Origin of the sequence: Pseudoalteromonas sp. TAB23 (assembly GCF_000498075.1) — a bacterium.
GTDB lineage: Bacteria > Pseudomonadota > Gammaproteobacteria > Enterobacterales > Alteromonadaceae > Pseudoalteromonas > Pseudoalteromonas arctica.
In genome coordinates this window covers 1-57,671 of the sequence record NZ_AUTP01000326.1, presented here as the reverse complement: position 1 = coordinate 57,671, position 57,671 = coordinate 1, and the positions used below count along the sequence as shown (strand labels likewise).

General features: G+C 39.2%; 45 protein-coding genes and 3 pseudogenes. 25 read left to right on the top strand and 23 right to left on the bottom strand.

The genetic code is table 11. The annotated features are described in order from the left end of the window. Positions 1 to 505: 505 nt before the first annotated feature. The 9 genes from rraB to L654_RS0121960 form a co-directional block, all read right to left on the bottom strand. Complete coding sequence (gene rraB / locus L654_RS0122000) at positions 506 to 841, bottom strand: ribonuclease E inhibitor RraB (protein WP_007585369.1); 336 nt, start codon at positions 839 to 841, stop codon at positions 506 to 508. Then, positions 841 to 1,554: a 1-acylglycerol-3-phosphate O-acyltransferase gene (locus tag L654_RS0121995; protein ID WP_024590693.1), complete on the bottom strand. Its 714-nt coding sequence runs from the start codon at positions 1,552 to 1,554 to the stop codon at positions 841 to 843. The genes rraB and L654_RS0121995 overlap by 1 nt, the downstream gene beginning before the upstream one ends. 162 nt (positions 1,555 to 1,716) lie before the next feature. After that, positions 1,717 to 4,011 carry a DNA topoisomerase IV subunit A gene (gene parC, locus L654_RS0121990; RefSeq protein ID WP_010553285.1) on the bottom strand — a complete coding sequence of 765 codons (2,295 nt, stop codon included), beginning with the start codon at positions 4,009 to 4,011 and terminating at the stop codon, positions 1,717 to 1,719. A 10-nt stretch (positions 4,012 to 4,021) separates the two neighbouring features. Further along, positions 4,022 to 5,116, bottom strand: coding sequence for a PQQ-dependent sugar dehydrogenase (locus L654_RS0121985; protein ID WP_024609053.1), 1,095 nt, complete (start codon positions 5,114 to 5,116; stop codon positions 4,022 to 4,024). Between the two features lie 29 nt (positions 5,117 to 5,145). Then, the gene (gene parE / locus L654_RS0121980) at positions 5,146 to 7,035 is read right to left on the bottom strand and encodes a DNA topoisomerase IV subunit B (RefSeq protein WP_010553287.1); all 1,890 of its coding nucleotides are present in this window, start codon (positions 7,033 to 7,035) and stop codon (positions 5,146 to 5,148) included. Between the two features lie 108 nt (positions 7,036 to 7,143). Beyond that, a complete protein-coding gene (locus tag L654_RS0121975; protein WP_007585377.1) occupies positions 7,144 to 7,704 on the bottom strand; it encodes a YqiA/YcfP family alpha/beta fold hydrolase in 561 nt (186 codons plus the stop codon). Then, the gene (locus L654_RS0121970) at positions 7,689 to 8,474 is read right to left on the bottom strand and encodes a metallophosphoesterase (protein ID WP_024590689.1); all 786 of its coding nucleotides are present in this window, start codon (positions 8,472 to 8,474) and stop codon (positions 7,689 to 7,691) included. Before L654_RS0121970 ends, L654_RS0121975 begins: the two co-directional genes overlap by 16 nt. After that, positions 8,461 to 8,919 (bottom strand): DUF1249 domain-containing protein, encoded by a 459-nt coding sequence (locus L654_RS0121965; protein WP_024590688.1) that lies wholly within the window; start codon positions 8,917 to 8,919, stop codon positions 8,461 to 8,463. Before L654_RS0121965 ends, L654_RS0121970 begins: the two co-directional genes overlap by 14 nt. Before the next feature lie 26 nt (positions 8,920 to 8,945). Continuing rightward, positions 8,946 to 9,572 (bottom strand): NUDIX domain-containing protein, encoded by a 627-nt coding sequence (locus L654_RS0121960; protein WP_010553288.1) that lies wholly within the window; start codon positions 9,570 to 9,572, stop codon positions 8,946 to 8,948. Between the two features lie 151 nt (positions 9,573 to 9,723). Between L654_RS0121960 and tolC the strand changes: the two genes are divergently transcribed. The 3 genes and pseudogenes from tolC (at position 9,724) to L654_RS0121945 (ending at position 12,738) form a co-directional block, all read left to right on the top strand. Beyond that, on the top strand, positions 9,724 to 11,079 hold the full coding sequence (tolC, locus tag L654_RS0121955; protein WP_024590686.1) for an outer membrane channel protein TolC: 1,356 nt from the start codon (positions 9,724 to 9,726) through the stop codon (positions 11,077 to 11,079). Between the two features lie 110 nt (positions 11,080 to 11,189). Beyond that, positions 11,190 to 12,124, top strand: a pseudogene (gene lpxL / locus L654_RS01000000126595) (LpxL/LpxP family Kdo(2)-lipid IV(A) lauroyl/palmitoleoyl acyltransferase). A 41-nt stretch (positions 12,125 to 12,165) separates the two neighbouring features. Next, positions 12,166 to 12,738, top strand: coding sequence for a toxin co-regulated pilus biosynthesis Q family protein (locus L654_RS0121945; protein WP_007585389.1), 573 nt, complete (start codon positions 12,166 to 12,168; stop codon positions 12,736 to 12,738). Between the two features lie 92 nt (positions 12,739 to 12,830). Here L654_RS0121945 and glnE read toward each other — a convergent pair whose 3' ends face one another. Next, the gene (gene glnE, locus L654_RS0121940) at positions 12,831 to 15,626 is read right to left on the bottom strand and encodes a bifunctional [glutamate--ammonia ligase]-adenylyl-L-tyrosine phosphorylase/[glutamate--ammonia-ligase] adenylyltransferase (protein WP_024609052.1); all 2,796 of its coding nucleotides are present in this window, start codon (positions 15,624 to 15,626) and stop codon (positions 12,831 to 12,833) included. Positions 15,627 to 15,703: 77 nt separating this feature from the next. Between glnE and L654_RS0121935 the strand changes: the two genes are divergently transcribed. The 6 genes from L654_RS0121935 (at position 15,704) to ruvX (ending at position 20,131) form a co-directional block, all read left to right on the top strand. Beyond that, positions 15,704 to 16,597 (top strand): hypothetical protein, encoded by an 894-nt coding sequence (locus L654_RS0121935; RefSeq protein WP_024609051.1) that lies wholly within the window; start codon positions 15,704 to 15,706, stop codon positions 16,595 to 16,597. 63 nt (positions 16,598 to 16,660) lie between these two features. Next, positions 16,661 to 17,161, top strand: coding sequence for a hypothetical protein (locus L654_RS0121930; RefSeq protein ID WP_007585395.1), 501 nt, complete (start codon positions 16,661 to 16,663; stop codon positions 17,159 to 17,161). Positions 17,162 to 17,230: 69 nt separating this feature from the next. Next, positions 17,231 to 17,965 carry a 16S rRNA (uracil(1498)-N(3))-methyltransferase gene (gene rsmE / locus L654_RS0121925; protein ID WP_024609049.1) on the top strand — a complete coding sequence of 245 codons (735 nt, stop codon included), beginning with the start codon at positions 17,231 to 17,233 and terminating at the stop codon, positions 17,963 to 17,965. Positions 17,966 to 18,019: 54 nt separating this feature from the next. Beyond that, complete coding sequence (gene gshB / locus L654_RS0121920) at positions 18,020 to 18,970, top strand: glutathione synthase (RefSeq protein ID WP_024590680.1); 951 nt, start codon at positions 18,020 to 18,022, stop codon at positions 18,968 to 18,970. A 115-nt stretch (positions 18,971 to 19,085) separates the two neighbouring features. Beyond that, positions 19,086 to 19,643, top strand: a complete 558-nt coding sequence (locus L654_RS0121915; protein ID WP_007585401.1) for a YqgE/AlgH family protein — start codon at positions 19,086 to 19,088, stop codon at positions 19,641 to 19,643. Positions 19,644 to 19,681: 38 nt separating this feature from the next. Next, positions 19,682 to 20,131, top strand: coding sequence for a Holliday junction resolvase RuvX (gene ruvX, locus L654_RS0121910; protein WP_007585404.1), 450 nt, complete (start codon positions 19,682 to 19,684; stop codon positions 20,129 to 20,131). 89 nt (positions 20,132 to 20,220) lie between these two features. On the opposite strand, the gene L654_RS0121905 is transcribed toward ruvX, so the two are convergent. Both L654_RS0121905 and L654_RS0121900 read right to left on the bottom strand, forming a co-directional pair. Continuing rightward, entirely contained in the window at positions 20,221 to 21,357 is a 1,137-nt protein-coding gene (locus L654_RS0121905) for a PilT/PilU family type 4a pilus ATPase (protein ID WP_010553294.1), read from the bottom strand. A 9-nt stretch (positions 21,358 to 21,366) separates the two neighbouring features. Then, entirely contained in the window at positions 21,367 to 22,407 is a 1,041-nt protein-coding gene (locus tag L654_RS0121900; RefSeq protein ID WP_007585408.1) for a type IV pilus twitching motility protein PilT, read from the bottom strand. 2 nt (positions 22,408 to 22,409) lie between these two features. Between L654_RS0121900 and L654_RS0121895 the strand changes: the two genes are divergently transcribed. The 8 genes from L654_RS0121895 to L654_RS0121860 all read left to right on the top strand — a co-directional run bounded on the left by L654_RS0121895 (position 22,410) and on the right by L654_RS0121860 (position 29,426). After that, positions 22,410 to 23,123, top strand: a complete 714-nt coding sequence (locus L654_RS0121895; protein ID WP_007585410.1) for a YggS family pyridoxal phosphate-dependent enzyme — start codon at positions 22,410 to 22,412, stop codon at positions 23,121 to 23,123. A gap of 17 nt (positions 23,124 to 23,140) precedes the next feature. Further along, positions 23,141 to 23,962 (top strand): pyrroline-5-carboxylate reductase, encoded by an 822-nt coding sequence (proC, locus tag L654_RS0121890; RefSeq protein WP_007585412.1) that lies wholly within the window; start codon positions 23,141 to 23,143, stop codon positions 23,960 to 23,962. A gap of 27 nt (positions 23,963 to 23,989) precedes the next feature. After that, positions 23,990 to 24,523 (top strand): YggT family protein, encoded by a 534-nt coding sequence (locus L654_RS0121885; protein WP_007585413.1) that lies wholly within the window; start codon positions 23,990 to 23,992, stop codon positions 24,521 to 24,523. Positions 24,524 to 24,583: 60 nt separating this feature from the next. After that, complete coding sequence (locus L654_RS0121880) at positions 24,584 to 25,027, top strand: DUF4426 domain-containing protein (protein ID WP_024609048.1); 444 nt, start codon at positions 24,584 to 24,586, stop codon at positions 25,025 to 25,027. A 4-nt stretch (positions 25,028 to 25,031) separates the two neighbouring features. Next, the gene (gene rdgB, locus L654_RS0121875; protein ID WP_024609047.1) at positions 25,032 to 25,631 is read left to right on the top strand and encodes an RdgB/HAM1 family non-canonical purine NTP pyrophosphatase; all 600 of its coding nucleotides are present in this window, start codon (positions 25,032 to 25,034) and stop codon (positions 25,629 to 25,631) included. Beyond that, the gene (gene hemW, locus L654_RS0121870; protein ID WP_024590676.1) at positions 25,628 to 26,764 is read left to right on the top strand and encodes a radical SAM family heme chaperone HemW; all 1,137 of its coding nucleotides are present in this window, start codon (positions 25,628 to 25,630) and stop codon (positions 26,762 to 26,764) included. The genes rdgB and hemW overlap by 4 nt, the downstream gene beginning before the upstream one ends. A gap of 68 nt (positions 26,765 to 26,832) precedes the next feature. Further along, a complete protein-coding gene (locus L654_RS0121865; RefSeq protein WP_024590675.1) occupies positions 26,833 to 28,668 on the top strand; it encodes a DUF885 domain-containing protein in 1,836 nt (611 codons plus the stop codon). An 89-nt stretch (positions 28,669 to 28,757) separates the two neighbouring features. Next, positions 28,758 to 29,426: a hypothetical protein gene (locus L654_RS0121860; protein ID WP_024590674.1), complete on the top strand. Its 669-nt coding sequence runs from the start codon at positions 28,758 to 28,760 to the stop codon at positions 29,424 to 29,426. Here L654_RS0121860 and L654_RS0121855 read toward each other — a convergent pair. Continuing rightward, entirely contained in the window at positions 29,409 to 29,852 is a 444-nt protein-coding gene (locus tag L654_RS0121855; RefSeq protein ID WP_007585421.1) for a hypothetical protein, read from the bottom strand. The two genes, L654_RS0121860 and L654_RS0121855, sit on opposite strands and share 18 nt — an antisense overlap. Positions 29,853 to 30,126: 274 nt before the next feature. Continuing rightward, entirely contained in the window at positions 30,127 to 30,843 is a 717-nt protein-coding gene (locus L654_RS0121850) for an SIMPL domain-containing protein (RefSeq protein WP_024590673.1), read from the bottom strand. 114 nt (positions 30,844 to 30,957) lie between these two features. Between L654_RS0121850 and L654_RS0121845 the strand changes: the two genes are divergently transcribed. Together L654_RS0121845 and L654_RS0121840 are read left to right on the top strand one after the other, a co-directional pair. Continuing rightward, complete coding sequence (locus L654_RS0121845) at positions 30,958 to 33,627, top strand: GNAT family N-acetyltransferase (protein WP_007586928.1); 2,670 nt, start codon at positions 30,958 to 30,960, stop codon at positions 33,625 to 33,627. Beyond that, positions 33,627 to 34,580, top strand: coding sequence for an ion transporter (locus L654_RS0121840; RefSeq protein WP_024590672.1), 954 nt, complete (start codon positions 33,627 to 33,629; stop codon positions 34,578 to 34,580). The genes L654_RS0121845 and L654_RS0121840 overlap by 1 nt, the downstream gene beginning before the upstream one ends. A 16-nt stretch (positions 34,581 to 34,596) precedes the next feature. Here L654_RS0121840 and L654_RS0121835 read toward each other — a convergent pair whose 3' ends face one another. From L654_RS0121835 to L654_RS0121825, 3 genes are read right to left on the bottom strand one after another with little or no spacing between them, the layout of a single operon-like run. Then, complete coding sequence (locus L654_RS0121835) at positions 34,597 to 39,099, bottom strand: EAL domain-containing protein (protein ID WP_024609046.1); 4,503 nt, start codon at positions 39,097 to 39,099, stop codon at positions 34,597 to 34,599. Between the two features lie 25 nt (positions 39,100 to 39,124). Beyond that, complete coding sequence (locus L654_RS0121830; RefSeq protein ID WP_024590670.1) at positions 39,125 to 39,526, bottom strand: GNAT family N-acetyltransferase; 402 nt, start codon at positions 39,524 to 39,526, stop codon at positions 39,125 to 39,127. 14 nt (positions 39,527 to 39,540) lie between these two features. Further along, complete coding sequence (locus tag L654_RS0121825) at positions 39,541 to 39,744, bottom strand: DUF3283 family protein (protein ID WP_002962585.1); 204 nt, start codon at positions 39,742 to 39,744, stop codon at positions 39,541 to 39,543. Between the two features lie 118 nt (positions 39,745 to 39,862). On the opposite strand from L654_RS0121825, the gene L654_RS0121820 reads away from it, so the two are divergent. Continuing rightward, a complete protein-coding gene (locus L654_RS0121820; protein WP_024609045.1) occupies positions 39,863 to 40,561 on the top strand; it encodes a transporter substrate-binding domain-containing protein in 699 nt (232 codons plus the stop codon). Here the strand turns inward: L654_RS0121820 and L654_RS1000000127485 are convergent. Together L654_RS1000000127485 and L654_RS0121810 are read right to left on the bottom strand one after the other, a co-directional pair. Beyond that, positions 40,558 to 40,803 (bottom strand): DUF1289 domain-containing protein, encoded by a 246-nt coding sequence (locus L654_RS1000000127485; protein WP_007586940.1) that lies wholly within the window; start codon positions 40,801 to 40,803, stop codon positions 40,558 to 40,560. The two genes, L654_RS0121820 and L654_RS1000000127485, sit on opposite strands and share 4 nt — an antisense overlap. 104 nt (positions 40,804 to 40,907) lie before the next feature. Beyond that, positions 40,908 to 42,041 (bottom strand): 1-acyl-sn-glycerol-3-phosphate acyltransferase, encoded by a 1,134-nt coding sequence (locus L654_RS0121810; RefSeq protein ID WP_024590668.1) that lies wholly within the window; start codon positions 42,039 to 42,041, stop codon positions 40,908 to 40,910. Positions 42,042 to 42,428: 387 nt separating this feature from the next. On the opposite strand from L654_RS0121810, the gene L654_RS0121805 reads away from it, so the two are divergent. Further along, a complete protein-coding gene (locus tag L654_RS0121805) occupies positions 42,429 to 43,373 on the top strand; it encodes a D-2-hydroxyacid dehydrogenase (RefSeq protein WP_024609044.1) in 945 nt (314 codons plus the stop codon). Positions 43,374 to 43,558: 185 nt separating this feature from the next. After that, a complete protein-coding gene (locus L654_RS0121800; RefSeq protein ID WP_024590666.1) occupies positions 43,559 to 43,939 on the top strand; it encodes a DUF3192 domain-containing protein in 381 nt (126 codons plus the stop codon). Between the two features lie 277 nt (positions 43,940 to 44,216). On the opposite strand, the gene L654_RS0121795 is transcribed toward L654_RS0121800, so the two are convergent. The 3 genes and pseudogenes from L654_RS0121795 to L654_RS0121785 form a co-directional block, all read right to left on the bottom strand. Next, positions 44,217 to 45,116: a diguanylate cyclase gene (locus tag L654_RS0121795; RefSeq protein WP_007581985.1), complete on the bottom strand. Its 900-nt coding sequence runs from the start codon at positions 45,114 to 45,116 to the stop codon at positions 44,217 to 44,219. Further along, positions 45,100 to 48,884: pseudogene (locus L654_RS01000000126590) on the bottom strand (ATP-binding protein). Before L654_RS01000000126590 ends, L654_RS0121795 begins: the two are co-directional and overlap by 17 nt. A gap of 51 nt (positions 48,885 to 48,935) precedes the next feature. Next, on the bottom strand, positions 48,936 to 50,333 hold the full coding sequence (locus L654_RS0121785) for a PhoH family protein (RefSeq protein ID WP_024609043.1): 1,398 nt from the start codon (positions 50,331 to 50,333) through the stop codon (positions 48,936 to 48,938). A gap of 305 nt (positions 50,334 to 50,638) precedes the next feature. Here L654_RS0121785 and rapA point away from each other — a divergent pair, with 305 nt between their 5' ends. Further along, on the top strand, positions 50,639 to 53,533 hold the full coding sequence (gene rapA, locus L654_RS0121780) for an RNA polymerase-associated protein RapA (protein WP_024609042.1): 2,895 nt from the start codon (positions 50,639 to 50,641) through the stop codon (positions 53,531 to 53,533). Positions 53,534 to 53,868: 335 nt separating this feature from the next. Then, entirely contained in the window at positions 53,869 to 54,642 is a 774-nt protein-coding gene (locus L654_RS0121775; RefSeq protein ID WP_007581974.1) for a YggN family protein, read from the top strand. A 110-nt stretch (positions 54,643 to 54,752) separates the two neighbouring features. Here the strand turns inward: L654_RS0121775 and L654_RS0121770 are convergent, their stop codons facing one another. Beyond that, entirely contained in the window at positions 54,753 to 57,182 is a 2,430-nt protein-coding gene (locus tag L654_RS0121770; protein WP_024609041.1) for a zinc-dependent metalloprotease, read from the bottom strand. 154 nt (positions 57,183 to 57,336) lie between these two features. On the opposite strand from L654_RS0121770, the pseudogene L654_RS0121765 reads away from it, so the two are divergent. Beyond that, positions 57,337 to 57,671: pseudogene (locus tag L654_RS0121765) on the top strand (fructose-bisphosphatase class I); the annotation flags it as partial.

Here is a 57,671-nt window from a genome sequence, read left to right as displayed (position 1 = left end):
TTAATGCTTTATGAATAAACCGAATTAAATTTTGATTAAATTGTAACTGAGAAAAACTGGTCATACCAATAAGGCACTAACACAGCTTGATTTGAAAATAGATTTAGTACGAATAATTAATTAAATGGAGCTTTAATCAACACATTTACTAGCATATTAAAGCCCTAAATATTTAGATTTATTAGTCTCTAGCTAGTCCATGTTGACCTTTGGTGGTTGAATTTGTAGCAGTATATTTATTTAATACCAATTCGTTTAATTAAGTGATCTATTTTAAGGCTGGAAAAACGTGTTGATAGCTAGGTAAAAAAATCGCTATTTAGTTGTTCTAAATGAGAATTTTTTAACGCAGGTAGCGACACGTTTAGCCCCGTAAAATGATTAAGTATTATTACGGATTGGTATAACCTCGAAAATAAACATGCCCTAGTTATAGGCATAAAAAAGCGAGTGCTTCTACAGCACTCGCTTTTAAACTAGTTAATCTAAACACTCGTTAATTACATTACTCTTGAAAGTAAGTACCCCAACCATCGTACTCAACTTCGCACTCAACGGCTAGTTGCGCTAGCTTATCAACGTCTTCCATAATAACGTCTACGTCTAGCTCAGCTTCAACTACAATGTCAAAGCTCCAAATTTTGTTACCGTCTTCAAGCTCAAGCTCTGCTGGTTCTTCAACATCGTAACCCAATTTAAAAGCAGCAAGTGCAGCTTGCTCTAACTTAGGAAAGTCTTCACACACAAAGTGGTGCTCTACTTCATAAAGTATTTCAGGGTCTGACCCATCTTCAAGTAGTGAACTTACGATGTCTTCACTTATTTCACGCCAGTTTTCCATTATTTTTCTCTCACTTGAGCATCTAATTCAGTTATTTTAGCAGCCATAATGCTATGCACGCTTTTAGCATGCTCACGCGCGCTAATTTCTTTATCAAGCGGTATAGGCGCTAACATTTCGATGTGAATTGTACCATTATCCCAACGATTTAGCTTAATGGTTTTATGTGTTGTATTCATACATACCGGAATTATGGGTACATCTGCGCTCATTGCGGTGTGAAATGCACCGGTTTTGAATGGTAGCAACCCTCTTCCGTAGCTTCGTGTACCTTCTGGAAACATCCATACAGATAAGCCATTATTTTTAATTTTTTCGGCTGCTTTTGAGATAGTTCCTGCCGCTTTGGAGCGATTCGATCTGTCTATTAATATATTACCCGACAACCAATAAAGCTGACCGAAAAATGGGATCCACTTTAAGCTCTTTTTACCCAAACTTACGCAGTTTTTTGGCACCATTGCTGGCACTGTAAATAAGTCGTAGCTATTTTGATGATTAGCAACATAAACTGCAGGACCTGGATCAACGGCATCTTTATGACGTGTTAAAACTAGCTTAACGCCAACCATTTTAGCCATTGAGCCAAACCAACCCGCTATAATATGTACATTATTAGGGTGAAATGGTCTTACAATCGAAAGTAATAAACCAAAAATACAACTGAATAATATAAACAGCAGCATAATAAAAACGCGTATAACAGCTAGCAAATGGGCTTCTCCAAAAATGAATTATAATTATTATAGCGTTATTTTGTGACACAAACGAGTCAATAGCGCACAAGTGTACGCTGAAATATTTAAGCTCTTTATTTTAAAACAAAAACGGCCTGCAAATGCAGACCGTTTTTATTTATACAAAAAAGTAATTGGCTACTCTTCGCTAATAACGTCTATTGGTTCATCATCTTGAGGGGTTAGCTCAACAACGGCTTCGTCAACACGCTGTAAGCCACGCGGTAGTTTATTACCCCTACGTCCTCGCTCACCATGATAATGCTCTAAATCACTTGGTTTAAGTGTTAGTTTACGCTTACCAGCATGAAGCGTAACACTGCTTCCTAGTGGTACAACAGCAAGCACTTTTACAAACTCTTCACGGGCTTGTACTTTAGCACCCGGTATAGAAATGATTTTATTACCTTTACCCTTACCTAATTTTGGTAAGTCTCGCAGCGGGAATAAAAGCATTCGACCTTCGTTAGAAATAGCCATACAGTAATCGCTAGCAACATCGTTCACTCTAATAGGAGAAAGTAATATTCCACCTTTAGGGACACTTACGAGCGCTTTACCGTTTTTATTTTTACTAACTAAGTCTTTAAAGTCGGTAATAAAGCCGTAACCTGCATCTGACGCCATAAGCAATACTTGCTCGTCTTCACTCATTACCACGTGCTCAAAATTAGCGCCTGGTGTTAAGTTAAAACGACCTGTCATTGGCTCCCCTTGGCTACGCGCCGAAGGTAGACTGTGCGCATCAGTTGCAAACGCCCGCCCTGCTGAATCTAAAAATACCGCAGGTTGATTACTCTTACCACGAGCAGAGGCTCTAAAGCCGTCACCTGAGCGATAATTTAAGCCTTGTACATCTAAGTCATGACCTTTACCAACGCGTGCCCAGCCTTTGTCTGATAGCACAACAGTAACTGACTCTGACGGAATTAAATCTTTTTCGTTAAGTGCTTTCGCTTCTGAGCGCTCAATCACTGGTGAGCGACGATCGTCACCGTACATTTCAGCGGCTTCTTGAATTTCTTTTTTAAGCAGTGTCGACATACGACGTTCCGAGCCCAAAATTTGCGCTAATTTATCACGCTCTTTAGCCAGTTCGTCTTGCTCACCACGAATTTTAAACTCTTCAAGTTTTGCTAAATGACGAAGTTTTAATTCTAGAATTGCTTCTGCCTGCGTATCAGTTAAATCAAAGCGCTCCATTAATACAGGCTTTGGTTTATCTTCGCTGCGAATTATCTCAATCACTTCATCAATATTTAAAAAGGCGGCTAATAAACCCTCTAAAATATGTAGACGCGCTAATACTTTATCTAAACGATACTGCAAACGACGACGCACTGTTTCGCGTCTAAATATTAGCCACTCACTTAAAATACAGCGTAAATCTTTAACTTGCGGGCGGCCATCGAGGCCTAGCATGTTTAAGTTTACGCGGTAATTTTTTTCAAGATCGGTGGTTGCAAATAAATGCGCCATTAATGGCTCAGCTTTAATGCGGTTTGAGCGCGGAATAATTACAATGCGCGTTGGATTTTCGTGATCTGACTCGTCACGTAAATCGGCAATCATTGGTAATTTTTTAGCGTTCATTTGCGCTGCAATTTGCTCAAGTACTTTACCACCAGAACATTGATGCGGCAGCGCTGTAATAACAATATCACCATGCTCTTCGGTATAAACCGCACGCATTTTGATAGACCCACGACCGGTTTTATATATTTTGTGAATATCGGCTTTTGGGGTAATTATTTCAGCATCTGTTGGGTAATCTGGTGCATGTACAAGCTCAAGTAATTCTTCAAGCTCTGTTTTTGGTTTATCAAGTAATAAACAACATGCACTAGCCACTTCACGTACGTTATGTGGCGGAATATCGGTTGCCATACCTACGGCAATACCCGTTATACCGTTTAGTAAAATATGCGGTAAACGAGAAGGCAGTACAACAGGTTCGTCCATCGTGCCATCAAAGTTTGGTGTCCAATCTACGGTGCCTTGGCCAAGCTCTTTTAATAGTACTTCTGAAAACTTAGATAAACGCGCTTCGGTATAACGCATTGCTGCAAACGATTTAGGGTCATCTGCCGCGCCCCAGTTTCCTTGTCCATCCACCAAAGGGTAGCGGTAAGAAAACGGCTGCGCCATTAACACCATCGCTTCGTAACATGCACTGTCGCCGTGTGGATGGTACTTACCAAGCACGTCACCCACTGTACGGGCTGATTTTTTGTACTTAGCGTTAGCCGACAAACCCAGTTCGCTCATCGCATAAATAATACGACGCTGTACTGGCTTTAAACCATCACCTACATGCGGTAAGGCGCGGTCCATGATCACGTACATGGAATAATTTAAATAGGCGTCTTCGGTAAAACGCCCCATTGTTTGTTGCTCAATTCCTTGCATTAGCAAGGTATCTGTATCACTCATTAAAGCTTACCTAGTTTTTCTTATAGCTTACACGGTAGATTACATTGGCGTAATCATCGCTTACTAACAGACTGCCGTCACCTAATTCTGCAAATGCAACAGGGCGTCCAAATGTTGTTTCGTCTTTCATAAAGCCAGTAATAAATGGCGTATATTTAGTTACGCGACCTACTTCAATTGTTGCTAGCCCTACTTTATAACCTGACTTTTTAGAACGGTTCCATGAGCCATGTTCAGCAACAAATAATTGTTGCTTATAGCTTGCTGGAAATTGCTTACCGTTATAAAAATGAATGCCCAGTGGCGCTACATGCGCTGGAAGTGCAAGAGCTGGCGACGTGTAATCGGCAATATTTTTACCTTCCCCAAACTCAGGGTCAATAATTGCGCCGGCATGAACATACGGAAAACCAAAATGCTCACCTTCTTGCGTTGCACGGTTTAACTCATCAGGCGGAATATCATCGCCCATCATGTCGCGACCGTTATCACTAAACCATAAAGCTTGAGTAGCTGGATGAAAATCAAAACCGACGGTGTTTCTAACGCCCTTGGCTATTGTTTTTATTTGTTTTGTTTCTACATTAAGCGCAAAAATACGACCAAAACGTTCATCTTCAGCACAAATATTACACGGTACACCCACCGGAATGATTAGCTCGCCCGTTGGTGCAAAACGTAAAAATTTCCAACCATGATGACGCTCGCTCGGTAATGCGTTATAAACCACATCAAATTTTGGATCTTTTAATTGGGTATCAATATTTTTAAAGCGAATAATACGATGTACTTCGCCTACGTATAAATCGCCATTTTTAATTGCTATGCCAGAGGGCATGTTTAGGCCTTTAGCCACAACAATTTTTTTATCTGCTACGCCATCGCTATTATGATCAATAAGCGCATATACGTTGCCCGCTTTACGAGAGCCAACATACACAATACCTTTTTTGGAAACAGCTATTTGACGTGCATTTTCTACATCATTTGCAAATAAGCTTATTTCAAATCCCGGTGCTACGGTGAGCTTATCGAGTATATTTTTCGCCATTACAGGGGCGGTAGTCAGCCCAAGTAACAGCAAACTTCCTAGTAGTTTTTTCATTCGCCTCTCCTAGTGTTAAGCACAGGTAATTAAACGAGTGCCTTGTTACCATGATCTTCTAACCATTGACGACGATCAGGCGATCGTTTTTTAGCAAGCAGCATATCCATCATTTCCATGGTTTCTACTTCTTCATCAAGCGTAAGCTGCACTAAACGTCGTGTATTTGGATCCATCGTGGTTTCACGCAGTTGTAACGGGTTCATTTCACCCAGACCTTTGAATCGTTGTACGTTTACTTTTCCGCGTTTTTTCTCGGCTTCTATGCGCGCCAAAATAGCGGTTTTTTCTTGCTCATCAAGTGCGTAATAAACTTCTTTACCAATATCGATTCTAAATAATGGCGGCATTGCTACATACACATGCCCTGTTTTTACTAACTCTGGGAAATGGCGAACAAACAGTGCACATAATAGTGTTGCGATGTGTAGTCCATCCGAGTCAGCATCGGCCAATATACAAATTTTATTGTAGCGTAATGCCGACATATCGGTTGATTCTGGATCAATACCCAGCGCCACTGAAATATCGTGTACTTCTTGTGATGCTAGTATTTGGCCTGACTCAACTTCCCAGGTATTCAAAATTTTACCACGTAGCGGCATGATAGCCTGAAATTCACGGTCTCTTGCTTGTTTAGCAGAGCCACCAGCAGAGTCACCTTCCACTAAAAACAATTCGGTACGGTCGTTATCGGCCGCGCTACAATCGGTAAGTTTACCCGGTAAGGCAGGACCTGCAGTAACACGTTTACGCACTACTTTTTTAGCTGCACGCAAGCGAGTTTGTGCATTTGAAATACATAACTCAGCTAATAACTCTGCGGTATCTGTATGTTCATTTAACCATAAACTAAACGAGTCTTTTACAACCCCCGATACAAACGCAGAACACGAGCGTGATGATAGTTTTTCTTTTGTTTGACCGGCAAATTGAGGGTCTTGCATTTTGACCGACAACACGTAACTACAACGATCCCAAATGTCATCAGGAGTTAATTTTACACCACGAGGGAGTAAGTTTCTAAACTCACAAAATTCACGCATTGCTTCAAGCAAGCCTTGGCGTAAACCATTTACATGCGTACCACCTTGCGCGGTAGGAATAAGGTTTACGTAACTTTCAGCTATTGATTCACCACCTTCTGGTAGCCATACAACAGCCCAATCAGCGCCTTCAATTGAACTTTTAAATTCGCCAACAAATGGGTCTTGCGGTAATGTTTCAAAACCTTTAATTGCTTCAACTAAATAGTCTTTTAAGCCTGTTTCGTAAAACCATTCTTGGGTTTCTTTTGTTTGCTTATTAACAAACTTAATACGAAGTCCGGGGCATAAAACGGCTTTGGCTTTTAATAAATGATTAAGCTTGGTAATTGAGTAATTTGGTGAATCAAAGTAGCTAACATCAGCCCAAAAACGAACCGTAGTGCCGGTGTTACGTTTACCCACTGTACCAATTACATTTAAGTCTTCTACTTTATCGCCGCTTTCAAATGCCATTCTAAATTGTTGAGCGTCGCGTCTTACTGTTACTTCTACACGCGTAGATAACGCATTTACTACCGAAATACCTACACCGTGTAAACCACCCGAAAATTGATAGTTTTTATTAGAAAACTTACCACCGGCGTGTAATTTAGTGAAGATCAATTCAACCCCAGGGATACCTTCTTCTGGGTGAATATCAATAGGCATACCACGCCCGTCATCACTTACTTCAAGCGAATTGTCTTCGTGGAGTATTACGTCGATACGAGTAGCATGACCAGCCATAGCTTCATCGACACTGTTATCGATAACCTCTTGGCCTAAATGATTGGGACGTGTTGTATCTGTGTACATCCCTGGGCGTCGTTTTACCGGATCTAATCCATTAAGTACTTCAATGGCTTCGGCGTTATAATTTTGATCACTCATAGTTTTTGTCTTTATATCCGCTAAGGCTCTAATACGTTTTACTAGTTTTATTGTTATATGCGCTAAAGCGTTAATATAGTAACTAACCTCAGTTCAGGCTAACTAGTTTTACGTGATTTTAAGAAAATCTACAATACTTGCAAAGGTGCGTTCAAATTCAACGTAGCTATGATCGCCACCAAATTCTATCAATTGCTTGCATTGCGAATAATATTTTACTGCGTGTTGAAAGTTCAACACTTCATCGCCTGTTTGCTGTAATAAGTACAGTAACTCAGGGTATGCTAATTTATCTACAGCGAGTAATTTAAGTGCCTCAATATGGCTGTTATTTAAATCGTAATGATAATCTTGATACGGATTATAATTAGGTCCAAGTAACGACTGTAATAAATTATAGGGTGCGACCGCGGGATTAATAACCACTGCAGGAATTTGATAACGCTGCGATAAATACGTGGCAAAAAAACCACCTAACGAGCTACCTAATAAAACGGTATTTGGCGTTAGTAATTGTTCAAGCTCAATTATAGCTTGTAGGGGCTCGTGGTTTAAGTTCGGTACACAATAATCAACGTCATAGTTTGCCATAAGCTCACCAAAGCGCACAGCTTTATATGATTTTTGTGAACTATTAAAGCCATGAATATAAATTACGCGTTTAGCCATACTACTTCCGTTTTTACTTCTACTTTATCTTTTTTACTCTTTATATTTAGCGTTCTGTAAGCTGGTCCCGCATTTTTTTGCTCCCACTGTGAAGTGTGCTTTACAAACTGTATTGAGCTGGCCGGGGTCGCATATATGGGCAGCCCTCTAAAACTTTGTTCGTAATCATTGTGCACATGCCCATGAAAAAGCGCAGATACATTATTACTATTAACTAAGATATTTAAAAGCTGTGGGCCATTTTCTAATAAGTGTTTATCAAGGTAGCCGTTTATTGGCAGCGGATTATGATGACAAAATATAACTTTACTATTATTCGAGTTGACTAAAGCGTCCGTTACTTCATCTAAATGCGTGCCAGTAACCCATCCTGCGGGCGTGGGCCCTTTAGAATTAATAAGAAGTAGCTCAATCCCATTAGCAATAATATGTTTAGCCGAATTTATTTGCCCACCACTTATGCGATTAAGCATTGCTAGTTCATCATGATTACCTGGCACCCAAAATACAGGGCAAGTAATGTCACTGGCATTTATAAGTTCACTAAATAATAAGTACGATTCAAAACTATGATCTTGTGTTAAATCGCCACCAAAAATAATGCAGTCTATTGATTGCTTAGCTATGTGTGCCAAGGCTTGTTCAAAATGATCTGCGGTATTTACAGTAAAGTACTCACCGCTTTTGTCTGCAAATAAATGGCTGTCAGTAATATGAGCAATTTTTAAAGATGATTTATCAAATGTATATGTATCATCAAACCAAGCCATTATTTACATCCCAATTTAACGTCGCTTGTCCGTGCTCTACACAGGCCACTAACCAATCGTATAAAAAAGCATTCAGTTGATACTTTTCATCTTTTTGATGCATTTTAGGGTTAGGGTATCCATAAGATGGTTTTATGCGTTGATGGTAATCGTGATGAACAATTTCAGCCACTTTGGCATCGTGATACATGCGTACCGTTAAATACAGTGGCGTAATCCCTTTAACCATTCCTGTTAGCTGCTTAATTGAAATATCCATGGTGTATTTTGCGCTGCCATCAATTTTTGTAGCAAACTCACTGTTGCCAAATTTAACTTCACGAATGCTTCCTATATTGCGCTCGCTCGGTAACAACTTTAATAGTCGCACATAGTTATGCTCACAAAGTGTTAAATACTTTGGGAGGCTCTGAATATATCGCTTTGTTGCTAATTGTGCTGTCAAAGTACCACCATAATATTAGTAAGAGTTTATGCCCATTTGCTTGCCATTTTTTCACGATTAAGCGCAAGCCACTGCATACAAATAACCGTTGCCGCATTATCCATTTCACCGTTATTGAGGCGCATTAGCGCATCATCAACTGATAGAATGTGAGTTTTTATATCTTCCCCTTCAGTTTCAAGACCATATACACCTGATTTCACTTGGCTTAAGTCAGTACGCGCTAAATACAAATGCAAGCGCTCAGTTGTACCACCAGGGCTTGATAGGTATGAAAGCATAAATTCAAGTTCAGTTAATTCAAGCCCAGCTTCTTCATACGCTTCTTTTTTTACAACTGATTCGTAATCCGTACTGCCGTCTGTCATTCCGGCTATACACTCTAGCAGCCAAGGCGAATGCTTGCTTTTAATAGCGCCAATACGTATTTGCTCAATTAAAAGAACAGTATCTGATATTGGATCGTAAGGGAGTACTGCAATTGCATCGCCACGTTCTAATATTTCTCGACTAATTACTTTAGATTTTCCACCCGCAAAAAGAGCATGTTCAAACTGGTATAAATCAACCTGAAAAAAACCTTTATAAAGGTTTTTTATTGGCTTTAAATTCACATCTTTATGTGTAAATTGAACGAGCTTTTTATCAACCACGTACATACCTCCTACTTATCTAAAGCTTTAAAATGCGTTAATATATTCTGTTACACTTGAACATACTGTTTTACTAATTATTTTTTTTGTTATGCAGTAAAACAGGTTAACATGCTTTTAGTACAAAAATTGTCTAAGGACCGAACCCCACATGAAAAAGAACATTCTTGCGGCGCTAGTTAGTTTATCATGCGCATTAGGTGCAACAGCAGTGAAAGCTGAAGATTTACTACAAGTTTTTGAAATAGCGACAGCTAACGATCCTACTGTTTTAAAAGCAAAAGCCCAAGCCGATGCGCAGTCTTACCAAAGCGATTTGGCGATGAGTGCACTATTACCTCAAATTGGTTTAACTATGGGTTATACAAAAAGCGATGCAACGTCGTACCAAAGCGTTGGCGACTTATCTAACCAAGTAAAAGTTGAAAGTGATACAGACCAATTCTCTCGCGGTGTAAGCTTAAGCCAAACATTATTTGATTTAGGTGCCTGGAATACGTTAGATATTGCCGACAAGCAAGCGCTTCAAGCAAGCGGCCTATACGATGCAGCTAAACAAAACTTAATTGTACGCGTTGCTGAAGGTTATTTTAACGTATTAAGTGCAAGCGATAACCTTGAATTTGTTGAAGCTGAAAAACGTGCAATTGAACGTCAACTTGAGCAAACAAAACAACGTTATGCGGTAGGCTTAACAGCAATTACTGACGTACATGAAGCGCAAGCTCAGTTTGATAACTCTGTAGCTCAAGAAATTATTGCAGGTAATGCTGTAGAAACAGCACGTGAGCAACTTCGTGAGATTACAGGTAAATATCACGAAAAATTAGACTTTTTAAATACAGATACTTTCTCAACAACTAAACCAACTAAGCGCTCAAGCGACTTTGTTAAAGTAGCTGAAGATAAAAATATAAACCTACAAGTGTCTAAAGTAACGGTTGATATTGCAAAAGATCAAATTGAATTAGCAAAAGCGGGTCATTATCCAAAGCTAACCCTAAGTGCTAGTTATGGCGATTCTCTTACAGACAATCAAATAAATGGCGCTAACTTTGATGATCAGCCACGCTCAGACTCAAGCTCTGTAGGGCTTAACTTTAGCGTACCTTTATATTCAGGTGGTGCAACAGTTGCTGCAACAAATCAGGCCCGTGCGTTTTACGTAGGTGCGAGCCAAGACTATGAAACAAATTACCGCGCAGTAACTCGCACAGTGATTACATCTTATAACCAAGTTGTATCAGACATTGCTACTTACAAAGCGCTAGAGCAAGCCGTTGTTTCAGCTCAAAGTGCCCTTAAAGCAACTGAAGCTGGTTTTGAAGTAGGTACTCGTACCATTGTTGACGTACTAGTAAGTACGCAAAATTTGTACGATGCAAAGCGTAACCTTGCTGATGTACGTTACCGTTATGTGTTATCTACCCTTCGCCTAAAACAAGCTGCGGGTACATTAACAAGTGCAGATTTAGTTGCTATAAACCAAGGTTTAAAAGCCGCTTAATTTTCATTACTCGTGCAGTATGAACACATTGGAAGCCAGCTAAATGCTGGCTTTTTGTATTTTACAGCGCTTAGCGTTAAACTATCGTTTTTATTCTCAGAGATATTTTTGTGGTCACCTCATCTCCTTTTAAAGCATCTTTTTTGGGCCCTCGATACTGGTTAACGTGGATTGGCGTTCTATTTTTATATTTAATTTCTTGGTTACCGCAAAAACTACAATTAGCAATGGGTAAACAGCTTGGTCGCTTAGTTCATAAATTTATGAAGCGCCGTCGCCATATTGCAGAAGTAAATATTAAGCTGTGTTTTCCTGATATGAGCGCAGCAGATCAAAAAGACCTTGTGCTCAAAAATATGGAAAACACCGGCATTGCAATGGTTGAGACTGGCATGGCCTGGTGGTGGCCACAGTGGCGAGCACAAAAAGCATTAGGGTCTTTTAAAGGGCTTGAGCACTTTGAACGCGTACAAGCGTCTGGTAAAGGTGTTTTATTGCTTGTACCTCATATTCTGCATCTTGAAATGGCTANNNTAGCCGTATTATGGGCTTAGAGTGTCAGGGTGTTGGCTTTTATCGCCCTCATAACAACCCACTAATGGAATACTTTACGACTAATGGGCGCCTTCGCTCTAACGAATATTTAATCGGTCGAAAAGATGTAAAAGGTTTACTAAAAGCATTAAAAAATAAAAAGGTATGTTATTACTTACCCGATCAAGATTACGGTCGTAACCGCTGTGAATTTGTCCCATTTTACGCAGTACCTGACGCTGCAACTACAACGGGTACTCTTATGTTTGCAGGCAGTAAAAACTGCGAAACAATGAGTTTAATAACTCGCCGTGATGAAAATGGTAAATATCACTTAGAAATACTGCCAGAGCTTGAAAACTTCCCCAGTGGGGATAATAAGGCTGATGTAACACGTGTAAATCAACGCATGGAACAATCTGTTAATGCCGCACCCGAACAATATATGTGGCTACACCGTCGTTTTAAAACTCGACCTGATAAAAATACCCCTTCTTTTTATAAAAAGTAATGGTATAACAATAATAGGAACAAATAAGGTGGGTAATAATCATGTGGTTTTGGATTAGGCATTTATCATTTGCAGCTGTACTAATAGCACTCGCCGTATACTTTTTGTTGAGTGATGGTTCTTTATTTGATATTAAAAAATCTAAAAATGCAGCTGCCGAAGGATTATCACGTTTTTACTCCTCTATTCGTAACCAAGTAAAAAGTAATAAAGAACGAGATCAATTTGTTTTAAAACTTAAAACACCAGAACAGACCTTAGATAGAGTATTAGCGGAACGTGCGCGAACAGTAGATCCAATGCCCACAAATTGGACTGGAGAAGTTGAGCCTAGGCGCTTTGAAAATGGCACAACACTTAAAGACGTACTCTATCAATATGCTAAAAATGAAGGTATTGAGCTTTATTGGTATTTAAGTAAAGACTACGTAGTTAAAGATCATTTTAGAGTAGACAGCAACTTTACTTCAGCACTTTATCAAATTGGTCGTGCTATAAATGACGACTTTGAGCATGAGGTTTACACTTACTTTTGCCACAAACAAAGAGCAGCGGTTATTACAGAGTTACCATCAGAATTTGTGCGAACAAACTGTTTAAAGCTAAAGGTTTAAGGGTTTACACGTACAAAAAACCCAAGCAAGCGCTTGGGTTTTACAATTCAATTCAATTCAATTCAATTCAATTCAATTCAATTCAATTCAATTCAATTCAATTCAAAAATACTATTCCAAATATTCGTTACGTTAGTAATATCTTGTAAAAAAGCTTCTCGCGAGATCAATTTGCCTTTTTGATCCAAGCTCAACACGTGATAACACGAGCGATAATCAATATACGCTTTGATCAACTGCTGTTTTTGCTCTTTAGTAATACAGCCTATATTTGCTGCATCCGTTAATATTCTTACGTTATCTGAATAAACGGTAAGCTGCTCAAATTCATTAGCGTGTTTAAGTACTAAATATTGCGTAATAAACTCAATATCAGCCATACCACCAACATCTTGTTTTAAGTCAAATTGCTCAGTATTTCCCTTCGCTAGATGGTCGCGCATTTTTTCGCGCATTTTTATTACATCGGCTTTTAACACGGTGTCATCGCGCTGTTGGCAAAGTATATTTTTACGAATTTGTGAAAAACGCTCTATAAGATCGTCTTGGCCCAAAATTAACCGAGCCCGCACAAGTGCTTGATGTTCCCACGTCCATGCTTGAGTTTGCTGATAGTGATTAAAACTCTCTAGATTGATAGCAAGTAAACCTGATGCACCTTCAGGGCGTAATCGCGTATCAAGCTCATACAAAATACCCGATGCAGTACGAGTATTAAATAAATGCATTAAGCGCTGAGCGAGTTTTAAATAAAACTGGCGAGAATCTATCGGTTTTTCACCATTGGTTTGGCTTGAGCCATCATGATTATGTACAAACACCAAATCTAAATCTGAGTCGTACCCTACTTCTAAGCCGCCTGTTTTACCATATGCAATAACAGCAAAACCTTTGTTTTCATCATCAGTGCCAGGGGGCATACCAAAACGCTTAACGGTGTTATGCCATGCAATATTAACAGCTTGATCAACAATCGCTTCGGCCAGTACGGTTAAGTGATCGCTTACTTTCATTACATCAAGAACACCGGTTGCATCAGCAGCAGCAATTCGTAATTGATGCGTTTGCTTAAATTGCCTAAGCGACTCCATTTGCAGTTCTAAATCGTCATGCTCTATTCGCAAAAAATACTGTCTTATTTCATCTTTATAAGCGGTTAATGGTGTCGGTTTATAAAGAACAGCCGGATCTATTAGCTCATCCAGCAATATAGGGTAGCGAGAAATATGCTCGCCTATCCATTTGCTATGACAACACAGTAAAACAAGTTGCTTTAATGCACCTTGGTTTTCGTACAGCAATTCTAAATAAGCAGTACGTGAAATTATCTTATTAAAAATTTGGCAAACCATTGTAAAAGCAGCTGCGCTGGCATTGAAGTCATTTAACTGACTCAATAAAACAGGCATTAATTTATCAAGGGTTTCACGCCCTCGGTTACCTATGTTTACCTTAGACAGTCTTAATTTAAAATCGCTAAGGGGTGTTTGCCATTCATCTCTAGCCTCTTTTAAAAAGCTCACATCACCATGATCCCAAGCACTAATAAATGCGCCTTCACAGGTATCTAGTGGCGCGGTTTCTTCACCAATAACGAGAGCAAACTCACCGTTAACTTGCTTCATTACCTTTTCAATAGTGCTTAAAGTGGCAAAAAAATCAGCTTGTTCTAATAATAAATTTAAGCGCTGCTGATTCAATTCATCATCGGGGAGTGTTTGCGTTTGCTGATCGTCAAATATTTGTAAGTACTGCTCAACTTTTCGCAAATAAAGGTAATTGCGTTTAAGCTCGCTTGCTTCTTGCTCATCTATAACTTGGATGAGGGACAACTCATTTAATGCTTTAAGTAATGATTGAGTTTGTAGGTTAGCCTCTCGCCCACCTCGTACCATTTGCAGGGCTTGCACTATAAATTCAACTTCACGAATGCCACCAGCACCTAGTTTTATATTATTAGTTAAGCGTTTACGGCGAACCTCTTGTGCAATCATTAACTTCATTTTACGCAAAGATTCAATTACCGAAAAATCAATATACCGGCGATAAACAAACGGCTTTAAAAGCTTAATAAATTCATCCCAATATTTATTAGGTGTGCCAATTAGGCGCCCTTTTAACATTGCGTAGCGTTCCCAGTCGCGACCTTGTTCTTGGTAGTAATCTTCAATGGCATTAAAGCTCATAACCAAAGGGCCACTTTCGCCAAACGGGCGTAGGCGCATATCAACCCTAAATACCTGCCCGTCACCGGTGGCTTGGTTAAGTGATGCAATGAGCTTTTGTGCAACTTTGGTATAAAATACTTGGGCCTCAAGGCTTCTGCGGCCACCTTGGGTTTTTGTACTGCGCGGATATGCAAAAATGAGATCAATATCAGAGGAGTAATTTAGCTCTTGTCCGCCGAGCTTCCCCATCCCTAAAACCATTAATGGCATTGCTTGGTTTTGCTCATCAAGCGGCTCACCATTTACTTTTGCCACCTGTGCATGCGCCCATTGGTTAGCGCTATTTATTAGCATGTCAGCCAATTGGCTTATGTAATTAATACTATCGGCAATGGGGTTATTACAGCATAAATCTAAAAAGGCGACTTTAAGCCAGTACTTTTCACGATATTGGCGAAGTACTTTATGGCACTGCACTTCATCAATGTCAGCTAAGTTGAGGTTTTTAAAAGGAGAATCTATTACTCTATTTTGTATTTCGTCTTTGCATAATAGCCAAGTATTTAAATCAGGTTGTGATTCTAAACTGCGCCAAGCAAAGTCGCTTAATGCTAATAACCTTACAACTTCACTTTGTTTACTTTGCTGCGGGTATAACTGTTCAAAGCGCATCAAGCCAAGTTTTTGTAATTGAATAGGAAGTTGCTTTAAGTTACTCATCAATCCTCTCTTTTATATCATTAATAACCGTACTAGAATGATTAAAACCTAGAAAGGTTAACTTAATTAGGATCACCATGTCATATTTGTCTTTATCTAACACTAGTTTTATTGCGATTGCCATTAGTTTTGCGGTTATTTGCATAACTATTTTTTGTTTACGAGTTGTCACTCAAATTAAAGCAAAACAAGCACTTAAAGATGAGCTAGCACAACACGACAACTTTGCCATGGGTATTAGTTTTGCATCTGAAATATCAGTTGTTATAGCCACTATGGCTTTCTTATTTGACGAAATAAGCATAAGTACCGCACAGTCAAACCCGTTAAAAGTGTTAATTATTATTATTCTTTTATTCACTTTTATAAAAGTGGGTCATTTAATTCACAGAAAATGGATACTCCACAGGTTTAACGAAGAAGCTGCCATACTAAAACAAAATGTATGTGCTGCATTGGTAGATTCAGGAATGTTAATCGCTAACTGTATTATTGCACTTGGCTTATACACGTGGACGCACACTCAAGGGTTTAGCAACTTACTTATTGCTTGTGTTAGCTTTTTTGCACTGCAAGGAATGTTCGCATTGGATAGTAAAATACGAGAACACCGTTTTGCAAAAGCAAATCAAGGAGCTTCGCTACAAAGTAACTTTAACCTAGAGAATACGTCTATTGGTATAAGGTATGCTGGCAAATCAATAGGTTTATCATTGGCTGTGTATGCTGGTTTATCTAGCGCAGCATTTCAAAACGGTAAAATGGTAGAAAACATATTTACACTCGTTATGCATTGCGGTGTAATGTGGATATTACTCTACAGCTTAACGTATGTGATAAAAATTATCTCTTTACCAAATATTGATACGGCTCTTGAAATAGACCATCAAGATAATATTGGGGTAGCGTGTATAGAGTTTGCTGTTTTTTGTGCTATAGGCTATTTACTTATTAGCATGTTTTCTCTTTAGACCTTTTTACTAAAAATACAGCCATTAAAAGTCTGCATTTAAGTAATAATGGTAATTACTTAAATGCAACAAGGTCCTAGCTCTATGCCACTTGAAATAACGAACTACTTGTTAATTGACATAGACAACGAATTTAGCCGCGCATTTGCTGAGTATTACGTAAATAATAATGGCAAAACAAAAGCGAGTACGCTTATTGCTGCAGGCAGCAATACCCGCCAGTTAGTAAAAATGATGTTTGACGAACTAATTAAAGACTATAGTTATTGCGACCTTGAAAACGAAATAAGCGTTTCTGAATTAATTAACTATCTAAAAGAGCATCACGATTTACACGGAGTCCTTTTTAATAGCACCGATTACTTACTCGCAAGCGATAAACAACGCTTTATTTATAACTCGTTACATGAAGAGCGCTTTTTAATAAGCTTTGATGATACAGGCTATACACTAAGCCTAGTTACTGACGAGACGTTAACGGAACCTTCGCAAAATCACCACGATATAGCGCACACACCACAAGATTTAATAGACCTTGCAGAGCAACTTAATAAAAATAAATAATTGCGCACAGCTCCCAGCTTACTTACCATAGCAGTATATATTTTTACGCTAAGTAATAAGTGACGCCCTATGCGAGTTCCTCATATTTATCAAACATCGAGTATTGCCCTAAACACCCCTGTAACTTTAGATGACGATGCTGCAGGGCATATTGGCAGAGTGCTGCGCATGAAAGTAGGCGAGCATGTATCTATTTTTAATGGCGAAGGCGGCGAATACCTTAGTGAAATAATTGAAGTAACAAAAAAAACAGTCGTCGTAATGCCATTAGAGCTTAATCCTCATGATGTAGAATCCCCGCTTAAAATTCATTTAGGCCAGTGTGTATCCCGTGGTGATAAAATGGATTTTACAATTCAAAAGTCAGTTGAACTGGGCATTACCGAAATCACCCCTATTTTTAGTCAGCGCTGTGGCGTGAAACTAATGGGCGATCGTCTTGAGAAAAAACACCAACAATGGCAAAAAATTGCAATAGCAGCGGCAGAGCAATCTGGGCGTAATTTTGTGCCAATTATTCATCCCCCTGTAGATTTAAAACAATGGCTTGCACAACAAACCAATGCAATTAAGCTCACTCTTCACCCTCGTGCTGAGCACAGCATTAAAACCATTACGGTACCTAAAGATGGCGTACGCTTTTTAGTCGGCCCAGAAGGCGGCTTTACCGACGATGAAATGACACTAACTAAACAACTAGAATTTGTAGATATTCGCTTAGGCCCGCGCGTTTTACGAACGGAAACAGCCGCTTTAACGGTCTTAAGTGCATTACAACTTCAATTTGGCGATTTAGCTAATTGAAATAACTAAAAGCACCCTCATATAAACAGTAACATTTATAGTAAGGCACAGCGCATGGCAATTAAGTTAGGTATTATTTCAGATCCTATTAGTGGATTTAACATCAAAAAAGACACCGGTTTTGCAATGATGATGCAAGCGCAAGAACGCGGCTACGAAATTTATTATATGGAGATGGATGATTTATCTCTTCGTAAAGGTAAGTCGTACGCTACAGCGTCTAAAGCGCAAGTGTTTAATAATGCAGAAAAATGGTACGAGCTTGAAGAAAAAGCCACTATAGCCCTTGCCGACCTTGATGTTATTTTAATGCGAAAAGATCCTCCTTTTGATACCGAATACATTTACGCGACGTATATTTTAGAGCGTGCAGAACAAGAAGGTACGTTAATAATTAACAAGCCACAAAGCCTTCGCGATGCTAACGAAAAGCTATTTACAGCATGGTTTAGCGAACATACGCCAGACACACTTGTTACACGTAGCCAAAAACAAATTCGTGAGTTTTTAGCCGAGCATAAAGACATTATTTTAAAACCCCTTGATGGCATGGGTGGCGCATCTATTTTCCGCCTTAGAGAAGACGATGCCAACATTGGTGTAATTTGTGAAACGCTAACCGAGCACGGCAGCCGCTTTGCTATGGTGCAAAATTACATCCCAGAGATCAAACAAGGCGACAAGCGCGTATTGGTTATTGATGGTGAGGTTATTCCGTATTGTTTAGCGCGAATTCCACAAAATGGTGAAACACGCGGTAATTTAGCTGTTGGCGGTCGAGGCGAAGCCCGTCCACTTAGCGAGTCAGATTTAAAAATAGCGCAAGCGGTTGCACCAACGCTTAAAGAAAAAGGCTTAATATTTGTAGGTTTAGATATTATTGGCGATAAATTAACTGAAATTAACGTAACTGCACCAACGTGCGTGCGCGAAATTGAAGCTGCTTATGATATTTCTATCACGGGTATTTTATTTGATGCTATTGAGCGTAAATTAGGTAAGTAATTACCACAATAAAAAGCCCATTAGTTTAAGCCTTTCATGCAATTAATGGGCTTTTTATGTCTATTTAAATAACTATGCCATACTCAAAGTTCATTAACTAAAAAGGGTGAAATCTATGCAGTCATTAGAAAATCATTTTTTAATCGCGATGCCGTCGATGCAAGACCCTTTTTTTAAACGTGCTGTTACCTATATTTGTGAGCACAATGAAGATGGGGCTATGGGCTTGGTAATAAACCAACCTATTGATGTTACCGTTGGCGAACTTTTAGATAAAATAGAAATTGATAACGACAAAACGCAAAACGCAGCAAAAGTAAGTGTGTTTGCAGGCGGACCCGTTAAAACTGACCGTGGTTTTGTTTTGCACTCTCCCCAATCAGGTTATTCAGCAAGCCAAAAACTCAGTAGCGATATTATGATCACTACCTCAAAAGACGTTTTAGCAAGCTTAACTACCGCACAAGCACCTGAACAATTTATTATTACATTGGGTTATTCAGGATGGGAGCAAGGACAACTCGAACAAGAGTTACTTGATAACAGTTGGTTGATCATAGAAGCCGATCCGAAGATCATTTTTGACACCCCCGTTGAAAAACGATGGGAAAAAGCAGTTTCAATGTTGGGCTTTGATATTAGCCAACTCAGCCCTGAAGCTGGTCACGCATAATAGTAATTTAACCCTTAGCAAACTTAAACAAGATACACATGACAAAAAAATCGCTTAAGCCGCAAGGCGAACGCACTGTAATGGGCTTTGACTTTGGCACCAAAAGTATTGGTATTGCTATTGGGCAAGAGCTAACAGGCAGCGCGTCTAGCCTTAAGGCTGTAAAAGCACAAGATGGCATTCCTAACTGGGACCATATTGCTGTACAAGTAACCGAATGGCAGCCTGACTTAATGGTTGTTGGCTTACCACTAAATATGGATGGAACGTCACAAGAGGTTACCTTTAAAGCAAAAAAGTTTGCCAACAGATTACATAATCATTATGGCATTCCTGTGCAAACACAAGACGAGCGTTTAACGACTGCAGATGCTAAAGCGCGACTTTTTGAAAGTGGTGGCTATAAAAACTTAGGCAAAGGTAACGTAGATAATATGTCTGCGGTTATTATTTTAGAAAGTTTTTTTGAGTCTAATTACGGTGAATAAACAGGCTATATAAATAACCTGTTATATAAATAAAAAGCGCCAATTGGCGCTTTTTTTATATTAAGTATTTATATTTATTACTTTTTAAATTATTGATCGCTATTTTTATCGTCAAGGCCATCAATAGTAACGCCTTGTAAAAAGCCCGCACCTTGCTGCTCGTTATTGCGCAGTTTAATCATTAAACGTAAATCATTTGGCGAATCAGCATGATGCAGTGCATCAGCGTAATTAATTCGCTGCTGTCTATACAGCTCAAATAATGCTTGGTCAAAGGTTTGCATGCCCATTTCTTTCGATTTAGCCATTGCCTCTTTAATACCACCAATATCACCGTTTTTAATCAGTTCAGCAACCATTGGTGAGTTAAGCAATATTTCAATAGCTGCAACACGGCTTTCACCATCAGCAGTCGGTACTAATTGCTGGGCCACAATTGCACGTAAGTTAAGTGCTAAATCGTACTTAAGCTTATCGTGTTTTTCTTTTGGAACTAAATGCATAATACGGTCAATCGCTTGGTTAGCATTATTAGCATGCAGTGTTGCAACACATAAATGACCTGTTTCGGCAAAGCTTAGTGCGTATTCCATAGTTTCTTGAGAGCGAATTTCACCAATCAAAATTACATCGGGAGCTTGGCGTAATGAGCTTTTAAGTGCTGACTCAAAGCTTTCGGTATCAAGCCCTACTTCGCGTTGAGTAATAATACTTTTGCGATGCTCATGAACAAATTCAATCGGATCTTCAATAGTCAGTATATGACCACGTTGATGTCGGTTACGGTAACCAATAAGTGCGGCTAGCGAGGTTGATTTACCCGTGCCAGTACCACCGACGAACAAAACAAGGCCACGCTTAGACATAATTACATCGGTAAGAATAGAAGGAAGGCCTAGCTCACTCACATCAGGTATTTGCGTAACAATACGGCGAATAACCATACCTGCTTTATCGCGTTGCCAAAAAGCAGAAATACGAAAACGCCCTTCGTCGGTGGCAATCGCAAAGTTACATTCTTTCGTTGTATGAAACTCTGCTTTTTGCTTTTCGCTCATTGCAGATTCTACTAACTCAAGCGATTGCTCATCAGTAAGCCTATCGTCACTTAGGGCTGTTAGCTCACCGTTTATTTTTGCGCTTACAGGTAGCTGACTCGATACAAATAAGTCAGAACCTTTTTTCTCAATCATGATGAGTAAAAAGTCGTTTAAAGATAAAGCCATAATAGTTTCTTACCCACCAAATTGTGTTTTGTCTTGTGCTTTTTCTTTCGCTGCCGCATTTGTAACAATGCCGTGATTAACTAAATTAGTTAAACATTGATCCATTGTTTGCATGCCCACAGACGCACCGGTTTGAATAGACGAGTACATTTGTGCAATTTTATCTTCACGAATTAAGTTACGAATAGCAGGTACTGCAATCATAATTTCGTGTGCTGCAACTCGCCCGCCACCAATCTTTTTAAGCAGTGTTTGCGAGATAACAGCACGCAAAGATTCAGATAACATTGAACGTACCATTGATTTTTCTTCACCTGGGAATACATCGATAATACGGTCAATTGTTTTTGGTGCAGATGTTGTATGCAACGTGCCAAACACTAAGTGACCCGTTTCAGCAGCGGTCATTGCAAGACGAATTGTTTCTAAATCACGTAACTCACCGACCAATATTACATCTGGATCTTCACGCAATGCACTACGTAGCGCGTTTGAAAAGCTATGAGTATCGCGATGTACCTCACGTTGATTAATAAGGCTTAATTTATTATCGTGAACAAACTCGATTGGATCTTCTATTGTTAGAATATGGTGATGTTTATTTTGATTTATATAATCGACCATAGCGGCAAGTGTTGTTGATTTACCAGAGCCCGTTGGGCCTGTCACTAACACGAGTCCACGAGGGGTATCGGAGATTGTTTTAAAAATATCTGGCGCACCTAAATCATCAAGCGTTAACACTTCACTTGGTATGGTACGAAATACCGCAGCAGGCCCGCGATTAGAGTTAAACGCATTCACACGAAAACGTGCTAAATTAGGCACTTCAAACGAAAAATCCACTTCGAGATTTTGTTCATAGTCCTTGCGTTGATTATCGTTCATAATATCGTAAACCAGACTGTTTACGTCTTTGTCTGCAAGGGCTGGTATATTAATGCGGCGAACATCACCGTCTACGCGTATCATAGGTGAAACACCCGACGATAAATGTAAATCGGATGCTTTGTGTTGCACACTAAACGCTAATAATTCGGTAATATCCATTTATGACTCCACAACTAACTGATAAATATATGGTTACAATAGCAGAACGACTCACATCCGCCTACGCTAGAATTGCAGACGCGGCAAAAATTGCACAACGAAACACTAACGAAGTCACTCTACTGGCAGTGTCTAAAACTAAACCAAGCGAAGATGTTATTGCAGCTTATGAGCATGGTCAGCGCGAATTTGGTGAATCTTATGTTCAAGAGGCTATAGATAAAATAGCTCAACTACAGTCATATAGCGACATCATTTGGCATTTCATTGGCCCGATTCAATCTAATAAAAGTGCTTTAGTGGCTGCCAACTTTGATTGGGTGCAAAGTGTTGATCGCATAAAAATAGCGAAACGATTAGATTCCCAGCGCCCAGACGATAAACAGCCTCTTAATATACTTATTCAAGTAAATATAAGTAATGAAGAAGCGAAGTCGGGTTGCCACCGCGATGAAATAGATGAACTTGCCGATTTTATTAACCAATGTGAGCACTTAACACTTCGAGGTTTAATGGCGATTCCCGCTAAAAGCAACGATCTGGATACGCAAATTCAATCTTTTGAGCAATTACAAACTTGCTTTGATAAACTAAAGACCCAATATCCTCAAGTAGATACTTTGTCGATGGGTATGAGTAACGATGTTGAAGCTGCCATTAGTGCAGGCTCAACCATGGTAAGGATCGGCACAGACATTTTTGGAACACGAACTTAAAAGGTGATAACAGATTTATGTCAGATAAAAAAATCGCATTTATAGGCACAGGTAATATGAGCTACGCCATTATTGGTGGCATGGTAAAAAACGGTTTTAACGCAAGTAACATTATTGCGACTAACCGCAACCAAGAAAAGCTTGAAAAGGTAGCCTTTGATTTCAAGGTGCAAACCACCAGTGACAATAACGAAGCCCTGCGCGATGCTGATGTAATTGTTTTGTCTGTTAAACCACAAATGATGGGCGATTTATGTAAATCGTTTCAAGAGTCGGGCGTAGATTTTAGCGATAAACTGTTTATTTCTGTTGCTGCTGGCTTAACTGTAAAACGTTTACGTGAAATGCTAGGTCAAGACGTTAAAATGGTACGCTGTATGCCAAATACACCGTCTTTATTAGGCCGTGGTGTATCAGGTTTATATGGCGCGGGCGAAACACAAAGCGAACACGAGTTTGTACAACAAGTTTTTGAATGCACTGGCATTGTTGTATGGGTCGAAAAAGAATCACAAATTAACGATATTATTGCTGTGACCGGCTCATCACCAGCTTACTTTTTCTTATTTATGGAAGCCATAGAAGAAAAAGCTAAAGCGCTGGGCTTTAATGATGAAGACGCTCGTCGTTTAGTACAGCAAACAGCCCTTGGCGCCGCAGAAATGGCACTTAGCCAGCCTGATATTACTATTTCGCAACTACGTTCAAACGTAACATCTAAAGGCGGTACTACTCACGCAGCTGTTGAGCACTTAAAAGATGAAGGCTTAACTAAAACCGTTGGCGATGCAATGGATGCGTGTATTGCGCGTGCAGAGCAAATGGAAAAAGAACTTTAAAACCACTTTTTTATTGAAGGTTACACTATGAATGCCATGCAATTTTTAATCAGTACCCTGTTTGATTTGTTTTTAATGGTGGTATTACTGCGCTTTTGGCTGCAGTGGGCAAAAGCCGACTTTTATAATCCAATGAGCCAGTTTGTGGTTAAAGCCACTTCGTTTGCGGTAAAACCACTGCGTAAAATCATTCCGGGGTTTGGCGGACTTGATTTAGCATCTCTGTTGCTGGCATTTATAGTGGCTGTAGCCAAAATTAGTACTTTAATGCTTGTTATATATAATGCGTGGGCAATACAGCCTGTAATTATACAAGCACTTATAACGGTACTAAAAGAAGGCCTTAACTTAGTTTTTTGGGTACTTATTATTCGCGCTATTTTAAGTTGGGTTAGCCAAGGTTATAACCCTATAGAAGCGGTTTTCCATCAGCTTACTGAACCAATGCTAAAACCAATTCGTAAAATATTGCCATCAATGGGTGGCTTAGATTTATCAGTTTTAGTGCTTATTATTGGTATTCAGTTTTTGCAAATGCTGCTTATGGATTTTTTAGTCTAATATGGATTTTTTAATTAGAGGCCCAAAGGCCTCTTTTTTATATGTTTTGAGGAATACATAATGAACCGTTTAATTAAGTTTTGTTTTATTGCTTGTTTAGCATTTGCATTTAACGCGCAAAGCGAAGAAATGCAAGGCGCACAATATAAAGAGCTTGGCCCTTGGCAAGTGCATTACATCGCCTTTCCTTCTACTTTTATTCAGCCAAAAATAGCAAAAGCGTATGGCCTTGAGCGAAGCGGATATAAAGGCATTGTGAATATTTCTATACTAAAAAATGATGCCGAAAACACAGCCCAGACGGCAAAGCTTACAGGCACAGCTAAAAACCTACTTGGCAACAAACAAACGCTTACTTTTAAAGAAGTAAAAGAAGGTGATTCAATTTATTACCTTGCCCAAGTTGATTACACCAACGAAGAGATTTTACGCTTTGAGATTGAAATACAACAAAGTAATCAATTTCAAAAATTACAGTTTCAGCAAAAATTTTACGTAGATTAATAACATGACCAAAACTTTAGTACTTGCTACAGGTAACCCTGGCAAAGTAAATGAGCTAGCTAACATGCTAAGCCCTCTGAATATTAATGTAGTTCCACAGAGCGATTTTAACGTAGATGAAGTTGCCGAAACCGGCACTACCTTTGTTGAAAATGCCATCATTAAAGCGCGTCATGCCGCTAAAATTACTGGCATGCCTGCTATTGCCGATGACTCAGGTTTAGAAGTTGATGGCCTAAATGGAGCCCCTGGTGTTTACTCAGCCCGTTTTGCAGGCCCAGGTGCCAGCGATCAAGATAACATTGATAAGTTACTCGTAGACTTGGGTAATAACCCTATCCGTAGTGCACGTTTTTGGTGTGTACTGGTATTAATGCGCCACGCAGATGACCCTACCCCCCTTATTTGCAGTGCAAGCTGGGAAGGCGAAATTACGCTCACTCAAAATGGCAACGGTGGATTTGGTTATGACCCTGTATTTTTTGTAGCAGAGAAAAATTGTACCAGTGCTGAGCTTACAAAAGAGCAAAAAAATGCAGTGAGTCATCGCGGCCAAGCACTACAAAAACTATTGCTAGAGCTACAGCAAAAAGGCGGCCTGTGAACCTTCCACCACTGAGCTTATATGTGCACGTACCTTGGTGCGTGCAAAAATGCCCGTACTGCGATTTTAATAGCCACGGACAAAAAGGTGAAATACCTGAAGCTGAATATGTTCAGCATTTAATTGATGACTTAAAAGCTGATTTGCACTTAGTGCAAGGGCGTAAAATTCACAGCATTTTTATTGGCGGCGGCACTCCGAGTCTATTAACTGGTGCAGCTTATACCCGTTTATTAAATGAAGTCGACAACCTAATTGGTCTTGAAGAACACTGCGAAATTACCCTTGAAGCCAACCCAGGTACAGTAGAAACAGGTCGTTTTAAAGATTACGTAAAAGCAGGCATTAACCGTATTTCTATTGGCGTGCAAAGCATGCAAAACGACAAGTTAAAAGCACTTGGTCGGATTCATGGCAGCGACGAGGCTAACTATGCCGCGCAACAAGCTAAAGAAGCCGGTTTAAATAGCTTTAACCTTGATTTAATGCATGGCTTACCTGGGCAAACACTTGATGATGCACTGAGTGATTTAAAACAAATAATAGCGCTCGATCCACCGCATATATCTTGGTATCAACTAACTATTGAACCCAATACTCAGTTTGCTTCAAAACCACCTACCTTGCCACAAGACGAAACACTGTGGGACATTCAAGAGCAAGGGGTCGAGTTACTAGCTCAAGCAGGTTACATACAATACGAAATATCGGGCTATGCAAAACCAGGCTATCAGTGCCAACATAACTTGAATTATTGGCGTTTTGGCGATTATCTCGGTATTGGCTGCGGCGCGCATGGTAAGGTTACTGATGCAAATACAGGGCTTATTACGCGTACTGAAAAGGTTAAACACCCACGCGGCTATATGGATTTAATTAAACCGTATATGTATAAAAGCTGGCATGTAGAGCAAGACGATTTAGCGTTTGAATTTTTTATGAATCGCTTTCGCCTTGTTGAGCCTTGCCCAATTAATGATTTTAATAAACTTACAACACTGCCACTGCAAAGTCAGCAAAGTGCATTAAACCAAGCAATTAATAAAGGTTTATTGACTCAAACAGACAGCCATTGGCAGGTAAGCTTAAAAGGTCATCGCTTTTTAAATGACCTGCTAGAATTATTTGTGTAGCCCCCAGCGCTACACAAAAAATAAATATAAAATACCCTAATGGGTTTCTAACAACAAAAGGGAAAACAATGCGTAAACTTACTTTTATTGCGGCCGCAGTAAGCGTTGCACTACTTGCTGGTTGCCAGCAAACAACACAACAAGCGACTTCAGCTCCTATTGCACAAGCAGTTCAGTCACAACAAAGTGAAATAGACAAAGCCAATGCATTTTTTGAAGATACATTTAACCGCGACGTAATGAGCAGTCCTGTATATCAAACATACATGGGTATTAAGCAAGATTACGATAAGTGGGATGATGGCAGCGAAGAAAGACAGCTTAAAGATTTAGCGCAAACGAAAGCTGACCTAGTTGCACTAAAAGCAATCAGCCGTGATTTATTAGATGATGCAACAAAAGTTAGCTACGACTTAAAAAAACAAGATCTTGAAAGCTCAATTGCTGACTTTAAATGGCGCTACCATAATTACCCTGTGAACCAAATGTTTGGTACGCATTCTATGATCCCTGCATTTTTAATTAATCAGCACTCAATTAGTAATGTAAAAGAAGCTAAAGACTACATTTCTCGTTTAAATGGTGTAACTGGTGTTATTGATCAGCTTATCGTTGATTTAACTGTACGTGCAGAAAAAGGCATCATAGCCCCTAAGTTTGTATTCCCGCATGTTATTGATTCAAGCAAAAACATTATTCACGGTGCACCGTTTGAAAAAGGCGATGATTCTACATTGCTTGCTGACTTTAAACGTAAAGTAACAGCGCTTGAAATTAGCCAAGACGAAAAAGACTCGTTAATCAGCGATGCATCAGATGCATTAAAATCGGCTGTTAAACCATCTTACTCTAAGTTAATTAATTACCTTGCACAGCTTGAAAAACGCGCAGATGATCGCGATGGCGCATGGAAATTACCTGATGGCGAAGCGTTTTATAACAACGCACTTAAGCGCACAACTACAACAGATTTAACGGCTAAAGAAATTCATGCAATTGGTCTATCTGAAGTGACACGTATTCATGATGAAATGCGTGAAATTAAAGACAAAGTTGGCTTTAAAGGCGACTTAAAAGCGTTTATGCAGTTTATGAAAACTGACAAGCAATTTTACTACCCTAATGATGCACAAGGTAAACAACGCTACCTTGATGAAGCCACTGGGCTTATTGATACAATGAAAACGCGTTTAGATGAGCTATTCATTGTTAAACCAAAAGCTGATTTAAAAGTAAAAGCGGTTGAAGCATTCCGTGAAAAAGCGGCAGGTAAAGCATTTTACCAACAGCCAGCTCCAGATGGGTCACGCCCAGGTGTTTACTACGCTAACCTTTACGATATGGAAGCAATGCCAACGTATCAAATGGAAGCACTGGCTTACCACGAAGGTATTCCGGGACACCACATGCAAATAGCTATTTCGCAAGAGCTAGAAGGTATTCCTAAATTCCGTAAGTTTGGTGGCTACACAGCGTATATTGAAGGCTGGGGTTTATACTCAGAGTTCATTCCTAAAGAAATGGGCATGTACTCAGACCCTTACTCTGATTTTGGTCGCCTTTCAATGGAATTATGGCGCGCATGTCGCTTAGTTGTTGATACAGGTATTCACGCAATGAAGTGGACTCGCCAAGAAGGTATTGATTACTACGTAAATAACACCCCTAATGCTACATCTGACGGTGTTAAAATGGTTGAGCGTCACATTGTAATGCCTTCACAAGCAACCGCTTATAAAGTGGGTATGCTTAAGATTTTAGAACTTCGTGAAGACGCTAAAAAGCAACTGGGTGATAAATTTGATATTCGCCAGTTCCACGACGTAGTGCTTAAAAATGGTCCTGTACCACTTAATGTACTAGAAAACTTTGTTAATGAATGGGTAGCAAGCAAAAAGGCTTAAAACCAATTTAAACAATTGCTTTAAATATGAAAGGTCGCATTTGCGGCCTTTTTTGTTTTATAGTAGCAAAAAAGATTTTGGAAATAATAATGGATTTAAGCATACAACTACTTAATGCGCGTATTTCAAAGCAGCAGTTAAATGAACTCGATAACGACTTTAGACAGTTAAGCCCTGCTCAGCAAACTTTGCAGCTTAACCATTTATATGACAGCGCCCAACGGTTGAGTGTTAAGTATGACTTTATGCAAAACATAGCAATCCGTATATTAAGTACTAATACAGCACCTTCTCTATTTATTAACCAACTCACTAATATTGACGCATTGAGCTTTTTCACCCCAGCGCTGAGAGTAAATAAAGGCTTTTTAGTACAAGATACTCAAGGAAATAACGTACTGCACAATGTGTTTAAGCATGCCGATGCTACAAAGCTACCATTTAACTATGTACGCTCTTTAATGTTGTTTGAATCAAATGATGACTTAGTTAAAGCACTCGCGCAGCCCAACTCTCACGGATTAACACCAGTTGCCTGCTACATTGCCTATGCAAATAAACCGAGCACACCGGTAAAGCATGAATTTTCAGCTTTGTTAGCATTAATGGAAATAGAGCAAAAACAAAACCCTAACGCAAAACAGCAGCTTGCCAACGTACTAAAAGGGCAAAAAGTTAACGAGACCACAATTTTACTGAGCGCCGCTTACTTGCAACGCTCAACGGCGCAAGTTGCTCACTTAATCAAGGCGCTTTAATTCACTCACAACTTCTGTACGCACACTGTCTATGGCATGTGTAATAGATTGCGCAGCACTTTGCTGATCAACCATATTTGGCCAATTTGTTTGCCAGACCTTTTGTAAGTCTTTTGTTTTTAAATGTACTTTATCAACGGCTAAGTAGCTTAAGTCATGAATTAAGTTAACTTTAACCCAGCCTTTTCTAGGGCTGCCATCTATTTTGTTATTATCGTAATGTGCGGCAAATACAATAAGCTCAAGCTCGGCTAGTTCTTGTAAAATTTGAAAGCTAGCAATGCGTGTATTGTTGTTCTCTTCACTTGCCTCCATTCGCCATGCATTATAACTAAAGCCTATAAACGCAAACACTACGCTCGCTATAGCAGTAAAAAAATACGAACGGGGCGCCAGTACAAACTGACCATATTTAGACTCTGACATATTATTTCCTAGGGCCTGTTTATCTTTCGAGGTTAAATTTGCAGCAGTATGTTTGGTATTTAGGCAAGGCAGAGCCTATGCAGTGTGGTTATTCCCCATAAATAGGCGATAACGTGGAATAAATGCCAAACATACGCTGCCCGAAGGGTTCTGCCTAGGGGCAATTTACTCTTTGTTGCTCGGTTTTTACTTAGCCCGCTAGGTTACAAACCTCACGCCGCGATTAAATCGCCCCTAGATTGAACAAATTTTAATCCTGAAAGGTCAACAGGCCCTAGTCATTTAAATAATATTCAACACTGGTTACCACTCTTATATTTTTTATTTGCGGTGTGTTTGAATCTCGATTACTGATACTAAATTGCCCTTGGCGAGCTGTTTTTATTTTGCCTAATTTTGAATTAGAGTCTTTAGCAAATTTATTAGCGACTTCACGCGCTTTTTCAGTTGCTTCTTGCACCATCGCAGGTTTTACATCATTGAGGCCAGTAAAAATATATTCAACTTTTGTTTCGTAGCTGTCCTGCACTATTGCGATATCTTGTTTAGCAAGTTGGCTCACTTTGCTCAGCGCGTTTTGCACTTTATCTGGCGCATCAGAATAAACAATAATATTTGAGCGCACTATGTATCTAAATTGCTGATTTTCATTACTGTATTCACGTGCTTGCTTATCAATAACTGACTGGCTGCCTATTGTTATTTCATCGTCGTCAAAACCATGCAGTTTTAAAAAAGCAGTTACAGCATCATTTTTTTTCTCAACTCGGCTGACTAATTTTTCAAGATTATTGTCGGCATCACTAAATTGCAGAGGCCAAATTACCGTATCGGCTATAACTTCTCGCTCGGCCAATCCCTTAACCTGCACAGTACGTTCCATCTCTTTTACACTGAGAGCTGTGCTCTTTAAAATAAACCCTAAGCTAATTAAGCCTATACTTAAACAAATAGCCGCTATAACAATGTAAAAACCGGGGGTTTTATTCACAATAATCTCCTTGATTGATATCAATAATAAGCATCTAGACGCTCGAAATAACACAGTAAACAGGGTACATTGAGACTATAAATAACGCAAAATTTAATCAGCCTAGGAAAAACCATGAGCCTTAAGCGCATTACCCAGTTTTTTAACCCAAGCTCAGTGGCCGTTATTGGTGCCTCTAATATATCAACTCGTGCTGGTTTTGTGGTTATGCGCAACTTACTTCAAGGCGGTTTTAAAGGGCCGATAATGCCCGTTACTCCAAGCCATAGCGCAGTACATGGCGTACTTGCTTACCCCTCTATTGCTGACTTACCAAAAGTACCCGACCTTGCTGTTATTTGTACTAACAAAAATACCTTAATTGATATTATTGAGCAGCTTGGAGAGCTTGGCTGTAAAACGGCTATTGTTATTGCAGATGGGCTTTCTGGAGAGCAAAAAAGCGCACTTAAAGCATGCGCTCAAGCCAAACAGGTTACTTTGCTTGGACCCAATTGTTTGGGCTTGCTGATCCCTCATATTGGTTTAAATGCGAGCTTTTCACATACCGTGGCGAGCCCAGGTAAAATTGCATTTGTATCGCAATCAGCAGCTGTATGCTCAACCATTTTAGATTGGGCTAAAAACAAAGAAATTGGCTTTTCATATTTTGTATCGGTAGGTGATTGCCTTGATATAAACTTTAATGAACTACTCGACTTTTTAGGTCGTGATGCTAAAACCAAAGCTATTTTACTCTACATTGATAACATTGAAGATATTCGTGGCTTTATATCAGCAGCAAGAGCCGCGGCCTTTAGTAAACCTGTAATTGCAATTAAAACAGGTAAAACAAGTGCAGGCGCACTTGCAGCCGAAATTCACACCGGTGGAAAGCAAAGCTCTGATGCTGTTTACGATGCGTTATTTCAACGAGCGGGTATGCTGCGCGTAAATGATTTACGAGAGCTATTTGCAGCGACACAAACACTCGCCATGCATCCAAAATTATTAAAAGTAGAGCAACTGACAATTTTAACTAATGGTGGCGGCCCGGGTGTTATGGCCGTTGATGAGCTAATTCAAAGCTCCGGTAAATTAGCAGAACTAAGCATTGAAACCCGAAATGCGCTAAATAAAGTTATTCCGCAATCAGAAACCACCTCAAACCCTGTGGATATTTTTGGCGACTCAGCACCTGCGCGTTATAAGCAAGCATTAGAAATTTTACTGCACGCAAAAGAAGTTAAAAACTTACTGATTATCCATACTCCCTCAGCGCTTGCGCCCAGCGAAGACTACGCCAACATTATTGTAGAAACCTTACAAACATTACCCAAAATGGCACGCCCTTACGTTATAACTAATTTTATGGGTGAAGACGCATCTTACGCCGCCAGAAAAGTGTGCTCAAACAACGCAATACCAACTTATAGAACACCAGAGGGTGCTGTTGGCGCGTTTATGCACTTGGTAACGTATCGCCGTAACCAAAAGCATTTAACGCAAACACCTGAGTCGAATACTGATGACGCAAAAATAAATAAAGTAGCAGCTAAAGCGCTTATTAATGAGTTTTTAGATGACGGACAAAGCTACTTACCTACCCATCAGGCAAGCCAAGTATTAAATCACTATGGTATTACATGCATTCAAACTGAGGTGGCTTACACCCCAACAGAAGCCAGAGAGCAAGCCATAGAACTTGGTTTTCCGGTCGCGTTAAAACTTATTAGCCCAAGTATTGCTTCAAAGTCTGAAGTAGGTGGTGTGGTGCTTAACTTAAACGACGCCAACGAGGTTGAACAAACCGCTTTTGCAATGCTTATCCGTATTAAAAACACTTATCCGGATGCTGTTATTGAAGGGTTTTCATTACAAAAAATGGCGCCGCGAGCAGGCGCAAATGAGCTGCGAATTGCGATTAAAACCGAGCCTAATTTTGGTCCTGTTATATTATTAGGTGAAGCAGGAACCGGCCTTGAATATGCGCAAGCCGCCGTTGCTCTGCCTCCACTAAATATGAACTTAGCAAAGTATTTAATTGCGGCAGCGCACGATAAAGGCGTACTAAAGGAGCGCATATTACCCGAAAAAGTTGATAAGTATCGTTTGTGTGCACTGCTAACGCGTATTTCTCAGTTAGTTATTGATCAACCTGACATAAGCTCAATGGAACTTAATCCTATTCTTGCCAGTAATGGACAGTTTTTAGTGCTCGATGCCACCATGACACTTAGCCGCTATCAAACTCAGAGCAATCGTAAGCGCTTATCTATTCGTCCCTACCCTATTGAACTTGTTGAAGTGGTAACACTTAAAAACAACACCCAGGCTACGCTCAGGCCAATAAAGCCAGAAGATGAACAAGCTCATAAAGCATTTGACGAGTCACTTAATAAAGAAGACAGATATAAACGCTTTTTTGGCGAACTACCACAATTTAACCACGATCAACTCGCTAAAATGACGCAAATTGATTACGACCGTGAAATGGCGTTTATTGTTTGCCAGCGCTTTGAAGGTAAAACACGTACATTAGGTGTATCTCGCGTCATTATGGACCCCGATAACCTGCATGCTGAGTTTGCCATTGTAGTACGCTCAGATTGCCAAGGCTTAGGGCTTGGTCGCATACTAATGAGTGCTGCAATTAACCACTGTAAACGCCAAGGTGTTGAGTCGATTGAAGGCATAACTTTACCAGAGAATACGGGGATGATTGAGCTTGCCCGTAAGTTAGGCTTTAAAATTAGTCGCGACTTTGAAGAAGGCAGTATTAATATGGTACTTAAACTTAAATAATGAATGAACCACACACTTTAAGACAAAAAATGGCTTGCCTGTTTGAAGGCACAGGCCAGTACCATCGAGCAGGACATATTCTTGATATTGCACTCATTAGCTTAATAATGATTAACGTTGTAGCCATTGTTATTGAATCAATTCCAAGTGTGGCAGAGCAGTATTACAACGAATTCTTAGTTTTAGAAATTGTCTCGGTCGCTATTTTTGCTATTGAGTACTTAGCCAGACTTTGGGCTTGCGTAGATAAAACACAATATGCAGCAATGGAAGGGTCTCATACCAAACGTCGGCTTAGCTATTTTTTCTCCCCTTTGGCAATTGTTGATTTAATTGCGATTTTACCAAGCTTAATGATGTTTTTATTTCCTCTCGATTTACGTTTTTTACGCGTGCTCCGACTATTAAGGGTATTTAAACTCACTCGCTACTCACGCGCCATGCAGCTACTTTTAAAAGCCTTTAACGATGAAGGTAGTTCATTAATGGCTGCTTTTTTTATTATGGCCGTCGTGCTTATTTTAGCTTCATGCGGAATTTACTTAATTGAGCACGACATACAACCCGATAAATTTGGCTCTATTCCTGCGGCTATGTGGTGGGCAATGGCAACATTAACAACCGTTGGTTATGGCGATGTAGTACCTATAACGCCATTGGGTAAGTTTTTCGGCGGTGTTATAACACTACTGAGCATGGGAATGGTTGCGATACCTACCGGTTTACTGGCGTCTAGTTTTTCAGAACAAATACGTAAACGCCGCCAATTTTTTGAAGATGCCGTACATGAACAAATTCAAGATGGCACTCTTAATGATACTCAACAAGAACACCTAGAAGAACTACGCTATAAATTAGGCTTGAGTAAACTAGAAGCTAATAAGGCCATTAAAACGCAGTTGAATGAGCATAATAGCCATTTGTTTTGCAGGCACTGCGGTAAAAGGCCTTAAATAAGTACTGCTATTATTAATTAAATATGTCACTCCAATTGCGATTAATAAGCGGGAGTACTTCGGTATTAGGTACCGGTTTACTAAATAAGTACCCTTGGAAATGCATGCATCCTCGCGCCTTTAAAAAGGCGAGTTGGTGCGAGCTTTCTACGCCTTCAGCTACACATTCTTTACCTAAACTATCAGCAAGCGCGAGTATTGATTGAATAATAGCTTCATCGTCAGAATCTATGCCTATGTCTTGTACAAAGCTTCTATCTATTTTTAATACATCAATAGGAAAACGCTTTAAATAAGTAAGCGATGCGTAACCCGTACCAAAATCATCCATATACAATCTACAGCCCAACTTTTTAAGTTGTTCCATGCTGTGTAGCGCTTCTTTTGAATCACGCATTAATATTGATTCGGTTATTTCAAAAACAATTGCCTCAGACGACACTCCTGAATTACTTAACGCTTTTTTAATTTCAGGAACAAGGTCTTTAAACTCAAAATCAAGAGCCGATAAATTAATAGATAAATACAGGCTAGGTGAGGCTTTTCGCCACTCTTTTAGCTCTAATAAAGCGCGCGCAAAAGTCTGCAGCATAATTTTTGTAATTAGGCCTATACCTTCTGCTGCCACCGAAAACTCTTGAGTTTGCACAAGCTTATTTTCAGGCCAACGCAGCAGTACTTCAAAGCCTTCTGTTTTTTGACTTTCAGCGTTAATAATAGGCTGGTAGTAATTACAAAATTCTTCTTCTTGATACGCTTTAGTTAGCTGAGACTCAAGATGCAGCGCTCTTTGAACATGCTGATTCATCTCTTGCTTATAAAACTGATAACGCCCCTCTAAAGAGTCTTTTGCATGATATAACGCTATGCTCGCAGCTTTTAAAAGCGCAGAGCCTTGCTGTGCATCATCTGGTGATGTAGACACACCAATACTTAAATTAACGTTTACAACTTGGCCATTAATCGTAATATTTTGATTCACACAATCCATCAACTTAGTGCATATAATGAGTACTTGTTCGATTTGCTGAATATCTTCCACCAGTACTACAAATTCATCGCCACCAAATCGAGCAACACTATCCGATGGACGCAAGGAGCATTTTAAACGCTCAGCAACCTCTTTAATTAGCTCATCAGCAACTGCATGCCCCAAAGAGTCATTAAAGTATTTAAAACGCTTAATATTTATATGTAATAAAGCAACTTTACATTCGTGCAATTTTGCTTGCTCAAGGGCGTGTTCAACGCGGTCATTAAATAATGTACGATTTGGCAACCCTGTTAAGGCATCGTAGTTGGCCAATAAGTGCAGCTCATTTTCGGCTGATTTTTGTGCATTTATATCGGTTAAAATAATGACATAGCTATTAAGGCGCTGTTCGTTATCGGCCACTGCACTTATTTTCACAAGTACATGGCGTGGCTCACCACTTGCTAAAACTACACTGTCTTCACACGAAAAGTGCTCTCCAATGGATAGCTTTTGCATTATGCGTAAATAATCAAAACGATTGCTGCGCGATATACCTAAATTTAATGCTCGACTAGATAACGACTCAGCAGAGAAATTAAAGGCGGTTTGCAGTGATTTATTAGAAGCCCGAATATTTAAATTTTTATCGAGGATAAACACCCAATCACGTGTTTGCTCAAATGCTGCCGTAAATAGTAAAGCGTGTTCTTCAAACACCATCTCACGGGTCATATTTGTGTAGGTACCCGCTACTTTTTGTGGCGTTTTATCATCCCACTCAACGACTTTTCCAAAATCCTTATACCAGCGCCAATAGCCTTTTGCATGGCGCAGGCGGTAGGTGCAATTAAAGTAACCTTTATCGGTAGATAAAAACTCAAGCCACTCTAAGCGAAATAGCTGTTTGTCTTGCGGATGAATTTTAGATAAATATTCATCAAGGCTCACGGTTTCATTTTCGTAACCTAACTCACTCGCTAAGCGAGGTTGGTAAATACTTGGATTGCTTGATTCCCAATCCCAAACACCCGATTCGCTGCCTTCAAGCGCTAGCTTTAAACGCGCTTCGCTTTCTTTACTTTCTTTATTTGCTGCCAATAAAATACGCTGAATTTTATTACGGCGCATAACCCACATAGCAACAAAGCCAATAAACAGCATGCCATAAAGCACCATAAAATAAGGTGCACGCCAAAGTGGATACTTTACTTTTATTTTTAAAATAGCAGGCGAGGTATATTCGCCAGTCAGGGGGTCTTTAGCCCAAACTTTTAATTGATAATTACCTGGATTCAATTTTGGAAACAATACACGGTTGTTATTTCGGGTATAACTTTTTTGTCCGTTATCGAGTTGATACTCATAAATGATGCGTTCTTGATTACTAAATGCCATGGCCGAAAATGCAACTTCAAGCCCTATATCATCATGGTTTAACACAACCTCGTTGAGCGGTTGTTTTAAATCAAGCGATAAATCTCGTGACATTAAATCAACTCGCGTAATATTTACGTGATCAATAAGCGACTGATAGTTTTGGTTTTCCATTGGATGAAAATAAGTAAAACCTTTTAAGCTACCATACGCAATATGGCCATCTTTAAGCTGTGCCATGGCGTTGCTATTGAACTCAGCAGAGAGTAGCCCTTCTGATGTAGAAAATTGCTGAAAATGAAGTGTTTCTGGGTTTAATCGCCAAATGCCTTTATGGCTACTCATCCAGATCATGCCATCATCATCTAGCACCATATCGTATAGCAGGGTGCCTAATTTATTCCTCTCTAAATCGATTGTATGGACTAATTGATAAGTAGATGCGTCAAGGCCTATTAAGCCGAAATTAGAAAGTGATATCCACAATATATTGTTGTTATCAATTAAGTAAGAAAGCACACTAATGGCTACGTTTTCATGCTGTTTTGGCACTTTATAAATCATTTTAAGTGCTAAATCACTTGGGTTTACTTGGTATAAAATACCGGCATTAAAAAATAATGGTGAATCTGGTTTATTGCTCAGCGCAGGTAAAAAGCCATGGGCTAAAAAGGGTTCAAATTGATCAAACTGACCACCCAAACGCGTTATTACTTGAGAATCTATATTGTATATAAATACCCCATGATCTGAGTGCACAAAGTATAGATCGCCATTTGGCATTAATGTAACGCCATGTACCCTACCGGTAATTAACTCCTGATTAGCAGGGTTATGTACTTTAGGTTCGCTAACTTGATGCGTTACAGGGTCAAAAATAAACAAACCACGATTTGTATAAAGCCATAAATTATTTTTATAAGGCGTTATTTCATATACGGTAAACTCAGTGGTGAGTAAGTCGACTTTGTAATCTTTTAAATAAGCTTTACCAATATTTGTTTTTAAATCAACCTCGGTAATACCGTTATGCGTTGCAAGCCAAAGCTTGTCTTTATATTCGGTAATCCCCCAGATAGAGTGATGCGATAAACCATCCCCCCCGAGCAAAGTGCCATCGACATTATTAAAATGATAGCTGTCATGAGATAAATAAAACGCACCATCAGTCTTAGTCGCAACCCATGTACCACCCGATTTATCTTTAGCCATATCAATAATACTGGTATCGGCAAGTGTGTACTTACTTTGGGCTATTCGAGTATTTTTAATCATCTCCCCGGTGTTTAAATCAAATTTAAACAAGCCTTTATCGGTAGCTAAATCTATTTTTCCGTGTTCGTTTACTATGCTCCAAACATTTAGGTCACTTAGTAATACCTTACTTTCAAAAGGTAAATCGGGGCGTTCAAACATTTTTGATAAGTTACTAATATCAACTTCGTATAAACCTTGGACCGCCCCTACTAACAACTGTTTATTTTCACCTAATGCGAACGACTTAACATTATTTTGGTAAATATGCTCAGCTTCACCTTTTAAGTGCTGTAGGGGCCTAACTTGCTCTGTTGCAATATCAAATACATATGCGCCATGGCTTGTACCTATAAATATATAACCATTGTAGGCAAAGAGCTTTCTCACAAGGGTGTTTTTATATTTAGCCGGAAGCTCAAAAATAGTTGTGATTTTTCCGGTTGCTATATCAAGCTTTGCAAAGTCGCGGCCTCGGCCAATCCAAAGTGTTTTTTTATCAACGGCCACCATACTAAAAACAGACTGATTGATAATTTCTTCTTCACTGGTAGGTTTTTCTAGAAATTGCTGATATGAATCTGTTACGGGGTCGTATCTAAATAGGCCTGCAAGTAAAGAGGCTATCCAAATGTGCCCTTGAGGGTCTTGGTAAATACGATCAATGATCGCTTCTTCTAATTCACCATTAGGGCCGTTTATTGGAATAACTTGATAGCCATCATAACGATTAAGCCCAGCCTCAGTAGAAAGCCAAAGGTAACCATTAGTGTCGATAAGCATTGTATTAACGTAGCTTTGCGATAAGCCTTCGCTTGGAGATAAACGTTTTACTTGTGCGCTTACTTGGCAACTTAGGATAGTTATTAAAACTACAAAGCAACTAATGATCCCATTAACGCATTTACTCATGCTTATTCCATATTATTATTTATTATTATGGGTACTCTAGAGCGACTATATTTCGATGTTTGTAAGTATCAAAAAGTACTTGTAAAGCAAGAGTATATGTTAACACCTGGTTAAAACCAATAGCACAATATAAATCAACTACGTTTTTATATGCGAAGGTATTAATCATCTTATCTTGCGACTTTAAGAGTGTTGATAATAGCTGTTTAGCAACACCTTTACCGCGATGTTCCAGCACAACAAACATGGTAGATAAAAATAAGAACTCTGTTTTATCTTGCAGCCTACATGCTGCAACTATTTCATTATTATAGTAAGTAACCCATACCTTATCTTGTTTATTAGCCCGCCCTCTTACATTATGTTTTTTATAAAATTTATTAACGAGTGGAACTTTTAGCCCATCCAGCAACTTAACTATATACATTTTTATATCAACACTTAGCTAAGCATTAGCGCTAAATATTGCTCAAACTTTTGCTTCAAAACCATTTGTTCAGCCATTGGACGGCTATGGATTGTATTATAAACTTGCTCTCTCGTTTTTTTATTTCGCTTAATTTGATACGCCCAAAAAGACGCTTCATAATCTAACTGAATTTGGTATTTTTCTTCACGTGGCAATAGGCATAAATTAAAACTCACAATACTTCCTCATCCGCTTTTAAAATTATTTGATTAACCCCGAAACTGGGCAAGAGGTAATCTCCTTGTTATTATACGCGTCTTATTTTATTTATTTCTGTAGTAATTGGAACTGATAATGAATAGACATTTTAGTATCTTGTTATTATTGGTAAATTTATTTTTTAGTGCCTCTTGTTTTAGTCATCAATACAACCTCACTTTTAATCGTCCGCAAAGTACACCACAAGCTGATTATGCCTTAGAGTTATTAAAGTTAGCATACGCAGATATCGGTTTTAAAATACATATAATCGATTTTAGCCACCAAAATGCTTTGCTAGCTGCAAATAATGGCGTACTTGATGGGCAGTTAGGAAGAGATGCAAGCGTTGAAGAAAATTACGAAAACTTAATTAGGGTCGATTATGAGCTCTTTAAGTTTGACTTAGTATTATATAAAAACTGTTTACCTAGCAGTTTAGAACAGCTCGATAGCGTCGCAATTGTTGATGGCTACCCTGTCCAAGAGCATTATTTAGCAAGCACACAGTTTGCAGGGAATATTATTAAAGTTAAAAGCATGAATACCCAACTTAATTTGCTTGCTCAGAAAAAAGTACAGGGAGCTTTAATGATTAATTTTATAATGCAAAACAATGAGCTACCTTCACCTCAAGGTTGCTTTGTAAAAGAAGTGCTGAATACTTATCCGCTTTATCATTATTTAAATAAGCGTAATGTAAACTTGGTAGAAAAGCTTAAAATGTCATTAATTAACTTAACTAACAATGGCACTGTGTACGCACTAAGAGCCAAGTATGGATTAAGCTTTTAAAAGTCGAACCCTTGCTGCTGCGCCTGTGTGCTTGGCACTGCATTTTGCTGCTTTTTTTGAAGATAACGTTTGTAGCGCTGCTGGCACAAACTAAGCACCTTCTTTTTTTGGTCGTTAGTTAAGGTATTCCACGAAAAGCGTTCATCCCGACTACGATAACACCCTTTGCAATACCCTCTGTTATTAACTAAGCAAATACTCTTGCAAGGACTTGGAATATCAAATATTTCAATTTGTTGCATGCATAAGTACCGCCAGTTGAAGAGGAGGTATTAGTATAGCGTTATTTTTGAGCAAAAAAAAAGCAGCAATTTAATTGCTGCTTAGTTTCATTGAGCTGTGAGTATTAATGTTCACAGCTATTAGTATTTATCTCTGTTTTACGGTGAAATGGCTTAGCGTACATAGCTAGCACTAATGGTTTTAACTCTTCAGGTACACAGGCTAAACGTTGTTCAAATGTTGCTGTATCAGGAGAGTCTATTACCGCATCTTTACAACCACCAGCGATGTAATTGCCTGGGTGTAAATAAAACGAATCAACAATTTGCCTATCAATTGTTTTAGCAAGCTCTTCAGCACTATCACATTTAGATTCAATTGGTTGCCCAAATGCTAAATGCACGTGCCCTTTAGCAGTACTAAAGCCTTCAACAATGCTCGCAATATCTTCACCAGCCGATTTAACGTACTCACCATGATGTTGCTTGTGGTAAAGCTCTTTGGCTTTAGCAATTGCACACGGCTCATATTGATAAGAAATAGAAACAGGCACTATTTTTAACTCTTTAATATAATCGCCAAACTCTTTCTTTTGTTTACGCCCATTTAATTGCAGCATTTTTAAAAGCGCAGGATCAGTTTGATCAAAACCGTCTTTTGCACGCCCTTCTTTTTGCGCAATCCAAATAGAATTTCCACCGACCACAGAATCGTAAATGTATGACGATAATTGAGTCAGTGCTTTTAACATCTCTTTTGGTGCTTTAGCAGAGCGCTTAACTATAAAGCTTTTATTTAGACGCATAAGCTCAGTAATGTAAGGTATTTGCAATAAATTATCGCCAATAGCAATACGCACTGTTTTCATTTTATGTTGGTATAAACCCCAGTTAACTAATGCAGGATCAAGCACTATGTCTCTATGGTTTGAAATAAATAAATAGGCCTGGTTAGCATCTAACTGTTCTAACCCAGAAAAGGTAACTTTTGATGTGGTGCGTTTCACTAGTTTATCTAAGTATTGTGCCACTTCATTTTGCACATCTTCAACGGTGCTTACTTTGCCCCATTTTTTGCGTAACTGACTTCTTACCATTGGACGCGCAATAAAAGGCACTGCCGATAAAAAGCGCGGTAAATTATACTTTGCTATTACATCAATAAACGCATCATCGTTAATTAAACGTGTAAGCGACGCCGCAACTTCGTCGTCGTTGTATGGGCGTATATCTGCGTATTTATCTTCTAATTCACTCATTACTACATCTACAATGTTAAAAAACGGTACGCCAAAGCGCACCGTTTATGTCTATATCCGATTATAACTCAGCCAATCTAAAATGCGAAATAACCAAAAAAACGATTTTTATTTTTAGCAACTTGCTTTAAAGCCGAGTTTAATTACCTTCTATGACCATGAGCTTGCTTAAAAGTGCAAAAATCTGATCAATCTAGCAAAATACCATGTTCTCAATCTGCTAGTGGGCAGACCACTAATACAAAGCCCTCTAATCATTTGGTAGTAATACCATTAACAAAGCCTTTCTTTCATAGTACCTTAAGCTCGTATTTTAGATTTTTGATGGATCGTAGGCATCTTTTTACGATTTTAACTCTTTCAGATCCACTTATTTTAGGGCTCATAATGAACATTACTATTCTTGATAACGCAACGTTAGCTAAAACGTCTCTTACTGGTATTGAACAACTTGGTAAATTAACGACTTATGAACTTACTAGCCCAGAGCAAGTTATTGAACATTGCCAAGGTGCTGATGTATTAATCACTAATAAAGCAGTTTTAAATCGCGACACGATTAGCAAACTTACACAGCTTAAATTAATTTGTGTAAGTGCAACTGGTACTAATAATGTTGATCTAGAAGCCGCTAAAGAATTTGGTATTGCCGTAACTAATGTAGCTGGCTATTCAACACCTTCTGTTGTTCAACATACGTTTTCTTTAATTACTAACTTACTGGGTAACACACACCGCTATCAGGCGGATTGCCAGCAAGGCGCGTGGCAAAAAAGTGAAATGTTTTGCATACTCGATTACAGCTTTAACGACTTACAAGGTAAAACATTTGCCATTATAGGCGGTGGTACGCTAGGTAAAGGCGTTGCTAAAGTGGCTGAGGTATTTGGCGCAAATGTTATTGTTGCAGAGCGCAAAGGTGTTAAATGTCGCGACGGTCGTACGCCTTTTGAAGACGTCATTAAAACAGCCGATATAATCAGCGTACACTGTCCGCTAACAGATGAAACACGTGATTTAATTGCACTTAATGAGCTTAAAATGATGAAGCCAAGCGCTATAATTATTAATACAGCACGTGGTGGAATTATTAACGAATCCGACTTAGCTACAGCGCTTGAGCAAAACCTAATTGCTGGAGCCGGTGTTGATGTACTAACTAAAGAACCAGCTGAGCTTTCAAACCCACTTGCTAATTACAAAGGTAATAACCTTTTACTTACTCCACATATAGCATGGGCAAGCACCGAATCTATTGTGCGTTTAATTAATGAAGTAAGTTTAAATATTGCTGCATTTAATAAAGGCGAATCACGCAACCGCTTGGTGTAGTGATTTTATTGTAGTAATCAAATAAGCTAAAAAATGGCTGTTTTTACTAATACGTTTAATATTTTATTAGATAAAAACAGCTTAACTCACTTAACAAACTGATTAATAACAACTTATAAATATGGTCTACTCTTTGCTTTAATACAGCTAATAACCAATTAAAAATCTTATTAAGGTAAATAAAAATGAAAAAATCACTTTTAGCAGCCGCTTTAATCGCTCCATTTTTAACAGGCTGTGTTATTGCCGTATCAGATGGTGAAGCTGAGACTCATTGGGCTGGTAAGAATTCATCTAGCTGGCAAGCACAACATAAAAATAATCGTGAAGCTATATCAGAGCTAAAAATGGATAGCAGTTATCAATCTGTTTTAACGCAATTAAAAACGCCTAACTTCACAGAGCTATTAAAAAAAGATGACGATGTATACCAAGTACTTTTTTATGTAACTCATAGCAAGCATTCAGATTCTAAAACAACGAAAGATGAATGTACGCCACTTGTATTTAAAAATGATAAGTTAGTGGGCATTGGTGAAACCGCTTTAGGTATGATCACGCAGTAACCTATAATACCAATCCGCAATAATACTTAATCATTTTGCGGGGCTAAACGTGTCGCTACCTGTGTTAAAAAACTCTCATTTACGACTGCATGGATGCAGAAGGTAGAGCAATGCAGGAGCAATTGCCGAGAACAACTAAATAGCGAATTTTTTGCCTAGCTATCAACACGTTTTTCCATTCTCAAAATAGATCACTTAATTAAGCGAATTGGTATAAAAAGTGTTTAATACGAAAAATGCCAATATATGAATATTGGCGTTTTTGTATATTAAGTTTTTAGAGTGCAACTATTCTATCTCGCCCTGCATCTTTAGCGGCATATAGGCCTAAATCGGCCTCTTCTAATAACGCTTGCTCAGCATACACTTTTCCACTTTGAGTAGTGGCAATACCTATACTAATAGTGATGTGGTCTGCATTTAATGAGCCTTTATGTTCTATATTCAAAGCATTTACAGCATTGCGTAATTTGTTAGCAAACTCCATAGCCTCATGCCTATTCATTCCAGGTAATACAGCTGCAAATTCTTCACCACCATAACGAGCTATAAAGTCACTACCACGTTCACATTGAGCTGCGAGTGCTTGTGCAACATCCTTTAAACATTCATCGCCAGCACGATGTCCGTAGCAATCGTTGTAACGCTTAAAGTGGTCTATATCCATAAGTAACACCGATAGCGGGGTTCCACTGCGTTTACTTCGGCGCCATTCACGAGCTAAGTTTTCGTCTAAGTAGCGTCTATTTGGGATTTCAGTTAAGCCGTCGATTGAGGCTAACATTTCTAGCAGATCATTTTTTTGCTTTATAAGTAATTGGTTACGTACTCTAACGCGCACAATAGAAGGGCTAAATGGCTTAGTGATATAATCCATAGCACCGAGTTCTAGGCCCTTAGCTTCGTCGTCATGGCTACGATTAGCTGATATAAATATAACGGGGATCGATTGAGTTATCGGATTTTCTTTAAGTTGCACAAGCACTTCATAGCCGTCAATTCCTGGCATAATCACATCAAGGATAATTAAATCAACTTGCGCAGTTTTTACAAAGGTCAGTGCTTTTTCACCACTTTCAACTAAGAATACGTCGTGTTCTACTTTAAGTGTTTTTTCAAGTACTAATCTGTTGATTGGATCATCATCTACAATAAGTACTTTAGCTCTTTTCGACATCCCTAGCCCCTACCCCTTTTATAAAAACAATTACCTGTTCTAACTGCATAATAAGCTCTTTCAGTGTTATTTCAACAGGCTTGTTAGTTGTTTTAAGTGTTCTTTCACACAATAAAGCGCAGTGAGACAATCGTCTAAAACCTAAATTACCTGCTACACCTTTTATACTATGCACTAAGCGTACCAAATCATCCTTATTGGTTGTTTCTTCTATTTGCAATAGCTGGGTTTCGCATAAATTAGCAAATTTATCAATCATTGTATTGAGGAGCTTTTCATCCATACTAAACTGCGTTAATGCGAATGATTTTTCAAAAAAGCTTGGTTTAACTAAGTTTAAATCGGCAATTGCATCAATAAGTACCTTAGCAACAACAGGTTTAGTTAAGTGCTTATTCATACCACACTTTAAAGAACGTTCAATATCAGCGGGTTCACAATGAGCCGTTAAAGCAAAAATAGGCAGTTGCTTTGCGTCAAACTGTTGACGAATTAAAGCCGTAGCTTGGCAGCCATCTATTTGCGGCATTTGTACATCCATTAATATTAAGTCAGGCTTTAAAACTTGCAATAATTCCATGCCGATAGATGCGCTTAAAGCGGTAACAACACTTACGTTTGCTTGGCGTAATACACTGCTAATTATTTCTAAATTAAGTTGATTATCATCAATGGCTAATACAAGTAGACCCGATATATCAACTTTAGTTTCAGCAATATTATATATTACGGCATTGGTACTAGCTTTAGGCTGTTGCTGAGAGTTCAAGCTAAATAGCCTTTGTCCCAATGCCGATGCTTTAACGTGATGCGCAGCTAAATGCTCACTTGTTGGTAAATTAAGTGTGTGCTGATGATTAATAATAATTACCGATGTTTCTTTAGCTGATAACGAATCATTAATTGCTTCAACATTTAAAAGTGCAGGTAAATCGGCCGCATCGATTATTATTTGCTGAGTATTGGAGAGCTTAATTGGGTATTTGAGTACTTCATCTAAATTAATATTAGCAAGCTCTGTATAAGCATTTGTTACTTGCTTAAGCTCTTTGCTTTGATCCGATAAAATAGCCAATGTATTAGTCGGTAACATCGTATTTTTAGTGGTATCAACCAAAAAGCTAACGCTGAAGTAAAACTCACAGCCATGGCCTTTTTTACTCTTTAAAGCAATCTCCCCTCCCATTAATGACACCGCATGTTTAACAATCGCTAAACCTAACCCAACACCATGATGTATACGTGTTGAAGACTCATCACCTTGCGTAAAGGCGTCAAATAAACGCCTCTGATCGGCTTCATCTATACCCATCCCCGTATCAATTACTTTAAAGCAAATATGCTGTTGCTCTAGGCTATCACTTTCAATAAGTTCCATTTTTAAAGTGATAGAACCTGTTTTTGTAAACTTAACAGCATTTGTTAATAAATTACCTAATATTTGCTGTAAGCGAATGCTGTCGCATATCAAATCAGGCGCTATTAACGGGTCAATATCAATAACAAATTCAATACCTTTTCCTTCGCACAATGGAGCCGTTAAACTTTCGCAGATATCCACNGTTTTAAATCGGTTTGCGAACTTTCTATGCGTGCAAAATCAAGCATTCTATTGAGCATTAGCAACAAGCTTTGTGCTGCATGCTTAGCTTGATCCGTTTGTTGTAATTGCTTTTGCGTTAATCCTTGCTCAATAAGCATATCAAGCAGCCCTAAAACAGCATTAAGAGGAGTGCGTATTTCATGGCTTAAATTGGCTATAAAGCGACTTTTAGCAAGGGTTGCTCGTTCGGCATCTAGTTTTGATTTAGTTAATGCGCTCACATCCTGAATGTGAATAACATAATAAGCTGGGTCGCGGTTTTCATCCCATACAAGCGATACACTAAGTTGTAACCAACTTGTTAAGCGCCCTTGAGCAAGCGTTAAGTGGTATACGCGTTTTTTGTCATCTAGCAATTGCGCTAAAGTGCTTTTTATTTGCTGCCATTGAGTATCGTCAAACAATGCTTTTAACTGCTCACCAACCAGTACTGGCTGTTCAGAAAACTGCTTTCTTGCTGCTTTATTTACTTGTAATATTGTGTGCTCAAGCGAGAGTAGAACCACGCAGTTAGCCGCAAATTCAATCGCACTTCTAAATTTAGATTCTGATGCTTTTAAGGCCAATAATGCTTGTTGCTGTTCGGTAATATCGCGACCAATGCCCATAGTCCCTAATAGATGTTGGTGCTCGTTATAAAAAGGCGCAATAGTAAGTTGATACGTTTTTTTATCGGTTTCTATTCGTTGTTCAACACTGTTTCTATTTTGTAATACTTGTTTTTCAAGCGCATTTATTTGTTGATCGTTATCACCTAAATCATCTACATATTTACCGACTAATGTAGTTTGATCTTTACCGATGTACGCCTCAAATGCTTTATTGCATCCTAAGAATGATCCATCAATATTTTTAAAATAAATAAGATCTGGCACACTGTTTAGCATAGTGTTGAGCAAAGCCAAGTGGCGCTCTTTTGCTTCGTAACTGCGGCTTAGCTTTTCTGATTGCAACTGAACTTGGTCGTCCAGAGCTTTATTTGCACTTTGTAATGAATCAACTAACTGTTTGTTTTTAGTAAATACCCGCTTCACTTTAGAAAACCAAGGTTGCCAGCTTAGCGGTACTTTATAATCGAGCTGCACTTTTTGCTGTGTACCGTTACTCTCTAGGTACGACATTAAGTGAGTCATTGGTTTTACAAAAATGCGCTGACTTAACCAAAAAAACACGCCAAACATAATACTTAAAAATAGCGTTAAAAATGCAAACTCTAATAGTATTTCATACTTAATTGGGCTTATTAGTTGGGGTTTGTGCTCGTAAAATGCTGCGTGAATAGGTAACTCATCCATAGGCTGCATAAAGTAATTACTATCACTAGTTAATACTGTTTTTTTACTGTGGTGCTGGGCCAAATCAGGCCAATAATTTTTTAATGCTGTTGCTTGCTCTATTAACTGTTTAGAGCTGGCGATAACTTGATGTGATTGGTTCATAAAAACGTATTCACCACTGTTCGGTGAAACCTTTTTTAACCACCCAGAAATTGCCTGAACATCATAAATCAAAATAATGTAATCGGCTGAGCCAGTGCTTCGTTGTCGGCCAATAGCAAAATACGACTTATCATTCACTTTAACAATAGGACTTGAAGTAAGTTTGTTTGGTGAAAATTTTGGCTTGAATTTTCCATTTAGAATTTCAGTAAGCATTAAACTTTGGCTTTTGTTGCGCCTGCTTACATAAGCAAAACCATTATTATCAACATATGCTACACCCGATAACGACTGCATTAATGCAAGCGTTGTATTAAACGAAGGCCCTAATGCAATCGCCTGTTGCCACTGTACTAATGCCTTAGCAGATAACACAAACTCCCCCTTACCTACAATTTCAGTGCCTTGCTCACTAAAGTGACGGTAATAGTAACCATCATATTGATTTATGCCCTCGAGTAAGCTTTGGTTTATTTTTGGATAGGTCGTTTGTTCGTATAAGCTAAACATTGTGGTAAGTAGGTTACTCACCGACTCCATCCCATGAGTAACCTGTGCTGAAACATTCGTAAAATCGGCTTCGCGTTTTTCAACCGCCCGCTCAAGCTTTATATTATATAAGTGCAAGCACAGTAAAAAAGCGACAATCAATGGCACTAAAAGCGCAATAAATAATGAACGATAATAATGCTTCAGAGGTAAAAAATTCAATGTACTGCCTGCCATTTGGCCCGAAAATCAATCGATAGACTATCGAGCCAATTTGTTAAGCGCAAGTTATAAATTTTCTTCTGCAAATGACGCTAAGCGACTACGTACAACACCGTTGAGGTTTATAGTTGCGCTGCCTTCAAAGTTTTTAAAGCGCTCTACTATGTACGTTAAGCCCGATGTTACTGGCGTTAAATAGTTACTATCTATTTGCGCCAAGTTACCCGTACAAATTAATTTAGTACCTTCGCCGCAGCGAGTAATAATCGTTTTAAGTTGAGATGCCGTTAAATTTTGGCTCTCATCTAAAATTACCACCGCATTTTGAATGCTACGCCCACGCATAAAGTTAACCGATTTAAACTGAACATTAGCCTTCTCCATAATATAGTTTCGGCTTGATATCGGATTTTCGTCGCCTTTGTGCAATACCTCCAGCGTATCGGTAATGGCTGCAAGCCATGGCGCCATTTTTTCCTCTTCAGTGCCTGGTAAAAAGCCAATGGACTCTGCTATTTCTGGCGTATTACGAGTGACTATTACTTTATCGTAAATACCTTTTTCGATGACCATTTCAAGGGCGCTGGCAAGTGCTAACAAGGTTTTACCGCACCCTGCTGGTCCTGTTAAAATAACAAGTTCAATACTTGTATCGAGCAGCGCATCAAGCGCCATTCCCTGATAAATATTTTTTGGCTTAACGCCCCATGCTTGTTGATGCATTAAACGCTCAACACCAATATCTTTTAGCGTTATGTGCTCGTTATCGTACGATTTAACACGCGCCGCAAACTGATCCCCTCCATCAAGTAAATATTCATTACAAAATACATCAGGTATTAAGTTTTTAGGCACATGATGAAACGTATCTCGTCCGTGTTGCTGCGTATTACACTCCCCTACATGGTCCCAAAAATCACCTTCAATTTTTTTATAACCACTAGTGAGCAAGCTTATATCGTCAATAAGTTGGTCGGTACGATAATCCTCAACATATTTAAGCCCTGCGCCTTTGGCCTTTAAACGCATGTTTATGTCTTTTGTTACTAATATAACTTTTGAGTCACTGTGCTGCTTTTGTAAATACACGGCGCAATTAATAATACGGTGGTCGTTTTCGTTTCCCGGCAGACCAGAAATGGAGTCGGCAAATAAATGGTCGTTTACAATAATGAGGGTACCTGCAGAGCTCGCTTTTGCCTTTTTGTTACTCGGCAGCGCCACGCCTTGTAGCATTTGCTCGGGCGTTGCATTTTTAAGTACTTCATCTAATCCACGAATAGCGACGCGCGCATCGCGGCTTACGTCGTGTTTTCTGTCTTTTATGTGGTCGAGTTCTTCAAGCACTGTCATCGGAATTACAACGTCATGTTCTTGAAAAGACAAATAAGCGAGGGGTTCGTGAAGTAGTACGTTGGTATCTAGCACATACATTTTACTTTCAAGGTTCGAAGCTTTTTCCATAGCACTTTCCTTACGTTTTATGATTTTTATGCTATACCAAAATAACTAAGTAAAACGGGCAAAACTTAAACCTGCAATACTTAATTGCCAAGGCATAATGTAAGTTTAGTCTATTTGTCATAAAAGTCCGTTTTATTACAAACTGTAATTAGTTTTGATTTACCTAAAAAAGAGTCATAAACAAGTTGTTTTAATAGTAATAATTAACACTTACAAAATTAATTAAAAGTGAGCCAAATAGCGCCTTGCAGTGGTGTTAGCTTACAGGTAACATAGCCGCCTTTTTCATCATAGACGAGACATACATGAATTTTTCCTTAGGTCAGCGTTGGATCAGTGATACAGAGTCAGATTTAGGATTAGGCACCGTTGTTGCCATTGAAGGCCGTCAGGTCAGCATATTATTTCCTGCCAGTGGTGAGAGCCGTGTTTATTCTTCGGCAGAAGCACCTGTTACCCGTGTGGCATTTAATCCTGGCGATGTGATCAAAAGCGTTGAAGAATGGGAATTAGAAGTAGAGTCTATTGAAGTACAAGGCGAGTTACTGTGTTATCACGGCACCCGTGTTGATAACGGCGAAACTGCCAAACTTAAAGAAACCTTTTTAGATCATTTTATTAAGTTTAATAAACCACAAGATCGTTTATTTGCGGGCCAAGTCGATCGTTTTGATCGCTATACACTTCGCTACCAAACGTGGTTACATAAATTTGAACGTGAACAATCGCCTATTAAAGGCTTAATTGGTCAACGTGCTAATCTTATTCCGCACCAGCTTTATATTGCCCAAGAAGTGGGTAAACGTTTTGCACCACGCGTACTTTTATCAGATGAAGTAGGCCTTGGTAAAACAATTGAAGCAGGCATGATTTTACATCAACAAATTATTAGTGGTCGTGCGAGCCGCGTACTTATTGTTGTACCAGAAAATCTACAGCACCAATGGTTAGTAGAAATGCTACGCCGCTTTAACTTACACTTTTCTATTTTTGATGAAGAACGCTGCGACGAAGCGTTTGCAGATTCTCCAAACGTGTTCGATACAGAGCAACTAGTACTTACCAGTCTTGAGTTTTTAACCAAGAAAAAACGCTGGTTTGAACAAGCAACACTTGCTGATTGGGATTTACTAGTTATAGATGAAGCCCATCACCTAAGTATAAATAACGGCAAGCCAAGCTCAGAATACCAACGTATGGCAGAGCTTAGCCAAGATATTCCTGGCCTTATTTTACTTACCGCAACGCCTGATCAACTTGGTCACAGCAGTCACTTTGCACGTTTACAGTTACTCGATCCTGACCGTTTTTACGACTACGACGTGTTTAAAGAAGAAGAAGCAAATTATAAAGACGTTGCTGAAGCTGCAAATCAATTACTGCAAGAGCAAGGGCTAGACGACACAGCCAAAGCCACGCTAATTGAGCTATTAAAAGAAACCGATATTACTGATATTCTTGAAAAAGCACAGCAAGGTGATTTACCAGCACGTAAAGAAATACTTAACATGCTGCTCGATCGCCACGGCACGGGTCGTATATTATTCAGAAATAGCCGCAGCGGCATTGATGGCTACCCAAGTCGTAAATTACACGCCTACCCTATGGCACTGCCAAAGCAGTATAAAACGGCTATGTCGGTTCTCGGTAATATGGGCGGCATTCAAAACCCTGAACTAAGTGCACACCGTGCTCTTTTTCCTGAAAAAATATTTCAAGAGTTTGAAGGCGAAAGCGCAAGCTGGGGTCTATTCGATCCACGTGTAGATTGGTTAATCGACACTCTTAAAACGCTTAAGCGCGAAAAAGTACTACTTATATGTGCTAAAGCTGAAACAGCTATCAGCCTTGAGCAAATACTGCGTGAACGCGAAGCCATTAAAGCGTCGGTATTTCACGAAGGCATGTCTATTATTGAGCGTGACCGCGCTGCTGCATTTTTTGCAGACGAGTACGATAATGCACAAATATTACTGTGTTCAGAAATTGGCTCAGAAGGTCGTAACTTCCAGTTCTCGCATCACTTAGTATTGTTTGATTTACCATTGAACCCTGATTTACTAGAGCAGCGTATTGGTCGATTAGACCGTATAGGTCAAACGCAAGATGTGAACATTCATGTTCCATATTTTGAAAACACCGCTCAAGAAGTATTACTACGTTGGTATAACGAAGGTCTAGATGCATTCGAATCTACCTCGTCAACAGGCCAAATGCTTTATAAAGAGTTCCGCGATGATTTACTTGAATATATTTCTGCGCATAACTGCGATGAAGACGAGCTCGATCCATTACTTGAGCAAGTAGCACAGCAAAATGCAGTACTGCGTAAAAAAATGGAAAGCGGACGAGATCGTTTACTAGAGCTACATTCATCGGGTCAAGGTGCTGCAGATTCACTTGTAGCTGAAATCGAAAAACTCGACAATCAGTTTGAATTACCAAGCTACATGATCAACGTGTTCGACACATTTGGCGTAAGCCAAGAAGATAAAGGCGAAAATACCATTATCTTAAAGCCAACTGAGCATATGTTAAACCCATCATTCCCATCGCTTAAAGAAGACGGTATGACCGTTACCTTTGATCGCGATACGGCACTTTCGCAAGAAGACGTGCACTTTGTTAGTTGGGATCACCCAATGGTGCAAGGCACCATGGATATGATTTGTGACGACGACTTTGGTAGCGCATCGGTTGCATTGCTTAAAAACAAAAAGTTACCGCCTGGTACCTTTTTTGTTGAGCTTATTTTTGTTGCAGAAGCAATGGCACCAAAAGTATTACAAGTTGGTCGCTTTTTACCGCCTACACCAATTCGTATATTGCTTGATAAAGCAGGTAATAATTTAGGTGAGAATGTGGCATTTGAAGGCTTTAATCAGCAGTTATCTGCCGTTGGCCGCCAAACAGCAAGTAAACTTGCGGGCGCATTGCAAAGTGCTGTTCACCCAATGATTACTACCGCTAAAGATATGGCACAAGAAAAACTTGAAGTTATTCGTGCAGCGTCGCTTGTTAAAATGCAAACGTCACTCAGTGAAGAGCAAGAGCGACTGGTAGCCCTTAAGCAGATTAACCCGAATATTCGCCAAGAAGAAATTACCTTCTACGATAAGCAACGCAACGACCTAACTACGTATATTGAAAAAACGCAGTTACAACTTGATGCAATTCGATTAATAGTAGTTTCACACTAGAGATTTTGGCTTTTAACCGCTAGCCTTCTAAGCTGACTCCAAAGTAAATTTGGAGTCAGCTATTAAAAGCTTAATTAACTAAATAGCTGTATCTTTTTAAACTTCATTTTTAAAACCACGTGTTCTTATTTAAATGTAAGCTAACCCTACCTCTTTAGCTTTATACTAAGTCCTTTGTTGTGCTATCTATTTTTCTCAACATAGCCGTATCTAAAAACTCAAGCTGCGCTCTAGACAGCTATTGTGTGAGATAGTTGATAGGTTTATTTTCCCTTGCATAAAGTTGTTTTTTTGTTAACCTACTCGCCTTCCATTTTAGTCTTTTTGAGGTGTTTATGGCGTTTCTATCTCGTTCGATATTGGCGTTGTCCATAGCGCTCTCAAGCAGCAGTGTCTTTGCTCAAGCCCAATGCGATGTTGAATTACGTCATGGTTTAATTATTACTGACGATGCGATTCGCATATTAGATAAAGGCCAGACTCGTGTACAAATTAATAACAATAACCAACTATTTATTCGCGGTTATTGGGTTGATTTAAGCGATGACGAAAGCAAAGTACTCGAACAGTTTAGTAATGGTATTCGCCACACAGTCCCCGAATTAGTAAATCTGGCTACCGATGGTGTTAACTTAGGTTTAAGCGCTATTGAACACGTAGTTGAAGGTATGTCAGACAAAGAACCTGAAGTACTTAAAACCCAACTAAAGTATGTAGAGCGCGCGCTAATGGATAAGTTTAAGCGCGGCGATGACTTCTTTTTTATAGCCCCTCAATCACTTTCGCAAATAGATGATTTTTTTACTAAAGAGATCAGCCAGCAAATTCACTCTGCAGTGCATGGATCGTTAGGTGCTATTTTGGTATCACTCGGAGATGCGTTTAAATCGCGTGAAGGTAATATAGAAGATCGCATTAACGACATGGGGCAACGCATGGATATTATCTCAAGAGAAATTGATAAGTCGCTACAAAAAAAGGCGCATCAATTAGAGCTTAAAGCTTCTGAGTATTGCGAATGTTTAAATGCACTCGATGTAACCGAGTCTCGCTTACAAGCAATAGTACCTGGTATGGCCGATTACGATTTAGTGCAAATAAAGTCTTAGAGTACGTATTCGTTTTTAAAATAAAATAACACCGAGTATAAATATACTCGGTGTTTTGCTTTATGATTGATTAAATGATTGATTAAAAATAAGCGCTTCTACTTTTTATTCTAAATTGGTGAGCCCGGTGGTATTAGCAGCACTTTAAAGTTATTTGGCCATTGCCCTTTAATTAAAAACTGATTTACTTGCTCAGCTAAATATTGCTTAAACGCACTCTCGCCAGTACTTGTATGGCTCAGCATTGAGTTTTGGTTAAAGTCTTCACTCAACTTAACTAGGTAGTAACGTAACTGCGCTTGCACTTCAGGGCTTGCACTATCGCTTGCTACTAAATCAGCCATAGCTTTTGCTGTTAAAAATTGCACGCGCTGAGTGATTTTACCTGTCATTGTATTAGGTGATGACACGTTAAACACTTGGCTATATAGCTCCTCAAGTAACTCATCTAAACTATAAAAGTCATTACTACGCGCTTGTTGCTGCGCTAAGCGATTTAAACGCTGTGCATTTAATAAAAGCGACAAGCTGTGCTGCACTGCAACCTCGGGTAATGCCATTGCATCGAGCGTTAACCCTGTGCGCCCAACTATGCTCTCGCGCGATTTAGACTCGCCATATGCTTTTGGCGGAATTAGCGATAACACAGATTCAGGAAGTAATAAGTTACTTGGCTTAAGCGTTGCAAAAATAGCGTTTACTGCTTCTTGCTGTGTTTTTTTATTAACGACTTGTGCGCCTTTTACGGGTGAGTCACCGCGTGTTTCGTATTCATAATCAACACCGGCTATAAGCTTAACCGCAGCCTCAACCTGAAAACGGTGAAACAGATAAAGCGGAACTAGTTTTTCCTCTAATTGCGATAATGAGTCGCCCGTTTTAATATTATTAATACCAAACTGCGAAAGCGCTTTTTTACGTACGTCGAGTACTCTTAAAAGTTCCTGCGAAGGATTAGTGCCGTTATCCCATAAATGAGCTGTTGGATGAGCGCCACCTTTAGCACGAGCATCACTATCTGATATAAACTCAAGGCCTTTGGCTTTGTTCTCTTTTAAAATAGCAGCAAGTTCTGCGCTTTCATCTTGGTTAGTAAAATCGCTATAGCCATATTTAATTACTTGGGTATCCCACACGCCCATGCCTGTTGCATAGCCGCGCGTTACATCAAGCTTACCTTGTTCATTAAAACTAAGTAGCGGATGTGGGTAATCCATTACTGAGGCTCTATCCCCTACCGATGCTGCAAAGTTATGAGAAATACCTAACGTGTGGCCAATTTCATGTGCGCTTAATTGGCGAATACGATCAAGCGCCATTGCTTGCAAGTTTTTAGCAACTTCATTGCCTTTTAAATAAGGAGCAGCGAGTGCTTCAGCTATTAAAATATCTTGGCGAACACGCAATGAGCCGAGTGTTACATGCCCTTTAAGTATTTCACCTGTACGTGGGTCGATCACCGAACTTCCGTATGACCAACCACGCGTTGCACGGTGTACCCATTGAATGACGTTGTAACGAATATCCATAGGGTCGGCGCTACTTGGCAGCACTTTTACTATAAATGCATTTTTATATCCTGCAGCAGTAAATGCATCGTTCCACCACTTTCCACCTTCAAGCAAAGCGCTTTTAACGGGCTCTGGAACGCCAGGATCAAGGTAATAAACAATTGGTTTAACAGGCTCACTAATAGGTAAGCTTGAATCCTTTTTAGTTAAACGATGGCGCGGTATATAACGCACGTACATAGAGTCACCAAGCGGCGCTGCGTAATCTTTATGCTCTATACTCCAAAAACCTGATTGAGGATTAAACTTGCGCGGCGTGTAATTATCGTCTGGTAATTGAATAAGTGAATGGTGCATGTGTACGGTAAGTGAGTATGGGTCGGCACTTACTTGGCGAACAAATTCACCTGGTTTTGTGCCTTTAAATGTAAGTACGGCTTCAAGCTCGGTGTTTTTTACAAATGCTTTTGAGCGATTCATATAAACGGCGCTACGTGACTCATCAAGGCTAAAGTTACCTTGCTTACGCGCCGCAAGCGTTCGGCTTACGCCGTGTACATCACTTAATAAATAAGGTGTGTAATCAATAAGTGCTGTGGCTTTATCTTCTGCGACCACTTTAAAACCAGCAAGTATACTTGATGCAAACGCCTCTTTAATACTTTGCTGTTCGGCCTTGTTACTTGTGTTGGCACGATAGTAAGTATTTACAGCCCGCAGCATTACTTTGTCGCCAAAACGCTCAAACTGCACAAGGTGAGTATTACCAAGCTGACCTCTATCAAGGCCTATGTCGTTAGAGCCAATACCGTAAGGCAAGCTTTGCTGCAGTAAAAATTGTTGTTCAAACTTATCAACTTTTAAATATACTTTTCCGTTTTGGGTATCGTAAAAAAACGAATAATAGCCCGGAAAATGATTCATTTGCGTAGTAAATTCATCAATTGACTTAATTGCTGCGTGCGCTTGAGTTATGATAGAGCACAGCACAGTAAAGAATATGTAACTTAGTAGTGGTATTTTTTTCATAATCTTATCTTTGTTATTTGTGTTTTAAGTACGATTAGGTGGTCCCATTATAGGGTGCTATTTAAACAATACAGTTATTTAAGACGAATTTCAGCGCTCTAAGCTAATCTCTCTCACATTATGATTGGTTTTAACACGTTATCAGGAAAATAGAATGCGTAGACTCCCTCCAGTATTACTTGAAGATGGTTGTTCAAGAGAACTTTTATCATTAATTCGAACAATTTTAGCAGCATGTAAAGAAATTTCGTTTCGCGTTGGTCAAGGCGCGCTTTCTGGCGTATTAGGCTCAACCCTTGATGAAAACATTCAAGGTGAAACTCAAAAAAAGCTCGATGTATTATCTAATCAGCTGTTAAAAGATATTTTACTGGAATCAGGTACGGTTAAAGCAATCGCGTCTGAAGAAGAAGACTACACAGTAGCAGGTAACCCAGACGCTAAATTTATAGTGGCATTTGATCCACTCGATGGCTCGTCAAATACGGA

Bases quoted from the DNA above. Each gene is read 5' to 3' on its own strand.
- rraB (WP_007585369.1), bottom strand. From the start codon at position 841: ATGGAAAACTGGCGTGAAATAAGTGAAGACATCGTAAGTTCACTACTT.
- parC (WP_010553285.1), bottom strand. From the start codon at position 4,011: ATGAGTGATACAGATACCTTGCTAATGCAAGGAATTGAGCAACAAACA.
- L654_RS0121985 (WP_024609053.1), bottom strand. From the start codon at position 5,116: ATGAAAAAACTACTAGGAAGTTTGCTGTTACTTGGGCTGACTACCGCC.
- parE (WP_010553287.1), bottom strand. From the start codon at position 7,035: ATGAGTGATCAAAATTATAACGCCGAAGCCATTGAAGTACTTAATGGA.
- L654_RS0121975 (WP_007585377.1), bottom strand. From the start codon at position 7,704: ATGGCTAAACGCGTAATTTATATTCATGGCTTTAATAGTTCACAAAAA.
- L654_RS0121970 (WP_024590689.1), bottom strand. From the start codon at position 8,474: ATGGCTTGGTTTGATGATACATATACATTTGATAAATCATCTTTAAAA.
- tolC (WP_024590686.1), top strand. From the start codon at position 9,724: ATGAAAAAGAACATTCTTGCGGCGCTAGTTAGTTTATCATGCGCATTA.
- L654_RS0121945 (WP_007585389.1), top strand. From the start codon at position 12,166: ATGTGGTTTTGGATTAGGCATTTATCATTTGCAGCTGTACTAATAGCA.
- glnE (WP_024609052.1), bottom strand. From the start codon at position 15,626: ATGAGTAACTTAAAGCAACTTCCTATTCAATTACAAAAACTTGGCTTG.
- L654_RS0121935 (WP_024609051.1), top strand. From the start codon at position 15,704: ATGTCATATTTGTCTTTATCTAACACTAGTTTTATTGCGATTGCCATT.
- L654_RS0121930 (WP_007585395.1), top strand. From the start codon at position 16,661: ATGCAACAAGGTCCTAGCTCTATGCCACTTGAAATAACGAACTACTTG.
- rsmE (WP_024609049.1), top strand. From the start codon at position 17,231: ATGCGAGTTCCTCATATTTATCAAACATCGAGTATTGCCCTAAACACC.
- gshB (WP_024590680.1), top strand. From the start codon at position 18,020: ATGGCAATTAAGTTAGGTATTATTTCAGATCCTATTAGTGGATTTAAC.
- L654_RS0121915 (WP_007585401.1), top strand. From the start codon at position 19,086: ATGCAGTCATTAGAAAATCATTTTTTAATCGCGATGCCGTCGATGCAA.
- ruvX (WP_007585404.1), top strand. From the start codon at position 19,682: ATGACAAAAAAATCGCTTAAGCCGCAAGGCGAACGCACTGTAATGGGC.
- L654_RS0121905 (WP_010553294.1), bottom strand. From the start codon at position 21,357: ATGGCTTTATCTTTAAACGACTTTTTACTCATCATGATTGAGAAAAAA.
- L654_RS0121900 (WP_007585408.1), bottom strand. From the start codon at position 22,407: ATGGATATTACCGAATTATTAGCGTTTAGTGTGCAACACAAAGCATCC.
- L654_RS0121895 (WP_007585410.1), top strand. From the start codon at position 22,410: ATGACTCCACAACTAACTGATAAATATATGGTTACAATAGCAGAACGA.
- proC (WP_007585412.1), top strand. From the start codon at position 23,141: ATGTCAGATAAAAAAATCGCATTTATAGGCACAGGTAATATGAGCTAC.
- L654_RS0121885 (WP_007585413.1), top strand. From the start codon at position 23,990: ATGAATGCCATGCAATTTTTAATCAGTACCCTGTTTGATTTGTTTTTA.
- L654_RS0121880 (WP_024609048.1), top strand. From the start codon at position 24,584: ATGAACCGTTTAATTAAGTTTTGTTTTATTGCTTGTTTAGCATTTGCA.
- rdgB (WP_024609047.1), top strand. From the start codon at position 25,032: ATGACCAAAACTTTAGTACTTGCTACAGGTAACCCTGGCAAAGTAAAT.
- L654_RS0121865 (WP_024590675.1), top strand. From the start codon at position 26,833: ATGCGTAAACTTACTTTTATTGCGGCCGCAGTAAGCGTTGCACTACTT.
- L654_RS0121860 (WP_024590674.1), top strand. From the start codon at position 28,758: ATGGATTTAAGCATACAACTACTTAATGCGCGTATTTCAAAGCAGCAG.
- L654_RS0121855 (WP_007585421.1), bottom strand. From the start codon at position 29,852: ATGTCAGAGTCTAAATATGGTCAGTTTGTACTGGCGCCCCGTTCGTAT.
- L654_RS0121845 (WP_007586928.1), top strand. From the start codon at position 30,958: ATGAGCCTTAAGCGCATTACCCAGTTTTTTAACCCAAGCTCAGTGGCC.
- L654_RS0121840 (WP_024590672.1), top strand. From the start codon at position 33,627: ATGAATGAACCACACACTTTAAGACAAAAAATGGCTTGCCTGTTTGAA.
- L654_RS0121835 (WP_024609046.1), bottom strand. From the start codon at position 39,099: ATGAGTAAATGCGTTAATGGGATCATTAGTTGCTTTGTAGTTTTAATA.
- L654_RS0121830 (WP_024590670.1), bottom strand. From the start codon at position 39,526: ATGTATATAGTTAAGTTGCTGGATGGGCTAAAAGTTCCACTCGTTAAT.
- L654_RS0121820 (WP_024609045.1), top strand. From the start codon at position 39,863: ATGAATAGACATTTTAGTATCTTGTTATTATTGGTAAATTTATTTTTT.
- L654_RS1000000127485 (WP_007586940.1), bottom strand. From the start codon at position 40,803: ATGCAACAAATTGAAATATTTGATATTCCAAGTCCTTGCAAGAGTATT.
- L654_RS0121810 (WP_024590668.1), bottom strand. From the start codon at position 42,041: ATGAGTGAATTAGAAGATAAATACGCAGATATACGCCCATACAACGAC.
- L654_RS0121805 (WP_024609044.1), top strand. From the start codon at position 42,429: ATGAACATTACTATTCTTGATAACGCAACGTTAGCTAAAACGTCTCTT.
- L654_RS0121800 (WP_024590666.1), top strand. From the start codon at position 43,559: ATGAAAAAATCACTTTTAGCAGCCGCTTTAATCGCTCCATTTTTAACA.
- L654_RS0121795 (WP_007581985.1), bottom strand. From the start codon at position 45,116: ATGTCGAAAAGAGCTAAAGTACTTATTGTAGATGATGATCCAATCAAC.
- L654_RS0121785 (WP_024609043.1), bottom strand. From the start codon at position 50,333: ATGGAAAAAGCTTCGAACCTTGAAAGTAAAATGTATGTGCTAGATACC.
- rapA (WP_024609042.1), top strand. From the start codon at position 50,639: ATGAATTTTTCCTTAGGTCAGCGTTGGATCAGTGATACAGAGTCAGAT.
- L654_RS0121775 (WP_007581974.1), top strand. From the start codon at position 53,869: ATGGCGTTTCTATCTCGTTCGATATTGGCGTTGTCCATAGCGCTCTCA.
- L654_RS0121770 (WP_024609041.1), bottom strand. From the start codon at position 57,182: ATGAAAAAAATACCACTACTAAGTTACATATTCTTTACTGTGCTGTGC.